The sequence below is a fragment of the Streptomyces sp. PT12 genome (assembly GCF_003311645.1).
Lineage (GTDB): Bacteria > Actinomycetota > Actinomycetes > Streptomycetales > Streptomycetaceae > Streptomyces.
The window spans coordinates 1-44,936 of sequence record NZ_QEST01000010.1; the positions used below are offsets into that span (position 1 = coordinate 1).

Sequence of the window (44,936 nt, forward strand, 5' to 3'; positions counted from 1 at the left end):
CGTACAACGGGTCGCCGTTGCCCGCCGCCTGCTCCAGAAACCGGCTCGCTTCCGGTACCGACACGGCTTGATCTTCCGCCGCCGGGGTTTGGGCCTTAGTACTGCAACGACACTCCGTGACCGGGTGATCTCGGATTCGTTGATCCCTTCGTGCTGGCACAGTTAACTGACGGTAGGTCAGATGCGTTTGATGACTTCGTGGCTCGGTTCGCGGGCCGGTTCGGTCGAGTGGAGTCCCGGCGTCGGATGGTGTCCTACCTGCGAGGACTCCTCAGCGAGACGGAACGGAAGAACGGCTGGACCTTGGCGGAGGTCGCCGGTGACATCGGTCCTCAGGGGATGCAGCGGCTGCTGAACCACTACCTGTGGGACGCCGACGGTCTGCGCGACGATGTCCGTGATGCGGTCGTAGAGCACATCGGAGATCGCGAACGGGGAATTCTCATTCTCGACGAGACGGGATTCCTGAAGAAGGGTGTCCGGTCGGCGGGCGTGGCGCTGGCGTGCCCGCAACGACGACCTCGCCGCCGGCTATCGGAAGATCGTCGACGACCCGCAATCCAGCCCGGCCGCGCGCGAACGCACAGTCGCTCATCAACGTGCTGAGGTACCAGAACCAGCGTCTTAAAGTGGGGCTGGAGCGGTTCATTGACGACCCGCAGTCTGCGGCCGCGACACTGCCCAACGGCTCGTGAGGGGGATCGGGTGCTGACTTTCGATGACGCACGCCGGGTGATCGAGGATCACCTGCGGGAGCACCCGCCGGGCATCTCCGGCACGCTGTACGTGTCGCCGGAAGGTTTCGAGGACGACACCCACTACCTGCCGGTGTGGGGCGCGAAGGAGTTCCTCGTGGACGGGCAGGATGCGTACGGCCGGTGGGACAGCCGGGTGCTCTTCGTGGACAAGCAGACCGGTGAGGTCACCGAGGACATGCAGACCCTCGCGTTCGACAAGATCGACGCGATGACTCCCGTGAAGGCGAGCGAATGAGCGATCCGAACCTGGACACCGAGTACTTCGAGGGCGGCTTCGTCCGGATGGGGCCCGTCGACCCCGCCGTGGCAGCGCGATTCGATCCCGATGACGGGCTCCTGGAGTCCGCCCTCGTGAATCTCGGCACCGGCATGACGAAGGACGGCTTCGTCCGCCTCATCGACCCGGGATCGCTCCTGCCGGTGATGGACACGATCCTGCCGTCCAAGCCCGGAGCTCTGCCCGTCTTCGCCACCGCGTGGGGCGACCTGATCGTGCTGCACGAAGGCGAGTTCTGGGTCGTGCTGTTCCGCTACGGCTTCTACGACGACTTCCTCGGGGAGCCGACGGGCTACGAGTTCGACGCGCTGGAGGAGCTCGACGTGCAGGAGACGATCCTGCAGCGGTCGTTCTACGACCAGGCGGTGTCGGTGCTGGGGGTGCCGGCGATCGACGAGTGCTTCGGGTTCGTGGCGCCGCTGTCGCTCGGTGGTGCGGCGGATGTGTCGAATGTCGCGCGCCGGAAGCTGAAGGAGCACCTTGTTTTCCTCGTCCAGACGGGCGGCGCCCCCCGTCACCTCGACGAGGTCTCCCCGAGTCAGTGACGCCGCTCACAATCGAGAACGCGGCGACCGCGGCTGGGTGATGCGCTGGGACGAGGCGAACGGCGAGTGGGTCGCGGACAACCGCGGCAACCCGGGCACCGGCGACGGCCTGCCCGCGACCGGCGAGCCCGGCAGCTACGGCTACGACGAGAACGGCAACCGTCCGGATTGCGGGCCGAGTGGGATCGGCGTCGGAGCGGGTCATCCCCAGAAGAGGGGATCCTGATGACTGCCGACGTACTCCAAGAGAGTTTGGACGTTCTTGGATGGCTTCTTCCGGGTGTACTCATGGAACTTCAGGTGGCGGTCCCGCCAATAGAGCGACCATAGTCCCGTCGATGCGGTGTACCGCAGGCGAGCGATCGGGAACCTGGTCCACTCGCCCTGCGCATCCCAAGGAGGGCGAGTCTCAATGATCGTGACGTGCCGGTCCGAGATGTCGCACTCCACCCGCACCTGGTCCCACAGATGCGACGGCACCCGCTCACGACACCATCGACCTATACGCAGCAGGTCAGTTTCCGGAATCGCCATCACACCATCGTTCCACGACCAGATAGCGGGCACCATGATCATCACTCAGACGCAGGTGCCTTCACCAGTGCGGGCCGCATTCGCACCCCACGTTCCTTCAAGTACCGGCCTACCGTGCCCTGCGCGACGCCGAAGTGCGCGCCGACCTGAGCGAGCGTCTGTCCCGCCAGGTACATCCCCACTGCCGCGCCGACCTGTCCTGGCTCGAGACCCTGCCGACGGATCTTCACCCCCGCCGCGCGGAGCCGCTTCAACACTGTCACCCGGTCAAGACCTCGAGCAGCGCCGATGTCCCGGGCGGACATCCCCGGCTCATAGTCAGACCGGAGCGCGGCGATCAGTTCGGGCGTGTACGAGGTTGGAGCTTTCTCAACCGCACAGGAAACCAGCCCCCGCGTATCCAGTATTGGGCTCACCTCACCGACCTCACGTACCATGGAGATGCCCGTTTTTGCCCGAGAAATCAACAATCTCAGAGGGCGGTGCGAGTTTGGAGCTTTGTCCAACCAGGAGCGCACCAGGTCAGAGCCCCTGTCGATCACTCGACGGGGGCTTTCGTGTGGCGGTCAGGGCCCAGTACGAGATGGGGGGCCACGACATCGGCCCCGACTCCCTGGGGATCGCGACGTACTGGGTCCACCGTCCCGATCAGGAGCTGCCAAGCGCCGTCTTCGGGGGAGCCTGGCGTACCGACTGCGGACCGTCCAGGATCGCCGTCGAGGTCGGGGGCGAGACGCACGACGCGACGATGCTCAGGCTGCCGGGCGATCCCGGGTGAGGCACGTTCTTCTTCGACCCCGAGCTGTTCGGCGTGCCCGATGTGACCTTCACGGCCTATGACGCCGAGGGCGAGATCGTCGCCCAGCACGAGTTCGACGGGCACCACGGCAGTCCCGAGGGCCAGGGGGCGTACGCCCCGGCCGGGGCCGACGCACGGACCGACGCCCGCGCCGACGCCCGCGCCGACGCCCAGGCTGACGTCTCACGCGAGCACGAGGCGGCGTTGCTGCGCCTGGCGGACGCGTCAGGCGGGGGCGCGTACTACGCCGAGGTGGAGGGCGCCGCCGCGGACGAACCGGTCACCGTCACGATCTACGCGGCCGATGGCACGGTCATCGCCGAGACGGACAGCGGTGATCCGGGGTGACCGAACGGCGGCTCACTTCCGCCGCGCGTACGGGGGAAGCGCGGGGGACGGCGGGGCGGCGACCGGCGAGGCGGTGGCGGCGGTGGGGGCGGTGGCGGCGGTGGTGGTGGCCGTGTCGGCCCTGTCGGCGGCGGTGGCGGTGCCCGCGGTGAGCTCCCACGCGCGGAGCGCCCGCCCCACCGCCGTCGAGGCCGCCCAGCCCGCCGCCACGACCACCGCGCCGCCCGCCGCGTCCAGGAGGTAGTGGTTCGCCGTGCCCATGATCACCACCGTGGTCAGCAGCGGATACGCGAACCCCGCCCAGCGCAGCCAGCGGTACGGGGCCGTGCGCCACAGGACGAGCGCGCACCACAGCGACCAGCCGACGTGCAGGGACGGCATCGCGGCATAGGGGTTGGTGATCCCGGTGAGGGCGCCGTAGCGCGGGTCGTCGAGGTCCTGCGGGCCGTTGGCCGTGTCGATGTAGCCGAGGCCCGGCATCAGGCGGGGCGGCGCCAGCGGGTAGAGCCAGAAGCCGACCAGGCCGAACAGCGTGGTCAGCGCCAGCCAGCGCCGCGCCCAGCGGTAGTCGGCCGGGTGCCTGATCAGCAGCCAGCCCAGGATCGTCAGCGGGACGGCGAAGTGGAATGTCGCGTAGGAGAAGTCCATCGCGTCCGCGAGCCAACGCGTCTCGGCCACCAGCTGGTTGAGCCCGTACTCGATGTCGATGTGGAGGAAGCGCTGGATGTCCAGGATCTGGTGGCCGTGCGCCTCGGCCGTCTCCCGGTCGCCGCGCGCGTACGAGCGGACCCACGAGTACGCCCAGTAGCCGACGCGAATCAGCAGCAGTTCGAGCAGGAGGTTGGGGCGCGAGGCCAGGCCCGCGCGCACCGGGTGCGACCACAGCGCCGAGTCGCGGGAGAGGAAACGCATCACGCACGCTGTCAGGAGGGCGGCGATCAACGGGATGTTCTCGCCGAGCGCGGCCAGCGACTCCAGCTTGGGCACGAGCGCCGTGCCCTCGAGCGCGAGCGCGAGCACCACGAACACCGGCCACATCGGCCGGTCCGCCGTGCGCCGCCCCGCCCGGCCCGCGAGCGCGAACAGGATCCACACCTGCTGGTGCTGCCACGCCTCCGGCGTCGCCGCCAGGGCCGCGCACCCGATGATCGCGGCGGCGAGCAGCGGCTGCTCGTCTGCGGCGTACCGCGCCGCGCGGCGCAGCGCCAGGGCGCACACGACGCCCGCGAGCGCCACGAACAGGGCGATCCCGCCAGGGCCTTCGAGGCCGAGGCGCAGCAGTGCGCCGTGCAACGACTGATTGCTCAACGCGTCGGGCGCGGCCTCCCACACCGTTCCGCCCCCGCGCGTTGCGGCCCAACCCAGCGCGTATGCCGCCGCGAACGCCCCCGCCATGGTCAACGCGCCCCCGCGTCGCCCGGTCAGCCACAGCAGCGCCGCGAACAGCAGCAGCGTCGGCTGCGTCGCCGCCGCGAGGCCGAGCGCGACGCCGCCCGCGACCTGCCGCCCGCGCGCCCTCTCGGTGCGGCGCGCCCCCTCGGGCCCGCGTGCCGCGAGCAGCCAGCCCGTCAGGGCGAACAGCACGGCGAGCAGGCCGGGTTGGGCCAGTGTGAAGGTGTCGCGGACCGGCAGGACGACCAGCAGCAGGGAGATCGCGGCGGGCGCGGCCCACGCGCGGTGGGCCTCGGGCAGGCCGCGGGCGGCCAGCACGCCGAGCGCGACAAGCGCGAGCAGCGTGCCGAACGCCCAGATGGCGCCCACATGATGGGCGGGAACGGCGGTGAGCGGCTCGATCAGCAGTGCGGCGAACGGGCTCCCGCCCACGGTGTGCCCGTCGGGCGGCAGGGCGAGCCGTTCGTCGAAGGGCAGCCGCAGCACCTCGGCGGCCTGCCGCGCCGCGAGCAGCCCGGCGAGCAGCCACAGGCACCAGACCGACCAGACGGACCAGACCGACCCGACGGCCCGGGCCCCCACCCCGTCCCGCCCCTTGTCCTTCGCCGCCACCCCGGCCGCCGCCGACGTTTCCGCCGTTCCCGCTCTGTTCGTCACGTCTCCGCCACCCGAACGCTCCGCGTCGGCAAAGTGAACGGCCGACGACCACGAACCTACCCGGAGCGTGGCGAAGGGTGACGCGCTGGGGCGGCGACCGAACGGATCTGACCGGTTAACGGCGCGGCGGGACAGGGAAAACGGCCACGCTCCCACGGCTCCGCCAGGGCACACGGTTGCCCCGGCGAAGCCTCTCGGGAGCGCGTCCCTCATCCCCTGTCACGGCCGCCGAGTACCCGGTTCGCGCCCGGTCATTCCGCGTCGGCGAAAGAAAGCCGGAAGAAAGCCGGAAGAAAGATGGAAGAAAGATGGAAGAAGTCGGACAAAGTCCGACGTGTCGGCATCAACGCGCGTCAATATGGCTGACGAGCTCGCCGGTTCAGCTCGGCGACGCGGGAGCTGAGCGACTCGCTCGCGCTCAGCGGCAGCACGTCCTGCGGGCGCGCGGTCCACTCCTGGCCGCCACCGGGCGGGCGCAGCCACAGGGTGCCGTGGAGGTGGGCCATGACGCGGCCGACCGTGTCGCGTGTCGTGTCGCGGACCATCGTGCCGACCTCGGGGACGGCCGTGGGGGGTGTGCCAGTCATAGCGGACTCCGGGGGAGGAGATTCCGTGCCGGTGCTATCAGCATTCTTCCCTCACTTGCCCGCTCATGGGGCCCTCGACAAGTCGCCCGGCATTACTCAGAGGTAAATTTGAGCTTCGGCCTGAGGTTCGAGCTGAGCATCGAGGCGAGGTCCGCCGCCACCCGCCCCGTGGCCCGGGGCCACCGCAGCCCCGTGACCAGCGCCAACGCCTCCCCGATCATGGCGCGTTCACCGTCGTCGAGCCCCGGATCGGCCGCCAGCAGCGTCGGCCCGTCGATCCGCTCGAGTACCAGATCGGTGAACGCGGGCGCCGCGTCCGCGTGGACGCCGGGCACCGGGTACCCCGCCGCCGCGAGCTCGGCCATGAGCGCCGCCTCGCCCCGCGCGTTGGCGCCGTCGCGGTAACGGCGCAGCACGCGCGTGTCCTCCCCGGCGACCGCGTACGCATTGGCGCTCCGGCCCCGGCCGAGCAATGCCCCCGCGCGCGCCCCGCGCTACGACGAGCGCTCCCCAGCCGCCCGCTTCGCCTCCCCAGCCGCCCGCTTCGCCTCCTTGGCCGCCCGTTTCGCCTCCTGCTTGGTCGCCCGCACCCGGGCCAGCGCCTCGGGCCCCGTGATGTCCGCGACCGAGCGGAACGCGCCCTCGTCGCCGTAAGGGCCCGCCGCCTCGCGCCAGCCATCGGGCCGCACCCCGAGCCGCTTGCCGAGCAGCGCCAGGAAGATCCGCGCCTTCTGCGGCCCGTACCCCGGCAGTGCCTCGAGCCGCTTCAGCAGCTCGTCGCCCGTGGTCACATCGCGCCACACCGCGCCCGCGTCCCCGTTGTAGCGGTCGACCACGTGCTGGCACAGCCGTTGCACGCGCCCGGCCATCGACCCGGGGTAACGGTGCACCGCGGGCTTGGCGGCCAGCAGCGCGGCGAACGCCTCAGGGTCGTACGCCGCGATCTCCCGCGCGTCCAGGTCGTCCCGGCCCATCCGTGTCGCGATGGTGTAGGGGCCGGTGAACGCCCACTCCATCGGCACCTGTTGATCGAGCAGCATCCCGGTCAGCGCCGCGAGCGGGCTGCGCGACAGGAGCGCGTCCGCCTCGGGCCGTTGCGCGATCCGCAGCTCGCGCCCCGGCTCGCGCGCCGTCACGCACCGCCCCCGAGCCCCAGCGCGGACGCGAGCGCGCGATACGCGTCCAGCGGCAGATCGGCGCCCGTGTCATCCGTGACGACCTGGATCGCGACATGGTTCGCGCCGCTCGCCAGGAACGCGTTCACCCGGCGCGCGATCGTCTCCGCGTCGCCGGTCGCGAACACCGCGTCGAGCAGCCGGTCGCTGCCGCCGTCCGCGAAGTCCTCGTCGCCGAAGCCGAACCGCCGGAAGCTGCGTACATAGTTCTCCAGCGCGAGGTAGCCGGACAGATACGCGCGGGCCCTCGCGCGGGCGCGTTCCGCGTCCGTGTCGAGCACCACCTTGAACTCGGGTGCGAGCACCGACGCCTCGCCCAGCAGCTCGCGCGCGGTCGCCGTGTGGTCGGACGTCACCAGGTACGGGTGCGCCCCGGCCGCGCGGTCGCGCGCCAGGCGCAGCATCCGCGGGCCGAGCGCGGCGAGCACGCGCCGCTCGGCGGGCACGGGCACCGGCGCGCCGTCGAGCGCGTCGAGGTAGCGGACCATCGCCTCGACGGGCCGCTGGTAGCGGTCGGTCAGGGCGCTGTGGCTGACGCCGAGGCCGAGCACGAACCTGCCGTCGTGCGCGGCGTTCACCTCGGCGAACGCCGCGGCCACGCCCTCGGGCTCGTGGTCCCAGATGCTCAGGATGCCGGTGGCGACGGTGAGGCCCGTGGTGGCGTCGAGCAGGGGGACGGCCTGCTCGACGCCCGGGCTGCCGCCGATCCAGAGCGCGCCATAGCCCAGCGTCTCCAGCTCCTTGGCGGTCTCCGTGATCGCGCCGCGGCGCGCGGGGTCATCCGTGCGCAGGGCCATGCTCCAGATCCCGATGCGGCCGAGGTCGTGCGCGAGTGAAGTGTCCATGCGGGCCACAACCCCCGTGCGCGACGGGGCTATTCCGCGACGATCCGGTCCCCCTCGATTCTCACCCCGATGGCGGGCAGCGGCTCACTCGCCGGGCCCTGGAGGACCTCGCCCGTGGCCGCGTCGAAGCGCGAGTTGTGGCAGGGGCACGCCAGCTCGGCGCCCTCGGCCCGCACGGAGCAGCCCGCGTGGGTGCAGATCGCGCTGAACGCCGCCACGGTCGCCTCGTCGGCGCGGAAGAGGAACGCCTCGTCGCCGTCGGGGGTCCTGGCGGCGTACGCCTCGCCGACGGGCACGTCGTCGAGCGCGGCCAGGGAGCCGGGGGCGCCGCCCGAGCCGCCGTCCGAGCCCGCCTCGTTGTCGGCGCCCGAGCCGCCCGAGCCGCCCGAGCCGCCCGAGCCGCCCGAGCCGCCCGAGCCGCCCGAGTCACCGGAGTCGTCGCCGCACGCGGCGAGGGCCAGCGCGCCGGCCGAGGCCGCCGTGGCGGCGAGGAGGGTGCGGCGCGTGTGTGGGGTCGCAGTCATACCCGACCACACGGAGCGGCCCCGGAACGGGTTCACCGCCGCGGGAAGGTTTTACGGTGAACCGTTCCGCCCGCCGCCTCGTGAGGGGGGTACGGAACGAGACCGGAGGGCGGTCGGACCATGATCGGCTGGGGTTTGCGGATACTGGTGGCGCTCGGCCTGCTCGGGTCGGCGTGGGTGCACTGGGTCGTCTGGGAGGACTGGGCGCGTTACGACGACGAGGTGGGCCCGATGTTCCTGGTGAACGTCGGCGTCGGCGTCGTGATCGCCGTCGCCGTGCTCGCGTGGCGCGGGCACTGGCTGCCTGAGCTCGCCGCCGTCGCGTTCGGCGCGGCGACGCTCGCGGCCTACGCGCTCTCGCTGACCGTCGGATTCTTCGGGGTCGAGGAGCAGTTCCGCACGGATGAGGAGGTCTGGGGCGTGATCACCGAGGTGGGGTGTGTGCTCTTCGGCCTCGCGCTCCTCGCGCTGCGGTTCAACATCCCGCGCCGGGGCGCGCGGGGGCGGCAGGGCGCGCGCGCATGAGCGAGGGGGCGGAGGACCAGTTGATGCGCGCCCTGCACGACGAACACGCCGCGGCGCTCTGGTCGTTTGCCCTCCAGCTCACCGGCGGGGACCGGGCCAGGGCCGAGGACGTCACGCAGGAGACCCTGCTCCGCGCGTGGCGCCACCCCGGCGTGCTCGACCAGTCCGCGCGATCCGCCCGCTCATGGCTCTTCACGGTCGCCCGGCGCATCGTGATCGACGGGTGGCGCTCGGCGGCGGCGCGTGCCGAGATCACCACCGACGAGCCCCCCGAGCAGGCGGTGTCCGACGACACCGAACGCGCCGTCCAGGGCTGGCTCGTCGCCGACGCGCTGAGCGAGCTCTCCGAGCGCCACCGTGAGGTGGTGGTGCTCTGCTATTTCCAGGGGCTCTCGGTGGCCGAGGCCGCGGCGCGGCTGGGGATCGCCGAGGGAACGGTCAAGTCAAGGACGCACTACGCCCTTCGCGCGCTGCGCCTGGCGCTTGAGGAGAGGGGCGTGACCCGATGAGCGGGGATCCCTACCGCATGTTCGACGGGGCCTATGTGCTCGGCGCGCTCTCGCCGCAGGACCGGGCCGCGTTCGAGGAGCACCTGCGGGAATGCGACGACTGCGCGCGCGCCGTGCGCGAGCTGGCCGGGCTGCCCGGGCTGCTGGCCGGGGCCGAGAAGGCGGCCGTCGTGGAGCGCCCGCCGGAGAGCCTGCTGCCCGCGATGCTGGGCGAGGTGGCCACGGCGCGGCGCAGGCGCCGGGTGATCGCGGTCGTGGCGGCATCCGCGGTGACCCTCGCGGCGTGCCTGGCCCTGGCGTTCACGGCCGTGCGGGTCGACGGCCAAGGCGGCCCCGCGTCGGCCGCGATGACGCCCGTTGGCTCCTACCCGGTCTCGGCGACGCTGCGCCTCGACGACGCGGAGTGGGGCACGCGGGTCGAGATGGAGTGCCAGTACGGCGGCGACCGCGGTGGGGACTACCTGCTGGTCGCGGTGGGGCGCGACGGGGGCACGGAGGAGCTTGCGCGCTGGTACGCGCTCCCGCGCGACTCCGCGTCCCTCACGGTCGGCACCCCGCTGCGGCGTGCGGACATCGAGTCCATCGAGGTCCGCACGCCGAGCGGGGTCACGGTGCTGCGGCTCACGCCCTGAGGTGCCTCAACGGGGCGCGTTCCACTTCTGGTTGGCCGCCCCTGTGCACGTCCAGAGCTGCAAGCGCGTGCCGTTGGCGCTCGTGTTGTCCCGCACGTCGAGGCACTTGTCGGCGCGCGGGTTGACGATGTCGTTGGCGGCGCTGACGACCCACTGCTGGTTGGGGCCGCCGTGGCAGTCCCAGATCTGGAGCGCGGAGCCGTCCGTCACGCCGTCGCCCGTGATATCGAGGCACTTGCCGAGCGCGCGCACCGTGCCATCGCTCCCGAACGTCCACTGCTGCGCGCCCGTTCCGTTGCAGTCGTAAAGCTGCACAGGGGTGCCATTGGCGCTGCTCGCCCCCGCGACATCCACGCACTTGCCGCCGAGGCCCGTGATCGGCCCGGTGCGGCCCGCCGATCCGGTGTCCGTCGAGACGCGCACATGGTCGACCGTGAGCTGCTGCGGGAACTGCGTCGAGCCGTCGGGGTCGCCCGGCCAGTAGCCGCCGATCGCCAGGTTGAGGATCAGGAAGAACGGCTTGTTGAACACCCAGGCGTCGCCGCCCAGATCGGCCGGTGTCCTGGTCTGGTAGGTGTTCCCGTCGACCGACCAGGTGATCCGGTCGGGCGACCAGTCCACCGCGAACGTGTGGAAGTCGTCCGCGAACCGCTGGCCGTTCGGCAGCGTGTACGCCGCCCCGATGCCCTCGGCGCCCGAGTAGCCGGGGCCGTGGATCGTGCCATGGACGGTGCCCGGCTCGGAGCCGATGTTCTCCATGACGTCGATCTCGCCGCTCGCGGGCCAGCCGATGTCGCCGATGTCGTTGCCCAGCATCCAGAACGCGGGCCAGACGCCCTGGCCTTGCGACATCTTGATGCGGGCCTCGACGCGCCCGTACTGGGCCGTGAAGCGGCCCGCGGTGTTCATCCGCGCCGAGGTGTACTCGCACCGGCCGTACCAGCACTGGTAGTTGCCGGGGTTCTCGCGGCGGGCCTCGATCACCAGCTGGCCTTGGCCGTTGAGCTTCGCGTTGGCGTTGCCCGGGGTGTAGTACTGCCGCTCGTGGTTGTTGACGTTGTCACCGACCTCGAGCTGCCACTTGCCGCCGTCGACGCCCGAGCCCGCGGGGCCGTCGAAGGTGTCCTCGAAGACGACGGCCATGGGCACCGCGTCATCGGGGGCGGCCTGTTCGGTGGGGTTCTGGGAGGCGGCGGGCGGCGCGGATCCACCGGCCGTTCCCGCCGAGGCGCCGTTCTGTTGCAACGTCCAGCTCACGGCGAGGACCAACGCCGCGGCGACCACGCGTCTGGCACGCTTCATGGACACCACATCCAGTCAGGGGAAGTTGTGGGGGCGCCCCATTTCACAGCGTGGCGTAGACCAATTCAAGGGGTTGGTACGACCGACTGAGTTCCGGAACGAACGGGTCCGTCGGCGGCGGCCGGGTGTTGGCCGCGGGCAACCGTTCGCTAGGGTCGGCAGGCATGGCGCACAACCCTCACACTCCCCAGCCGCACCAGGGTCCGCAGGACCACGACCCGGCGGGTAGCACCCAGATGTTCCAGGCGTTCGTGAACGACGACTCCGCCGCGCGGCGTTCGACGCCGGCGGCCACGCAGGGCGCGGGCTCGCGCACCGGCCTGATCGTGGGCGTGGTGGCGGCGGCGGTCGTGGTGATCGCCGCCGTGGCCTGGCTCGCCCTCGGCTGAACGACACCCTCGGCTGAACGACACCGTCGGCCGAACGCCGGGGCTACCCGGACCCGTTGACGGCCGCTCGGGGCCGTTGACGGCGGCTCAGGCCCGCTGGCGGGGCCCGTTGACCTCTCGGACCGGCGGAACCGCCCTCCGCCGGTCCTCCTCCTCACTCCTCGGCCGTCAGGCCCTCGCGCAGCTGGGCCAGCGTCCGCGTCAGCAGCCGGGAGACGTGCATCTGCGAGATGCCGACCTCCTCGCCGATCTGGGACTGCGTCATGTTCCCGAAGAAGCGGAGCATGATGATCCGCCGCTCGCGCGCGGGCAGCCTGGCCAGCAGCGGCTTGAGCGACTCGCGGTACTCCACGCCCTCGAGGGCGCTGTCCTCGTAGCCGAGGCGGTCCGCCAGCGAGCCCTCGCCGCCGTCCTCCTCGGGCGAAGGGGAGTCCAGCGAGCTCGCGGTGTAGGCGTTCCCCACGGCGAGGCCGTCGACGACCTCGTCCTCGGAGACGCCCAGGCACGCGGCCAGCTCGGGGACGGTCGGGGAGCGGTCGAGCCGCTGGGACAGCTCGTCGCTCGCCTTGGTCAGCGCGAGCCTCAACTCCTGGAGCCTGCGCGGGACGCGCACCGACCAGGACGTGTCGCGGAAGAACCGCTTGATCTCGCCGACCACGGTCGGCATCGCGAACGTCGGGAACTCCACGCCGCGTTCGCAGTCGAAGCGGTCGATGGCCTTGATCAGCCCGATCGTGCCGACCTGGACGATGTCCTCCATCGGCTCGTTCCGGCTGCGGAACCGGGCGGCTGCGTAGCGCACCAACGGCAGGTTGAGCTCGATCAGGGTGTCCCGCACATACCCGCGCTCCGGGCTGTCCACGTCGAGCGTGGCGAGCCTGAGGAACAGCGAGCGCGAGAGCGTGCGGGTGTCGAGGTTGTCGGTCTCCGCGGGAGCTTCGTGCGGCAACGAGGGTACGTGCGGCGCGGGAACGTGCGGCGTGCCGTTCGTGGTGAGCACCTTGGAGCTGCCCAGTTCTACGGACATGCCACCCCCTTGAGGTCGTGGACGGGTCGCGGCGGCGCGGTGGACGGATGGGGCATCCGACGAGAAGGCGCCCTCTCGTGGATACCGGTCCTGCCGCCACGGCAAACGCGGTTCCAACAGAATGTCACATGTCATCAACGCGACGTAGCTTCATGTCGATAAAACGGCAGAGCCCGCGCGGGAGTTCCCGGCTCCGGGTCGCTCGTCCGACTCAGGCGTCGATCGGATTTGCGGAGCGCAGCCGGGTGAAGCTCCGTGTCAGCAGCCGGGAGATGTGCATCTGCGAAACCCCCAACTCCGCGGAGATCTGCGACTGCGTCAGGTTCCGGTAGTAACGCATCAGCAGGATCCGCCGTTCCCGCTCGGGGAGTTGGACCAGCAGGTGGCGCACGAGGGCCCGGCGCTCGACGCCCGCGAGCTCGGGGTCCTCGTAGCCGAGCCGGTCGATCAGCCCCGGCAGCCCGTCGTCGCGCTCGCTCGCCGCGTCGAGCGACGCGACGCGGTACGCGCGGCCCGCGTCCAGGCTGGCCAGCACGTCCTCCTCGGGGACCCGGAGCCGTTCGGCGATCTCCCCGGCCGTGGGCCGCCGTCCGCGCGCGACCGTCAGCTCGTCCGCGGCCACCCGCACCTGCGCCCACAGCTCGTGCAGCCGCCGCGGCACATGCACGCTGCGCACACTGTCCCTGAAGTACCTGCGGATCTCGCCGATGATCGTGGGCATGGCGAACGTCGGGAACTGCACGCCGCGCTCGCAGTCGAAGCGGTCGATCGCGTGGATGAGCCCGATGGTGCCGACCTGGACGATGTCCTCCATCGGCTCGTTGCGGCCACGGAAGCGGACGGCGACATAGCGCACCAGCGGAAGGTTCGCCTCGATCAGCGCCCCGCGGATCCGGGCGTGCTCGGCGGTCCCGGTCGCGCAGCCGGCCAGCCGCTCGAACAGGCTCTGCGTCAGCGCGCGTGCCTCCGCACCCGGGCTCTGCGTCGCCGCCACCTGCCGACCACCCCTTCACGGCCGTCACAACCGGCAAAAGCAGTCATAGCATCACAAGACATGTCCACTGTGTGCAAGCACCGGGCAACGACGTGTTGATCAACGGGCGGTGGTCAACGGGTCAACGGGACGACGGGCGGCGGCCGACGCGCCGCGGTCAGCGGGCGACGAGGTCGCCGACCCCGTCCACGGCCCCCGAGACGGCCTCGAACGCGAGCGCCACGAACTCGGCTGAGCGCGTGGGCGAGAGGACGACGGCGGCGAACACCGCCACCAGGAGCAGATAGAGCGCGACCCTGCGCGCCAGCGCGATGGTCATGGCCACCTCCTGATCGGTGCGCCGCGATGGACGAAGGGGCTGACCCGTCGAACGGGCCAGCCCCGGAGTCTTCCTGCTGACGAGCGGTAGCGGAGGGATTTGAACCCTCGGTGGAGTTGCCCCCACACTCGCTTTCGAGGCGAGCTCCTTAGGCCGCTCGGACACGCTACCGGGACGAAGCCTATCCCACGCCGGGGGCCGGTCGAAAATCGGTATCGCGAGCGCGGAAGAACGCCGTGAGCGGGGCGGCGCACTCGGCCGCCAGGACGCCGGGGATCACCTCGGGACGGTGGTTGACGCGGCGGTCGCGGAGCACGTCCCACAGGGAGCCCGCCGCGCCCGCCTTGGGGTCGATCGCGCCGTACACCACGCGCTCCACGCGGGAGAGCACGGCGGCGCCCGCGCACATGGCGCAGGGCTCGAGCGTGACCACGAGCGTGCAGCCCGTCAGGCGCCAGGCGCCTGACGACGCCGCCGCGGCGCGGAGGGCCAGCACCTCGGCGTGGGCCGTCGGATCGCCGGTCGCCTCCCGCTCGTTGCGCGCGCGGGCGAGCACGGGGCCGCGGGATCCGCCGGGGCCGAGCAGCACCGCCCCCACGGGCACGTCGCCCGTGCCGGGGGCGGCCTCGGCCTCGGCGAGCGCCTGCCGCATCGCGGGCACCCACGGGTCGCGCAGCGGGTCGGGCGCGTTCACCGGCGCCCGGCCGCCCTCACCTCACGGCCTCGAGGACGTCCGCGCAGCCGAGCGCGTCCGCGATCTCGCTGAGCGCGTCGTCGGGGGCGAGCTTGAGCACGGTCCCGGCCTCGATGCCGAGGTCGGCGAGGATGTCGGCGTCGCCGAGCGGACCGCGCGGCACGGCATCCGGCCCCGCGGGCTCGTCGTCGCCCTCGTCCTCATCGCCGATGCCGTCCTCGGTGCCGTCGAGGTCGACGAGCTGGTCGAGCACGTCCTGGTCGTCGGGCTCCCGGCCGAGCAATTCGTCGGTGAGCAGGATCTCGCCGTACGCGCTGCGCATCGCCCGTGCGGCATCCGATACGAAGACCCTCGGGTCGTCCTCGCCGTCCACACGGACGAGGCCGAACCACGCGCCTTCCTGCTCGATGCAGACGAGAACGGTCTCGTCGTCCGGAGACGAGGCGCGGGCCAGCTCTGCCAGCTCGTCCAGGCTCTCCACGTCATCGAGCTCTGTGTCACTCGCTTCCCAACCATCATCGGTCCGCGCGAGCAGTGCGGTGAAGTACACCGTGACTCTCCCCACTCGGTTAGGCAGTGCCACCTGCATCGTGGCAGAAAAGGGGTGCGCTGTCGGGTAACTCGGCAGTTCACCAACGGAATGTCCGCGCGGGCCGCGCCCGGCTCGTCCTCACCTCCGAGACACCACTCTCCACGGCACCGTCGCTCATTGTCCACCAGGGGAGCGGGCTGTGAAACGGCCGGTCAGCGCGAGTGTCATAGGCGTTCGATACTGTCGAGCCCATGCGGACCCATGTCGTCGACCACCCGTTGGTGGCGCACAAGCTGACCACGTTGCGCGACACGCGTACCGACTCCCCGACGTTCCGGCGGCTGGCCGACGAGCTGGTCACCTTGCTGGCTTACGAAGCGACCCGCGATGTCCGCACCGAGCTGGTCGACATCACGACGCCGGTGGCGGACACCACGGGTGTCAGGCTGTCCCATCCCCGACCCCTGGTCGTGCCGATCATACGGGCCGGTCTCGGCATGCTCGACGGGATGGTCAGGCTGCTGCCGCCCGCCGAGGTGGGCTTCCTCGGGATGATCCGCGACGAGGAGACGTTGCAGGTCTCGACCTACGCGAACCGCATGCCCGAGGACCTCTCCGGGCGTCAGGTCTATGTCCTCGACCCCATGCTGGCGACGGGCGGGACGCTGGTCGCGGCGATCAGGGAGCTGATGGAGCGGGGCGCGGACGATGTGACGGTGATCTGCCTGCTCGCGGCGCCCGAGGGCGTTGAGCGCCTGGAGCGCGAGCTCACCGGCGCGCCGGTGACGGTGGTCACCGGCGCGCTCGACGAGCGGCTGAATGAGCAGGGGTTCATCGTGCCTGGCCTCGGGGACGCGGGCGACCGCATGTACGGCACGGTGGGCTGACGTCCCCCTGGCCGGGATCTCAGCAGGCGGGGGAGGCGTCCTGCGCGGGAGGCGCGGCGAGTTCGGCGAGGCGGCGCTCGGCCTCGTCCGCGGCGGTCAGCTCGGTGAAGCCCTCCCCGATCATCAGGTCCACGACCCGCGGGGGCTCCTCCTCCCCCGCGGGCCGCCTGGGCTCGGCGGTCTCCACGCCGTCCAGCTGGGTGGCGAGCACGGTCAGCGCGCCCGACTCCTCGGTCTGTGCCGTGCCGACCAGTAGGCCAGGGGCGTTCACCTGGCCGTCGTACTCCTCAGGGGCGTTGGCGATCTCGCCGATGGTGAAGCCGCGTTCGGCCAGGGCGTCCGCGGTCTCCTGGGCCAGCCCTGTGCGTGCTGTCGCGTTGAACACATTGACGGTGATGGCGGCGGGCTCGGGCACCCGCTCCGCGGTGCTCGCGGGGGTGCAGTCCTCACCGGCCTGCGCGCCAGCCTGTGCGCGGGGCGCGCGGCCACCGTCGTCGCCACCGGAGAAGACGTCGATGAGCTGGAGCGTGCCGTAGCCGAGCATGCCGAGCACGGTGACGCCGGTGAAGAGCAGGAAGACCGTGCGGCCGCGGCGCCGACGGGGGCGCATCCTGGGGTATCGATCGCCCGTGACGCGGAACTTCTTGCCGCCCATGCCCGGGGGCGTCAGCATGCTCATGGCCGCAGCGTAGTCAGATGAGACGCGCCCGCCTACTAAATGATCAGCTCACATGCCCGGGGAACCCGAACGCAGCAACGCCGCGCCCCTCACTCGAGCTCGAGCACGCGTGCGTGCAGCACCTGGCGCTGCTGGAGCGCGGCCCGCACGGCGCGGTGGAGGCCGTCCTCCAGGTAGAGATCGCCCTGCCACTTGACGACATGGGCGAACAAGTCCCCGTAGAACGTGGAGTCTTCGGCCAGCAGCGTCTCCAGGTCGAGCTGCTGCTTGGTGGTGATCAGCTGGTCGAGGCGGACCGGGCGCGGGGCGACGTCCGCCCACTGCCGGGTGTGGTCCCGGCCGTGTTCGGGATACGGTCGTCCGTTGCCGATGCGCTTGAAGATCACACGGAGAGCCTACCGGGAGGGACGCTTCCGTCGCAGCCTCACGCCATGGGCGGGAGTCGGGCGAATCCCGCCCATGGCGCGCTCCGTCCCGCCCGTCACTCGGGGAGCCGCCAGGCGTAGCCGCCGACCAGGTGCGCGATCACCTGCGCATGGGTGGCGAGCGCCGCGCGGCTGACGTTCTCGAGGGTGTCGCACGCCGCGTGGTAGCAGGGGTCGTGGGGCTCGCCCGCCTCGCCGCCCCAAACCTCCGCGTCCTCGTCGGACTTGATGCCCTCGGCGCCGGTGAACGTGCCGCCCACGGGGATGCCAGCGGCCACGAAGGGGGCGTAGTCGCTGCGCCCGTCGAGCGCCGCGGGGCGGGCCGTCTCGCCGCGGTCGCCGAGGAAGGCGGTGATGTCGGCGGCGACGCCTGGCGTGCCCTCGTGGACGAAGTTGCCGTGGTTGGGCGAGCCGATCATGTCGAAGTTGAGGTAGACGGCGATGGCGTCGCGCTCCTCCTTCGAGAGCCCGTCGACATAGTGCTCGGAGCCGAGCAGCCCGAACTCCTCGGCGGACCACAGCGCGAACCGCACGCGGTGCGGGTGGCGGCCGCGCGGGTCCGCCTCGGCGAGGCGCAGCGCGGTCTCGATGACGCCCGCCGAACCCGAGCCGTTGTCGTTGATGCCGGGGCCCGCGGGGACGGAGTCGAGGTGCGCGCCGGCCATCACCGTGTGGTCGGGGTCGCCGCCGGGGCTCTCGGCCAGGACGTTGAACGTCTCGCGCCGCTCGGAGAGCTCCTCGAGCTCGAGCCTGACCTCCACCGTCTCGCCGCGTTCGACGGCGTCGGCCAGGGTTGCGCCGTCCTCGCGGCTGAGGCCGCCGACCGGGATCGCGGAGTCGTCGGGGCCGCCGAGGCTGCCGGAGAGCACGCCGGGCGTGTTGTTGACGACGAGCGCCCCGCGTGCGCCCGCGTGCGCCGCGTTGGCCTCCTTCTGGGCGAACGTGCAGGTGCCGCGTTCGATCAGGGCGATGCGGCCGCGGTGGTCCGCGGGGTCGAAGTCCTCGGCGGCGCAGCCGGTTCCCGCGGGGGCGAGCTCGGCCTCGACGCCGCCCGGCGGGGTGCTCGCCGTGTAGGTCAGGGCGCGCACGGGGATGTCGCGCGGCTCGGGGCCGAGCGCGGTCAGCCGCTGGGTGACCGCCTCGCGGTAGGGGAAGTCGAAGCGCTGGTAGGTGACGTCGTACCCGGCCTCTTCGAGCAGGTCGCCCGCGTAGCGCGCCGAGCGCTCGTGGCCTGGGGTGCCAGCGGCGCGGGTGCCGTCGGCGCCGTCGGCGATCCGCTGGAAGGCGGCCAGGTGGCGCATCGCGCCCTCGGCCGAGACCGCGTCGACCAGCGCGTGCGCCAGCGCGTCGCCGTCGCGCGCGCCGTTCGCGCCCTCGTTCACCGCCCCTTCGTTCACCGCCCCCCGTCCCTCGGCCGGGGCCGCGAACAGCAGCGCGGGCGCGGCGGCGGCCAGGACCACGGGCACGATCAGCCGGGAGAAGAAAGTCATGAAATGGGACTGTATCCCCCGATCTCGCCATCCGAGCGCCCATTGACCTCGGGGAGAATACGTCCGATCGTTCGAATGTGAGCGAAAGGGTGGCGACGTGGGTGGGGTGATCACCGGCTTCGCCATCATCGCCACCGTCATCGCCACCGGGTACCTCATCGGCCGCCGCGGCTCCCTCGGCGAGAACGGCCGCGAGGTGCTGACCAGGCTCGGCTTCCATGTGGCCACGCCCGCGCTGCTCTTCGTGACCCTGGCCCACTCCGACCCGGCGCAGCTGTTCTCGCCGCCCCTCCTGCTCAGCGCGATCGCGACCCTCGCCACGGCGGGCGCCTTCGTCGCCGTCGGGGCGGCGCGCCGCTGGGGCGCGGGCCGGATCACCATCGGCGCGCTGTGCTCGTCCTATGTCAACGCGGGCAACCTCGGCATCCCCATCGCCGTCTATGTCCTCGGCGACGCCTCGCTTGTCGCCCCGATCCTGCTCTTCCAGCAACTGCTGCTGTCCCCCGTCGCGTTGACGGTCCTCGACCTCACGAGCGCGTCGGCGCGCCGCCGCACGGCCTGGCAGCGGATCACCACGCCGTTCCGCAACCCCGTCGTCCTCGGCTCGCTCGCCGGGGTCTCGGTCGCCCTCTCCGGCTGGACCCCGCCTGGCGTCCTGCTCGAACCCGCCACGCTGCTCGGCAACATGGCGGTCCCGGCCGTCCTGCTGGCGTTCGGCATCTCGCTGCCCGGCAGCCCCGTGCCGGGCCGCGGGCCCGAGCGCGGGCCCGTGCTGCTCTCCGTGGTCCTCAAGGCGTGGGCGCAGCCGCTGATCGCGTGGGCGCTGGCCACCTGGGTGTTCCATCTGTCGCCCGACGACCGGCTCAATGTCGTGGTGACCGCCGCCCTGCCCGCCGCACAGAACCTCTTCACCTACGCGTCGCACTACGACACGGCCCCCCAACTGGCCCGCGAGTCCATCCTTCTGTCCACGGCCCTCTCCGTCCCGACCCTGACGGTGACGGCCGCGCTGCTCGGCTGAGCGGAACGCCCGCGCGGCGGGGTCACACCTCGAGCAGGCGGTGCGTCAGCAGGCCCGAGGCGATGACGGCCAGGGTGACCGCGGGGTAGAGGCTCGCGCGGTTGAACAGCGCCATCGCCAGGGCGGGCGCCGGGTCGCGCAACAGGCGCACGCCCGGCGCGAGCAGCGCGTAGGCGCCCAGCGCGAGCACCACCGCGACGCCGGGCGCGCCCGCCGAGGGGAACGCCGTCCACACCATCCCCGCGCCCGCCACCGCCGCGAGCAGCAGCGCGCCGACCGTGAGCAGGCCGCTCACCCGGTACCCGTAGACCACGGGCACGGTGCGCACGCCCAGGTGCACGTCCTCCTCGACGTCGGCCCAGTCGTTGACGATGTTCCGGCCGCCGATCTCCCACGCCGCCAGCCACACGCAGAACAGCCACAGCTGCGGCCTGTCCACGTGCGGCGTCATCGCGAACCAGCCAAGGCACCCGCCGAGCGCCACCATCACGCCCGTCAGCAGGAACTTGAACGGCGTTACCCGCGCCAGCGCGCAGTAGATCGCCTCAAGCAGCGCCGCCACCGCGAGCAGCACCGCGCACACCCAGCTCAGCATCGCCGCGAGCACCAGCGCGATCGTGCCGAGCCCTAGCACCCAGGTCGTCGCCACGGCCGGGCTCAACCGCCCCTGCGCCAACGGGTGCCGACCCCCCGCGCCGTCGATGTCGAAGCCCGAGTACGCCCGCAGATACCGGAATCGCTGCCGGTCGAGGCGCGCGTCGATCAGGTCGTTCGACGCGAACACCGCGACATAGCCCGCCAGCGCCGCCCCCAGGCACAGCAGCAGCCGCTCGGGCGGCGGCGTGCTGTCCGCGAGCAGCGCGCCCATGAGCGGCTGCGCCACGCTGAGCGTCGCCTGCGTCCCGCGCGAGAAGCCGTACAGCGCGCGGACCTGCCCCGGCAGGTCAGTCAGGGCGGCCATGGCCACTCCCCTCCGCGCCCGAGCCGACGTACTGGTGGGCGAACGCCGCGGCGTGCGGGCCCGGCTCGGCCAGCCGCTCGATCGCGGCCAGCCGCATCCGCAGCGCGAACCGCGGGTCCTCGCCAGGCGGCAGGTGCAGCAGCCGCAACAGCCGGTCGGAGAACTCCTGCGCGCGCCAGATCTCGGGCAGCCGCCGCCCGGAATACGCCTCGAGCGCCCGGGCGTCGCCCGCCCCGAGGCGGCGCACCAGCGCCTCGGCCGCGCCCGCCGCGTCGGCGATCGCCAGGTTCATGCCCTTGGCGCCCGAGGGCGTCAGCACGTGCGCCGCGTCCCCGGCCAGCAGCAGCCGTCCATGGCGCAGGGGCTCGGTGACGCTGCTGCGCATCCGCAGCACGCGCACCTCGGGGAGGCTTTCGATGCGCGGCAACGGCGCGAGGCGCGCGTGCAGTTGCTCGCGGATCCTGCGCGCCGGCCAGTGCGCCTCCGTGTCGCCCGCGGCGCACTGGAGGTAGAAGCGGGTCAGGCGCCTGGTGCGCGGCATCATCCCCGCGAAGCCGTCGGGGCCCACCGCGTAGACCACGCCTGCGGCCGCCTCGTCCACCTCGGCGAGCACCGTCAGCCAGTCGTACGGGTAGCGGTGCGGGACGACGCGGTGCGCGCGCGGCAGCGCGGCGCGCGAGACGCCGCGGAAGCCGTCGCAGCCGACGACGTAGTCGCAGGCGATCTCCAGGGTGTCGCACTGGACCCGCGGCCTGGTGGTGTCGATGTCCGCGACGGCGCGCACGGTCTGCGAGAACAACGGCCGCACGCCCCCGCGCCCCAGCGCCTCGATCAGGTCGCGGACGAGGAACTGCTGCGGATAGACCCAGTGCGCATGGCCGCCCGAGAGCGTTCCATAGTCCACCCTGACCGACCGGTTCAGGCACAGGAAGTCGCACCAGCCGTGCCGCACGCCCTCGGAGAGCAGCCGCCCCGCCAGGCCGTGGCGCCGCAGCGTGGCGACCGTGCGGTGCTCCAGGAGCCCGGCGCGCGCCCGCCCCTCGACATGCGCCCGCGAACGCCGTTCCACCACACGGCAGTCCACCCCCGCGCGCATGAGCAGGTTCGCCAGCACAAGACCCGCGGGTCCCGCGCCGACGATGGCCACCTGGGTACGCAGCCGCCGCATGAATCTTCCACCTCACCCGGCGGGGACGGTGCCGGGGTTGAACAACTCGTCGATCAGGGCCAGCGGTTCGTCGCCGTGCCAGACCAGATACGTCTTGTAGCAGGCGGGTCTTGTCACGCCCCCCTCGCCGCGCCACATGCGCCGGCCCGCGTCGAGCAGCGTGCGCCGGTGGCCCGTGCCCGCCGCGTGCAGCGCGGGGCCCAGCGGGATCGAAGTGCTGGTCAGACACGCCTCGATGCCGGGGGCGAGGCCGAGGCGCGCCACGACATGGTTCACCGAGAGCGCAGGCCCCGCGCGGCGCGTCGCGGCGGAGTACCGCACCAGGACGTCCCCGCCCGCGTCGATCCGGAGCAGCGGAGGAACGCCGTCGCCGGTCGCGTGGGCGGGGGCCCGTAATTGCGCGAGACAGTGGAGATGCAACGATTCACCAGCCATGGCCTCGAGCAACGTCGTGGTCAGGCCGTCGCTCGTGAGCAGCATGCGGGTCATGGGGGAGGAGAAGCGGCGGATCTTGCTGCGCGGGTCGGCCGAGCCGCCGAGTGCGGCGCCGAAGATGGCGTCGAGCGGGACGTCGAGGGGGACATCCAGCGGGAACGCCAGGGGGAAGCCACGGGGCGGGGCCGAGGGGCCGCCCGCGGGATGGGCGGGTTGGGAGACGCCACACGGCGTCGGAACCGACATCTTGATCACTCCTCAGCGGCATGCATCCTCAAGGGCCAACGCGCGTCGGCCCCTCAGGTCACGGCCCAGCCCCGCCCGCACGGGGGCGCGGGTGGAGAATCCATGGCATGGCTCCCGCTGACTCCTCCCGCGCGCCGTCGCCCGCGCCGCGCACCTACGACGAGTTGCTCGCCGCCCTCCAGGAGCGGCGCGACGCGCTGACCAGGTCCCAGCGGCTCCTCGCGGACCGGGTGATGGCGGACCCCGAGGGCGTGGCGTTCATGACCGTCTCCGATCTGGCCTCGGCCGTCGGCGTCAACGAGGCGACGGTCGTGCGCTTCGCCACGGGACTCGGGCTCGAGGGCTACCCGGGCCTGACGCGGCTGTGCCGGGAGCGGCTACGCGAACAGGCGCAGCTGCTGCGCCGTTACCGCACGCTCGAACAGCTCGACACGGAGGGTGGCGAGGGCGGGGGCGACCTGCTCGACCGCGTGGTGGCGCTGGACAGCGCGAACATCGCGCGGACGTTCGCGCGGATCGAGCGCGAGACGTTCTCGGCGGCGGTGCGGGCGCTCGCCGAGGCGCCGCGGGTGCACGTGATGGGGCTGCGCAAGTGCCATGCCCCGGCCTATCTGCTGGGCTATCTGCTGCGGATGGTGCGCGACGAGGTGGCGACGCTGACGACCGGGGCGGGAACGCTCACCGACGATCTGGGGCGAGTGCGCGAGGGCGACTGCTTCGTGGCGCTCTCGATCTACCGCTACACCGCGCAGACCGTGCGGGCCCTGGAGTTCGCGAAGGAACGCGGCGCGCGCTGCGTGGTGTTGACGGACAACCCCGCCTCGCCGCTCGTGGCCCCGGCCGACCACGTCTTCTACGTCGAGGCGTCGGGCCCTTCCGTGCTGCGCTCGCTGACGGCGTTTACGGCGCTCGTGCAGGCGCTCGCTGCCGATGTCGCGCGGGCGCGCGGGCAGGACGTGCGCTCCTCGCTGCTGCGCGAGGAGGAGCTGCTGGAACGGTTCAGCGTGTACGAGGCGCGCTTTCCCCCGTCGGCGCGCTGACCGGCCCTGTCGTGAGAGCGGCCAGGGCGGCGCGCAGCCGGGCGAGGGCGTCGGCGACCCAGGGCAGCGCCAGGGGGTCGGAGGCGCGCAGCGCACGCCAACGCTCCTCGTCCGTCTCGCCGTAGAGCAGGCTCGTGGCCACCCGGACGCGCAGCGCGTCGGGCGCGTCGCCGAACGCCTCGCCCGGCAGCACGCCGACCCCGTGCCGCTCAAGCAGCGCGGTCGCGAGCGCGGCCCCATCGGCGACGCCGCGGGCGGCGAGGGCGTCGCGCAGGGGCGCGAAGTCGGGGTAGAGGTAGAAGCCCGCGGCGGGCGCGCGGCACAGCGCCCCCGCCGCGGTGAACTCGGAGTGCACGGCGCGCGCGACCGTTGCGTGCAAGCGTCCGGCCGCCGCTATGTGCGCCGTCACGCCGGGCGGATCGGTGAGGACATGGGCGGCGACGGCCTGCATGGGGGCGGCCAGGCTGGACCACACCTCGCTGGCCACGCCGGTGAGTTCGGACCGCAGCGCTTCGCCCCAGGGCCCCGCGGGCAGCCGCGCGAAGCCGATGCGCCAGCCGCCGAGCGCGAGGGACTTGCTGAGCCCGCTGGTCACCACGGTGCGCTCGGGGTGGAGCGCGGCGGCGCTCGGCGGGCGCGTTCCGTCGTGGACCAGCTCGGCGTAGATCTCGTCGGCGATCACGGCCAGGCCGTGCCGCTCGGCCAACGCGCAGACGGCGCCGAGCCGTTCGGGGTCGGCGACGGTGCCCGTGGGGTTGTCGGGGACGGTCAGCACGAGCACGCCGGGGCGGCTCTCGCGCAGCGCCGCGGCCAGCCGCTCGGGGTCGGGAACGCCGCCCGCGCCATCGGCGGGGATGTCCACGCCGATCACGCGCTTCCCGGCGAGCGCGCTCTGCGCCGCGTAGCTGACCCAGGCGGGGCGCGGCAGGACGACATCGCCGGGGAGCGCGGCGATGAGGGCGTAGAGCAGGGGCTTGCTGCCGGGCGCGAACACGATCTGGCGCGCCCCCGTGTCGAGCCCGCGCCGGGTGAACCACCCGGCCGCCGCCTCGCGCGCCTCCGCGGAGCCGACGACGGGCCCGTAGCCGTTGCGCCCCGCGGCGGCCGCGAGGCGCCCGGCGAGCTCGTCGGGGACCGGCAACCCGGCCTCGCCGAACGCCAGATGCAGCAGCCGCTCCCCGGCCGCGCGCCGGGCGCGAATGGTCTCGTCGATGGCCAGGGTTGCCGAGTGGATCACCATGACGCAGTTCTTACTGCATCTGAGTCTGTTGATGCAACGTTCCTTGCGCGGATCGGGGTCGCCGAATTGCGCCTACCCGGGGGCGGGCCAACCATGAGGGGACGAGCGCCCCGGAGTGAAAGCGCCCCCGCACGCCCCGCGTTCAGCCCCCGCCGCCGCCCCCGCCGTCCCCGCCCCCACCGCCCCCTCCGCCGTCGCCTCCGCCGCCGAAGCCCCCACCGCCGTCGCCGCCCCCGTCGCCGCCGCTTCCTCCCCAGCCGTCGCCGCCCCCGCCCGGGCCCGAGTCGTGGCTGCCCCAGCTCACCCCGGTGTACCAGGGCTCGGCCCAGACCTCGTCGTCCAGCCCGGGCAGCGGCTTGGCGACGCCGAAGCGGATGCCGCCCGTTCCGTCGCCCACCGCGCACACCACCGCGAAGAAGTGCGCCATCACCGCGTCGAGCGGGTCCGCGTGGTAGTGCGTCAGCGCCGCGAGCGGCAGCAGCGCCCCGGGGCGCCTCGTGCCCGCGCGCGGCCGCGCGATCAACGCCACCTGAAGGCCGTCTCGTTCGAGGACCGAGCTGGTCGCGTTGTACCGCCGCAGCGTCCACGACGCCCACGACGTCCGGACGGTGACGGACCGCCGCGCCTTCCGCCAGCCGCGTTCGGTGGTCAACGCCGCCCGCCCGGCGCCCACGAGCACCGTGAGCGGCGGCGACTCCACCTGGAGGTCGGAGGCCCGGATCCCCTCGGGGCCGCGCAGCCGCAGCGGTGGCGCCGACCCGCTCCCCGGCCACACGTCCGCGCGCACCAGCCGCCGGTCCACCGCCACAAGCACCAGGCCCGCGGGGCTGTCCGCCACCCTGCGGGCGATCCACAGCGGCACCTCCTCGCGCGCCGCCCGCTCCGCCGCCTCCCGCACCGCGCCCTCGCCGCCGCTCAGCCGCACCGCCAACGCGCCGTACGCGCGGGCGAATTCGGCGGCCCGCCGCACCCTGATCGGCCAGCCTGAGCCGCTCGCCCTGATCACCGGCACCTTGCCTGGCCCCGGTGGGATCGCCTCGAGCGGCCGCTCGGTCCCGCCGCTGCCCACCCATCGGCCGCGCAGATACGCCTCCGCCGTGGCCAGCGCGTTCAGCTCGGTCAGCCGCGTCGTCCGCCGCTGCGAACGCAGCTCCCTGTCGGTGAGCGACACCGTTCCCGCGAGGGGGTTGCGCGTCCGTTCCTCGTAGTGCGTCACGCCGACGTTCCGCATGTCAGGCCCCTGTTCCGCCGTCGGGCACGTCCAGGGAAGAGGGCGTGCCGACGGGGTACCGCGGTTCCGTGAAAGCCTCAGATCCAGCTCAGAGTTGACGGCGCGCACACCGCCGCACGCGCCGCCGCACGCGCCGCCGCGCGCGCCCGCTCACGACGCCAGCGCGATCCGCGCCTCGCCCACCAGCTCCGGCACCCCCGCCACCCGCTGGTGCCCCGAGAAGCCCGGCATCAGCTCGCGCAGCAGCCCGAGGCAGCGGTCGGCGCCCAGGCTGCTCGCCAGCGTGAGCGACTGGCGCGCGCTGTCCGCCGCGCGCTCCACCTCGCCCGAACGCAGATACCCGTCCGCCTCGTACGCCAGGAACACCGCCTTCGTCTTCGCCCGCGCCTCGGGCAACTGCCGCACCCCCTCAGCGATATGGCGGTGCGCGTCCCGCTTGGCCCCCAGGTCGAGAAAGCAGCGGCCGGTGTCCACGCTCAGATCCGCGGGCGAGAGCCACGCGCACCAGCTCGGCGGCGACCGGTGCGCCGCCGCACCGAGGCGCGCCTCGGCCGCCGCGATGTCCCGGTGGCACGCCCGCGGATCCTCAAGGAGCGCATACGCCCGCGCGCGGCGCAGATGCAGGAGCGAACGCGACGCCGGGTGCCTGGCGCGCGATATCGCGTGCGCCAGGATCTCCACGGCCGTCCCCGGCTGCCGCAGCCACACCGCCTGATAGGCCAGGTCGCTCAGGATCCCCGCCCCGAGGTCCCGGTCGCCCGCCGCGTGGGCGCTGTGCAGCGCGGCGTGCCAGAACCGGCTCGCGGCCCCGTGTCTGTCCTGGTCGAAACGGTGCCAGCCGATCGTCTGCGCCACCCGCGCCACCTGTATGTGCAGGCGGCGCCCCGTCTCCTGCGGATAGCGCGCCTCGCGCAGCAGATCCGTCAGCGTCGCCAGGTGCGCGTCGAGCAGCCGCACCGTGTGCTGCCGCTGCGCGGTGGCCAGCTCGGCGAGGCGCGCGGTCGAGCTCTCCAGCCAGGCCAGCAGCTCGCTGTCCACGCTCTTGCCGCCCAACGCGCCGGTGAGCCTGGCGGGTTCGAGCAGGGTCCACTGATGGGCGAGGGAGGTCAGGGCGGCCCCGGTGTAGGCGGCGAATGCTCGGCGATCCACGGTCTTGGCCTCTCGTACGGCGGCGAGTGTGCTACGCGGGCCCAGGGAGAGAGGGGAGTCGGTGGCGGGCAGCCACTCGGGCCAGGTGAACGGGTTCACTTCACGGGCGGGAACGGCGAACACCTCTGCGAACAGCAGCTGCGTCTCCTCGTTCGGCGTGCGCTTCCCGTGCTCGAAGTGGGATATGCGCTGGCGCGTGATGCCCGACCGCAGGCCGTGCGCCTCCGCGGCCAGCCTGACGCGCCGCGCCAGCTCCTCCAGGCTCCAGCCGCGCTGGAGGCGCAAGTATGTCAAGGGATGGCGGATCGGGAAATCCACAGACTCATTGGACCATCGCGCGCGCTCCCTGGGGAGGGGCCCGGCGGCGAATGGACGACACGTGGACGACAACGCGGCCCTTACGCGCCCCCGCGCGCCCCTGCTTGGCTGGTGTCCGCACCCCCACGACCGGGTACCACACGCCGATCGCACGACCGAGTACCGCGACCGAAGCACCAGCGACCGAAGCACCAACGACCGAAGCACCAACGACCGAGTCACCACGACCGAGCACCGCCTCAGCAACGGAGGGCGCATGACCGCGCGGACGACCCGGGCCACCCGGATCACCCGGGCCGAACTGGAAGCCGAGTTGGCCCGCTACCTCAGCATCACAGGACACCGCTTCGCCACCGGCCAGGAGTCGCCGCAGATGTTCTCCGGGCTCATCGACCGCGTCTGGCACGAGAAGATGCAGGACCCGGTCGCCTACGCGGAGTTCTGCGCCGCGCACGCGGGCGAGCCCGTCGCACACGCCCCCGTCACCGGCAGCGGCCCGGTGAACTGGATCGTCGACTACGAACGCCGCTTCGGCACCCTCCCCGACGCGTGGTTCATGGGCGCCGACGGCGTGGTCAACGAGCCGCTGCGCCGCGAGTACCACCGTACCGGCGCCGTGACCCGCGCCGAGTGGATCTGCTCGCCCCGCCCCACCCACCTCGTCGAACGCCGCGGGATCGCCCGCGGCACGGGCCCGGGCGCCAGCGGTGCCGCCGCCTGAGCCCGAGGGCCGCACCGCGCTGCGCCCGCTGGCCGCGACCGACGCCGTCGCGATCAGGTCGATCTACGGCCCCGGCGCCGTCAGCCAGCTGGCGCGGCCCCCCATGGACGCCCGGGGGGCCCAGGCGTGGCTCGCCCGGCACCTGCGCGAACGCCCCGGGCCCTGGCGGCTGATCACCTAGGGCATCACCGCCAGCCCCTCCGCCGTGCCCCCCGAACGGCGCGAACTCATCGGCGTCATCCGGCTCGTGCGCCGCGCGCGCCACTCCGCCGAGATCGCGTTCATCCTCCGCGAGGACGTGTGGGGCCGCGGCCACGCGACCCGCGCCCTCGCCCAGGTTCTGCCTCGCGCGTTCGACGACCTCGACCTGATCATCCTCAGGGCCAGGCACCATCCGGCCAACACGGCCGCCCGCCGCGTCCTGGCCCGCGCCGGGTTCGTGCTTCGCGACGCGACCGACGACCAGGTGACCTGCCTGCACACCCGCGGCGCGTGGCAGGCGGCGACCGACCCGTGGAGCACGCTGCTCCCGGGCTGAGACGCGCCGGCCGCCGTCTGTCTGGGGAGGGACGGCGGCCGGCGTCCCGGGACCGTCCTTCCCCCTGGACCAACGGGCCCGCGCACGGGGGGAGTCGAGGCGCGCGGGCCCGTTGCACCCTGCGGGGCGGGCACCGTTACCGCTGCGAGTGCCCCGGCGAGTACCCCAGCGAGTGCCCCAGCGAGGCGATCAGCGTCTCCGCGTGATAGGTCAACGCCGCCCGCGCCCCTTCCGAGACCCCGCGCCGGTCCAGGTCCCGTATGAACCGCTCCAGGGAATCGATGGCCCGCCGCTCGTCGCCCCGCGCGACGGCGCGCTCCGCGCGGTCGAGACTCGCCGCGAGACGCCGCGAGGCCGCGCCGTCGACCCGCTCGTCCAGCTGCCCCCGCAGCGCCCCCAACGCGCCGGGCGCCCACACGCCGGGCACCGGGACCTCGGCGAAGTCCATGTCGGAGGCCAGGTAGAAGCCGGTGTACGACGGCTGGTTGTACGTCGTCTGCTGCCGCGCGACCTCCGCCCTGTACTGCGGATCGTGCATGAGCGTGTAGAGCTTGTGACCGGTCACCTCGGTCGAGGTGAACACCCGCATCGCCGAGCTGTCCCGCAGCGGCACGAACAACTCCTCGCGCCAGTCGCCCAGCACGTCGGCCACCAGCGAGGGGTTTCCCTTGGTCCAGTTGTTCGTGGTCGTGCCCTCGGCGGTGAGCAGGGTCCCGCGCCGCCAGTCCTCGATCGTCGGCGTCTGATACGTCTCCGTCGTGGCGCCGTGGACGAGCTGCGTCGTGAGGTCGGCGGCCCACCTGATGCTCTGGTTGGTGCCGGGCGTCGTGGCGTCGATCCGCCGCCCGTCCGCCGTCCACAGCCCGGCCCCGGCCGGGTTCTCGCCGCCCTCGGGGTGGTTGGCCCATGTCTCGAGCCCCGGCTCGTCGGGCAGCACGTCGCCGATCATGCCGCGCCCGGTGTCCACGCCCGTGTACCGCCCGTACAGCACCTCGCCCGTGGCCGCGTCGCGCAGCGCGTAGCCGAGCGGCGCGCTCGTGGCGCCCTCGTGCACGGTGTAGATCTCGAGGCCAGGGCGTTCCGGGTCGATGTCGGTCACGTGCATCGCGTCGCCGTGCCCGAGCCGCGCCTGGACGCCGGGCGTCGCGCTGCCCTCGGGCATCTCGTCGAACGAGCTGTAGAGCAGCGACCCGTCGTCGTCGAGCGTCGCGGAGCCGTAGACGACCTCCTGGCGCCCGTCGGCGTCCACATCGGCCGCGCTGAGCGAGTGGAAGCCCTGCGTGGTGAGCGTTCCGTACTCGGGGTCGGTGCCGTCGACGCCGTGCGGGGAGTCGTTGAACGGGTTCGACATCCGAGCCCAGCCGCTGTCCACGTACCAGTCCTCGCGCAGCCGTTCGCCGTCCCAGCGGTAGGAGACCAGGGTGGAACGCGTGTAGTAGCCGCGCGCGAAGACGGCCGAGGGGTGCTCGCCGTCCAGATAGGCGACGTTCGCCAGGAAGCGGTCCACGCGGTTGCCCGGCTCGATCCGGCTCATCGCGTAGTCGCCCCACATGAGCCCGTCGTCGTGGCGTCCTGGCCGGTAGCGGATGGTCTCGAGCTCCGCGCCGGTCGCGCCGTCGAACACCGAGAGGTACTCGGGGCCTTCGACGACGAAGCCCTCGAACGCGCGCAGGTTGTTCCTGCTGCTGCGGCCCGGCGCGTACACGTCCATGAAGTGGTCGGCCAGCGCCTCGGCGTCCTGGCGCGAGAGCGGGTAGTCATACGCGGGCTCGATGCCGAACGCCTCTTCGAGCGTGGCGGGCCAGCTCCCCTCGACGACCTCGGGGTGCTCGTGCCAGCCCCGGAACATCTCGACGACGTGGTCGTAGTAATCGGCCGCGCTCATGCGGTAGTCGTCCGCGTGGGAGTACCCGGCGCGGCGGTCGTCGCGCGGCAGGGTGATGTAGCGCTCCGACGCGACCTCGCCGTCGGCGCCGTAGCGCGTGATCCTGGTGCCTGGCGCGGTCTTGAACATCATCTCCGAGCGGCCGTCGCCGTCGAAGTCGTAGACCAGGAACTGCGTGTAGTGCGCGCCCGCACGGATGTTGCGGCCCAGGTCGATCCGGTGCAGGAGCGTGCCGTCGAACCTGTAGGTGTCGATGTAGACGTTGCCGGTGTAGCCGACCTGCGAGACATCCTTGGCGTTGGACGGGTACCACTTGACGACGTACTCGTAGGTGCCGTCGCCGTCCACGTCGCCGACGCTCATGTCGTTGGCCGAGTAGGTATACGCCTCCCCCGCGGGGGTGACGCCGTCGGCGGGCTTGCGCAGCGGCAGGTCGTAGTAGCCCTGGTCCCACGCGGTGACCGGGTCGCTGAGGTCCACCTCCACGCCGTCGACGACGGCGGCGACGCGGTACTCGCTGGTGGCGGTGCCGTCCGGGTCGAGGTGGTTGGTGGAGTCGGTGACGGTGGCGAGGAGTTCGCCGTCGCGGTAGACGTGGAAGTCGGCGCCGGTCAGCCCCGTGTCCGAGGCGCCGGTGACCTCGGTGGCGAGCAGGCGCCAGCTGAGGAACGTTCCCTCGTCGGCGGACACGGCGACCAGGCCGCGGTCGAGCTGTTCGAGCTGCACCGCCCCGCGGCCATCTGCCCCGCGGCCATCTGCCCCGCGGCCATCTGCCCCGCCGCCGTCGGCGCGGGCCTCGGGGCCGCCAGCCACGACGAGCAGCCCGGCCGTCATCAGCCCGGCCAACGGACCGGCCAACCAGCGATGTTGTCTGTGAGGTGTCATCGTCGACGCCCTTTGAGTCGTTTCAATGAGACGTTTCAAACAATCGGCGGCGACGCTATGGGGTGACGGATGGGCCGTCAAGGGGGTGCGCCCTGCGGGTGCCCTGCGGGCGGCTACCGAGTCCGGTGGCGCGGGCCGCCTGCCGCGGTGGCTTGTCTCGCCATGGGCGCCCCGAAACGCGGTACTTGCGTGGTACGAAACGCGCCGTGTGCCGGACGGGCGTTCGCCCCCGCGTAGCCGGGAACGGCGCGCGCCCGTGCCCCGCACCGGCCCGCTCCCCGAGCCCAACGTGCGCGCGGTGAACGACGAGAGCGGCGGCCAGGAAGGACGTCAAGCCAGTAGCCGCCGCAACGGCCACCGTTCGGCGACCGCGAAGCCCCGCCGACCAGCGGGTCAGGGTGATGCCGTACTTGCGCGTAGCCGGATTCCCTTGTCGCCGCACGCGCCGCCGCACAGTCTGAGGGCGGAACAACGCCCATGCCACACGGGGAGGAAGACGAGGACGCGGGGAGCACACGGCGGAACGCGCGTGGGCCGGATGGCCTGGGGGTTGCCGTGGCCGCCGCGGCGGTCGGCGTTGCCCTGACGACCGTCCCCACGGCGGAGGCGACAGGCCGCGACTTCGGCAGGGACTTCGGGTCGCGACTTCGGCGGGGACTTCGCGCACGCCACCGCCGCCCCCACCACCGCCGTCGCGGCGATCACCTGCACGGTCAACACCAACAACGTCAACTACCGCTCGGGCTCGGGCTTCGGCTACACGTCCTACGGCCAGGTGCACCGGGGCCACCGCCTGCTCAACGCCAAGACCTACGGGGACACCAACCAGCGGATGTGGATGGGCGGCGATGTCGAGGGGCGCCGCTTCGCCTACATCAGGCGGGACTTCCTCAGCTGCTGACCCGGCGCGAAGGCTCCACCGGGCCCGTTCCCCGGTGGGGCCCTCCCCGGTGGGGCCCTCCCCGGTGGGCGGGGCCGCCCGCCGTCCGCGCCACCTCATCGAGCCGCGCCCGGTACCCCTCCCACCAGTCCGCGTCGACCTCCGGCATGTTGTCCCCGTTCGATCTGAGCCCCACCGCGCCGTCGATCAGCTCCCGCACGATGTCCGCGTGGCCCGCGTGCCGGTGCGTCTCGGCGGTGACATGCAGCAGGATCTGGTGCAGCGTGACCTCGTGCCGCGTCCAGTGCGGAACGTGCCCCGGCGCGTCGAGCGGCAGCTCCTCGATCGTCGCGTCCGCGTGCGCCCACACCCGCCGATACAGCCCGACGATGTCCTCCCTCGACTCCTCGGCCGTCGCCCACAGGTCGGCGTTGGGCTCCGCGTCGGCCGATATCCACGGCAGCTCCTCCGCCAGCTCCCGACCGAACTTCCTCCCGAACGTCCAGCCGAAATAGCCGATCTCGTTGGCCGCCATGTGCTTGACCAGCCCGAGCAGATTGGTGCCCGTGCCCGTCATCGGTCGGCGTATGTCGTACTCCGAGAGCCCGTCCAGCTTCCACAGCAGGGTGTCCCTGGCCTCCTGGAGATAGCGCCGGAGGTCGGCCTTCGGTTTTGTCTCGTCCATACTCCGGAGTCTCGCACCCGCCACTGACAAGCGCCGCGCTGATCCTCACCATCCGGTGGGCGCGTCCTCACCATCCGGTGGGCGCGGCAGAGCGCGCCACCGCCTCAGGAGAGCCAGTCGCGGTAACGCGTCGTCGCGATACGGGCGTTGGCCGGGGCCGTGAGAACGTCGCCGCGCACGGCCGCGAACATGCCCGCGCCGTCATCGGTGACGACGCGGCGCCCGTCCCCCTTGGCCCCGAGGGTGATTCGGCCGAGCTCGTCCAGGGGGAGAACGTCGGGCCCCGCGATGTCGAGAACGCCGTTCAACGGCTCGCCCACCGCGACATCCGCCACGGCCCTGGCGACGTCGGCGGCGGCGATCGGCTGGACGGGCGTGCGCGGCAGGCGTGAGGATGTCAGGCGGCGTGGAGTGGGCGCTGCACTGCCGCGTGGTGCTGACCTCGGCCGAAGGGCCCGTTCCGGCCGCGCGGTTGGCGCAGTTGCGCGATGTCTCGCCCACCTCTCTCAGGGCTTGCAGATCATTAACATGTTGCTTTCCGCTCTGGAGCTCGTTGGTGTGGTATGCGCATCCAGGACGAGGCTCGTGCCCAACGCGCAGTGAAGTGTGCGGTGTTGTTCCCGCGTCTGGACGAGCGGCAGCGGCGCTTGCTGATGGGCGCGGGGGCCCGGGGGCTGGGGCACGGCGGTATCCGGGCCGTCGCGCGGGCGGCCGGGGCGAGCGAGACGACGGTGCGCAAGGGTGTGTGCGAGATGGAGGCCGGCGAGGCTCCGTTGGGGCGGGTGCGGCGGCCGGGCGGAGGACGCAAGCGGGTCGCGGACCTCGATCCCGGGCTGCGGCCCGCACTGCTGGCCCTGGTCGAGCCGGATGAGCGGGGTGATCCGATGTCGCCGCTACGGTGGACGGTGAAGTCGACCCGCACCCTCGCGCGGGAGCTGACCCCGGGCCGGGCACAAGATCAGCACCGATACCGTCGCTACTCCGCTGCGGGAAGAGGCCTTCAGCCTGCCGGCCAACGCCAAGACGATCGAGGGCAGCCAGCACGCCGATCGCGATGCCCAGTTCCGCTATCTCAACGAGCAGGCGCCCGGGCACCGCGATGCCGGACAGCCGGTGATCAGCGTGAACACCAAGAAGAAGGAAGCTCGTCGGAGAGTTCAAGAACAGCGGCCGACAGTGGCGGCCTGCCGCTTGATCCAGCGACGGTACACATCCACGACTTCGCCGACCCCAAGCTCGGCAAGGCGATCCCGTACGGGAACTACGACCTGGCGGCAAACACCGGGTGGGTCAACGTGGCACCGATCACGACACCGCCGCGTTCGCGGTGGAATCGATCCACCGCTGGTGGCACGGCCAGGGCCAGGCCGCCTACCCGCAGGCGACTCAACCGCTGATCACCGCCGACGCGGGCCGCTCCAACGGCTACCGCACCCGGACCTGGAAACTCCAACTCGCCCGGCCGGCCGCCGAGACGGGCCTGACCGTCACAGTCTGCCATCTGCCGCCCGGCACATCGAAGTGGAACAAGATCGAACACCGGCTCTTCTCCCACATCACCATGAACGGGCGAGGACACCCGCTGACCAGCCACGAAGTCATCATCGAGTCGATCGCCACGACCACCACCCGCACCGGTCTGCGCGTCACAGCCCAGCTGGACACCAACGCCTACCCGGCTGGAGTCGCCATCGACGACGCGGAGATCGCGGCCCTGCCACTGCCCCGCCACGCCTTCCACGATGACTGGAACTACGCGCTGCACCCCCAGCCAGCCCCGGCCATCCCCGCAGCCCGATCCCCGCAGACGCCGACGCAGAAGTGGGATCAGGCCCCGCTGTCCGAGCCCGCACCGACCGGACTGTCCTCACACGAACTGGACGACCTCACCCAGGTCCTGGCCCCGGACGGGGATACCGGACACGGTCGCCCACCCCGGCTCGCGTTCCCCGACCAGGTCCTGGCCACCATGTCGCACCCGCGCGTCAACCTAGCCGCGCAACCCCTCGCCGTGCTCTACGGCAGCAGCCACACAGCCATACACCGCACCCTGCTGAAGATCAGGAGACTACTCGACGTGCACGGCATCAGCGTCTCACCCGCGACCACCCCACCCACCGTCCTGGCCACCCACCGTCCTGGCCACCCTCCAAGCCCGGGTCACCGCCCTAAGCAACGACCGCAACAACAAGACCAAGACGACAAGTTGATGATCTGCAAGCCCATAGCCAAGCAGCTCCAGGCCCTCCCGCGCGCCGAGCTGGTGCGCTCGGTGGTGGGCCCTTCGCGCGGCTATGTGCTGGGCCGTTCGCCCGAGCGGATCACGGTGCTCGACGTGGTCAAGGCGATCGACGGCCCCGGACCGGCGTTCGTGTGCACGGAGATCCGCCAGCGCGGCCCGATGGCGACCCCGCCCGAGGCGTGCACCGCGCCCTGCGCGATCGCGGCCGCCATGGCCTCGGCGGAGTCGGCCTGGCGTGAGGCCCTGTGGGCCGTGACGATCGCCGACCTGGCGCGCCAGGTCGAGGCCGGATACGGCGAGGGCGCGTTGGCGCGCATCGGCGCGTGGCCGCGCCCCGGGGGCGCGCCGGAGGAGTGATTGCGCCGGGCACAACGGAGGCGAAGGAGCGCTCATGCGAAACGCAGCCTGTTCCCCGCGTCGTTCCGTGCCACGAACAGCGTGAGGAACGCCTGCCCCGCCATCGCCCCGATGCGGTGCTCGCGGCCGTAGTAGGTGTTCTCCCCCGACGCGCCGTACGTCCGCCCGTCGGTGAAGCGGTCCATCAGCCGCGGCTGCTCCTCGTTGTGCAGCCGCTCCCACACGGCGGCGGCCGGGTCTATGCCCGTGTCCTGGGCGGTGAGGGACACCAGGAGGTCGAAGTTGCCGAAGTAGTAGGGGAAGTGGGTGCCCCAGTCGTTGCCCTCGGGGTAGTAGATCTCGCCCGAGCCCGGCTGGTAGATCGTCCGCGTCGTGCCGTCGTCGACCGGGAACGTCTCGTCGACCAGCGCAGAGTAGACGCGGGTGATGTTGTGCAGGGCGGCGCGTCACGCGACGCATTCATCGCAACGGTGGCTTCCTGGTGGGGAGTCGGCGCGTCAGATGCGGTGGAGGCGCGGCCCTTCCTCCTTGTGTGTTGCTGTGTGTTTGTGGGCGCATAGCTCATCACGGCGGGGGCATGGTGCGGACAGCTGCACTTCGCCCACAGGCCCTCGGACATCGATGCGGACACGGCCATGGGCGGTCAAATGCAGGATGATCCGGAAAGAGTTCGGGCCCTGGTCAAGCACTCTGAGCTGATCAGGGCGGAGTCCCTCAGCCCTCGGGAATCCACCGGCCTTATCGAGAAGATCGCAGCGGAGTATCCCGGTGATGGTTCGTGAGTGCCTGAGGACGGCCGTGTGGCGCAAGTCCAGCCGCTCCAGCCCGGAGGGCGGCGCATGCGTCGAGGTGGCCTCGGGCCTCCCGGGCCTGGTCCCCGTGCGGGACAGCAAGGTCGCGGGCGGGCCCGTGCTGCTCAACTCCGTTGGTGCCTGGGATGCCTTCATGCGGGAGATTCACCTGAAGGGGTGAATTGGGGCTCGGGCGGGGTGAGGTGGGGATAGCTGAGGGTAACGTTGGGGCGTAGATCAAGCACGCTACGTTACGTCTCGCCGGGAGCCTCACATGAGCAGCCAGCCTTTCGAACTCCCCGAGTTCTACGTGCCATACCCGGCGCGGCTCAATCCGCATCTTGAGGAGGCGCGCCAGCACTCCGCGCGGTGGGCCGCCGAGATGGGGATGCTGGAGGGGTCCGGGGTGTGGACCCGGGCCGATCTCGACGCGCACGACTACGCGTTGCTGTGCGCCTACACCCACCCCGACGCCAGTGGGCCCGACCTGTCGCTCGTCACGGACTGGTACGTGTGGGTCTTCTTCTTCGACGACCACTTCCTGGAGGTCTTCAAGCGGACCCAGGACCGGCCTGGCGGCAAGGCGTACCTGGACCGGCTGCCGCGGTTCATGCCCATGGACGACGCGGCGGCCGTGCCCGAGCCGACGAACCCCGTCGAGGCCGGGCTCGCCGACCTGTGGGCCCGCACGGTGCCCGCCATGTCGCCCGACTGGCGCCGCAGGTTCGCCCTTTCCACGGAGCACCTGCTGAACGAGTCGCTGTGGGAGCTGTCCAACATCAACGCCGGGCGCGTGCCCAACCCCGTCGAGTACATCGAGATGCGCCGCAAGGTCGGCGGCGCGCCCTGGTCGGCCGGGCTCGTGGAGTACGCCGCGCGCGCCGAGGTACCCGAAGTCATCGCGCACAGCCGCCCGTTGCGGGTGCTGCGGGACGCGTTCTCCGACGGGGTGCACCTGCGCAACGACCTGTTCTCCTACGAGCGCGAGGTCGGCGACGAGGGCGAGATGTCCAACGGCGTCCTCGTCCTCGAGACCTTTCTCGGCTGCTCCACCCAGGAGGCGGCCGATGCCGTCAACGACCTGTTGACCTCGCGGCTCCAGCAGTTCGAGCACACCGCGCTCACCGAGGTGCCGCCGCTCCTCGCCGAGAAGGGCGTGGACGGTGAAGGGGCCGCGGCCGTGGCGCGCTATGTGAAGGGGCTCCAGGACTGGCAGTCGGGCGGCCACGAGTGGCACATGCGGTCGAGCCGGTACATGAACAAGCGGGCCAACCGCTCCTTCGGCACGGCCCCGGGCGCGCTCGCGATTCCCGGCGTCGCCGGGGTCGCCACCACCCCGCGCGCCGAGGCCGCGCGCGTCCGCCGCTTCACCCATGTGCCCCACCAGCGTGTCGGGCCCTCGCTGCTGCCCGAGTTCGACATCCCGTTCACCCTGAGGCTCAGCCCGCACCTGGACGGGGCGCGGGTGCGGCTGGTCGCGTGGGCGCGGCGCTTCGGGATCCTCGACGCGCCACCGTGGGACGAGGACAAGCTCGCCGACTACGACCTGCCGCTGTGCGCGGCCGGGCTGCACCCGGACGCCACCGCCGATCAGCTCGACCTCGCGAGCGCCTGGCTGGCCTGGGGCACCTATGGCGACGACCTCTACCCCGTGCAGTTCGGGCGCACCCGCGACCTCGTGGGGGCCAAGCTGTGCACCGAGCGCCTCGCGGCGCTGACGCCCGTCGATGACCTCGCCGCCGCGCCCCCGCCGGTCACGCCCCTGGAGCGCTCCCTCGCCGACCTGTGGACGCGGACCGCGGCGCCCATGGACCTGGCGGCGCGGCGGCGGTTCCGCGAGGCCATCGTGGTCATGACGGAGAGCTGGCTGTGGGAGCTGGAGAACCAGAGGGAGAGCCGCATCCCCGAGCCCGTCGACTACATGGAGATGCGGCGGCTGACGTTCGGCTCCGACCTCACCATGGCGCTGTGCCGCCTCGGACACGGCAAGCGCGTGCCCGAGGCCGTCTACCGCGCCGGTCCGATGCGCTCCCTCGAGAACGCCGCGGCCGACTACGCCTGCCTGCTCAACGACGTGTTCTCGTACCAGAAGGAGATCGAGTACGAGGGCGAGATCCACAACGGCGTGCTGGTCGTCCAGGACTTCTTCGACTGCGACTACCCCGCGGGGCTGCGGATCATCGATGACCTGATGCGGTCGCGGATGAGCCAGTTCCAGCATGTCGCCGCCCACGAGTTCCCGGTGATGTACGACGACTTCGCGCTGGACGCCGAGGCCAGGGAGATCCTGGACGGCTATGTGCGCGAGTTGCAGAACTGGCTGGTCGGCATCCTCAACTGGCACCGCCACTGCCGCCGTTACCGGGAGACCGACCTGCGCCGCCACGCCTTCGGCCCATGGGCGCTGCCCACGCGTCCCACGGGCCTGGGCACGGCGGCCGCCCGGATCAGGCTCCCGGCGGCATGAGGACCCCGCCCGTCGGCGGAGGCGGACGGGCGGTGCGGATGGGGACGGGACCCCCAGGGGCAGGGCACCGTGCAGATGACGTACGCCGTGAGGCTCTGGTCGAAGGTGCCGGTGTTCTTCCCGTAGGTGATCCAGGAGTTGCCCGAGGGGCGGGTGTCGAGCAGGTGGATGTCGAAGGAGCTGGTGCCCGCGCCGCCGCCGGTGGGCACCTGGCCGGTGGACACCTGGCCGGTGGGGCAGGCCACCTGCGCTCACACCACGACGACCCTGGGGTAGCGCTGGAGCAGGTCGCCCGCCCGGTCCCGCGCGTCGGCGCCCCAGATTAGGGCCAGCCTTCCGCGCGTCTGGTGCAGGCTCCAGTCGCCTTTGTCGTCGCGGTAGAAGGCGTAGGCCGCACGGAACTCCTCGGGCGTTCCCACCACCGTGTCGGCGAGATACGCCTCCGCAAGCTGTTCGCGCGTCGGCTTGGGGACCAGCCGGGCCACGGTGCCCTGGGTCAGCCCGGCCAGCGTGTCGGCGTCGGCGCGGTAGGCGTCGGCCCTGGCCGCGTCGGCGCACATCACGTGCACGCCGCGCCCGGGGTTGGGCCGCCCGGTCGAGGAGCGCGCCGCGGTCGCGTAGAGCTGGACGACCAGCAGCGACGCCAGCCGCTTGGCGGAGCCGCGCAGCGCCCGAAGGGTGTGGACATCCCCGTGGGCGCACCGGATGGCGGCGAGCAGCGTCGGCTCGTCGGCCTCGACGCCGAGCGAGCGGCGGGCGAACTCCGCGGTGAGCGCGATCATTTCGTTCCGCGTCCGGTTATCGAAGTCCGATGTCTGAGGGAGCTGCGCCTCCTCGGTGTAGAGGATGGGCGCGGCGCCGAGCCGCACGGCGCCCGAGGCGATCAGCGGCGGCAGGGGGTTGCCGCGCCCCAACGCCTGGGGATCGATGGAGGTGGTCACGGCGATGGTCAGCCACTCGCGCACATCCAGGACCTTCCGCATCTCGGGCGTGGGCGCGGGCAGCGACCAGCTGTGCGCGACGTTCCCCTCGCGGGTGACGTTCACCGAGATCCGGTCGTCGGCGATCACGAGGGTCAGCGACGGCACGATGAACACCCCGTCGAGCAGGTCGGTGCCGAGCCCGTACGCCGCGTAGCGGTCGAGCGTCGCCACGCGCCAACGCCCGTTCTCGCGGCGGAGGATGGCCACCTCGAAGGAGGGGTTGACCACCACGACGGGGGTGTTCCCCGTGGGCAGGACGCCCAGGGTCGCGCGCCAGGTGGCATGGGGGAAGCCGGTGAGCGCGGGCCGGTCGCCTGGCCCGACCTCCGCCCACCCCGCCTCACGGCAACGCCGGTGGTGCAGCGACGCGTCCCCGGCATCGGCGTCCCCCGCGACCTGCACGAACAGCGCGGGCCGCCCCCACCGCCCGAAGCCCTCTCCACACGTCTGGCAGTCCACGGGGCGCAGCGTCCCCAGCAGCTCGGCGACCCCATCCGCGCCCAGCCTCTCCCGCGTCCCCCCGTCGACCACGATCCCGCGCGCCATGCCGCACCCCTCATCCTCGCCCGTTTGTAGCCACGCTAGCCACGCCAGCCGGGACCCGTCCCGAGCGCGAAAGGTCATTCCCTGGCGGCGCGTTGCCTCATCGCGACAAGGCTGTCCCGGCGTGCGGCGGTGTCGGGGTGGTCGGGTCCGAGGGTCGACTCGGCGACGGACACGGCGCGTTCGGCCAGGGGGATGGCCTCGGAGAATCGGCCCAGCTCGGCGAGGGTGACGGCGAGGTTGCCCAGGCGCGTGGCGGTGCGGGGGTGGTCGGGTCCGAGCGCTGCCTCGGTGATGGCGAGGGCGCGTTCCTCGAGGGGCAGGGCCTCGGCGTGCTCGCCGAGGCGGGAGAGGGCGGTACCGACGTTGCCGAGGCGCGTGGCGGTGTCGGGGTGCCGCGGTCCGAGGATCGACTCGGTGATGGTCAGGGCGCGTTGGGCCATTGCCAGGGCCTCGGTGTGTCGGCCGAGATCCGCGAGGGTCAGGGCGAGGTTGTTGAGACACGTGGCGGTGTAGGGATGGTAGAAGCCGAGCGTTGCCTCGGTGATGGCGAGGGCGCGTTCCTCGAGGGGCAGGGCCTCGGCGTGCTCACCGAGATCCGAGAGAACGGCGGCGAGGTCGCCCAGGCACGCGGCGGTGTCGGGATGGTGGGGGCCGAACGCGGATTCGGCGATCGTCACGGCACGTTCGGCGAGCAGCCGGGCCTGGGCGAACTCGCCGCGTGCCCTGAGGTAGTCGCCCGCCCTGACCAGCAGAAGCGCCAGCTCGCCCGACGCGACGGCTGGGGAGTCGACGGCGGCCATCGCGAGGACATGGGGCAGGAGCAGCTGCCAGTGCGGCCAGGTGGTGTGCTCCTCTGGTCGGTGCGCCCTCACCGAGCGCAGCACCAGGGCGAACGCCATCGCCTCGGGCCCCGGTGGCACCCGGCGACGCCACAGCCGCGACCAGCGGGAACGCCGCGGCCCAGCCGGGGCCGTGGCGCGGACGACGGCCTGGAGCAGGCGGTGGACCGTGACCGTGGCGTCGGTCAGGGTGATCAGGCCGTAGGCGTTGAGCAGGCCAAGGGCCTCGTCCACCGCGTCCCGCGTGGCAAGGGCGGTGTCAAGCACCGTGCGCGGCAAGGGCGTTGGCGCGCAGTGCGCCAGGACGCGCAGCAGGGTCGCCGCGTCGCCGCCCAGGGGGCCGAGGGTCAAAGGCCACAGGCGGGCGATCGTGCGTATCTGCGGGTCGCCCGGGGCCGGGGTGGCCAGGACGCCGAAGGGGTCGGCGCGCAGGCGTTCCAGATAGCGGGCGGGCGACGTCCGGGTCTGGCGGAGATACGCCCCCGCCTGGCGCAGCGCCAGGGGGAGATGGCCCAGCTCGTCGGCCAGCTCCCGCAACGCCTCCTCGTCCCCTGCCCCATGACCTGCCCCATGACCTGCGGCATGACCTGCGGCATGACCTGCGGCATGACCGGCCGCATGACCGGTCACATGCTCGCCCGCCAGGTCCCGCAGCACGGCCAACGAGGCGTCGGGGCGCAGCGTTTCGAGGCGCAGGACCGTTTCCACCCCCGGCCATGGGGCGTCGCGGCGGGTGGTGACGATCACCTGGCCCGTTCCCAACCGGCCGAGCCAGGGCGCCACATGCGCGGGATCCTCGACGTTGTCGAGGACCAGCAGCCAGTCACCGCGGCCCTGGAGCCAGGTGACCGCCCAGTCGGCGGCCTCATCGAGCCGCGACGCCGCGTTCATCGGGCTCACCTGGACCGCCAGGCTGGCCAGGCCGTCCACCACCTGCGCCGGGCTCTCCGCCACGATCCACCACACCGGGCCTCGCCCGGCGTCGAGCCGCGCGCGAGCCCACCGCTGCACCAGCGTCGACTTGCCCACGCCGCCCATGCCGCGCACCGCCTGCGCCACTACGCCGGTGCCCGTCGCGGGGAGCGCGGCCAGCGCCGCGAGCTCCGCCTCGCGCCCCTCGAACACCTCGCTGTCGGACGGCGGCAGGTTGTGCAGGCGGCGCACCGCCTCCGCGTCCAACGCGGGGGGCAGCGCGCCGGGCGCGACCAGGAGCGTTCGCTGGTCCACGCGCGCGCCGTCGCCGGAGACGACCACGCCGAGGTTGTGGCCCGCCGCGACCGAACGCCGCCCGCGCGCCGACGTCACCGCTGGACCGTCCCGCCGTCCCCCGTCACGATCACGCCGGAGTTGTCGCCGGTGGCCACCGACCGCTCGCCCGAGGCAATGGGCCCCGACGCGCCGGTGCCCTGGCCGAACGCCGACGCCGCCCACGCGCCCAGCAGCCCCGCGACCACCGCGCCCGCGCCGCCGCCCACCGCGATCCGCTCCGCGCGGTCCCACGGCAGCACCGCGTCCCCCAGCCACACGCACAGGCCGAACACCACGACCGCGCCCACGATCACCAGCGGCCACCGCACCCACGACGACGCCATGGGACATCCCTCCCCTAACGCTCCCTGTCCCACCATCCTCCCGCCAACCACCCCCCGGCGGGAAGCCAATGGGCCGCCATACCCCCCGTAGGCACGGCGACCGCCCCAACGGCCTGGCGTCCAGGGCCCGTTCGCCGCTGGGCCTGCCACCACCAGCCCGGGACCCCTCCCGCCCCCGACGCGGGGGAGGGCGGATATCCCCCGCACCGGCGAGGACAGCGCCCCGGCGCGTGGCGATACTGGCACGGCCTGTGCCCGGTCCGAGGAGGCGCCGCATGACCCTGTCCGCCCGGTGGGAGAGCCGGTTGCGTCGGCTGCGCGGCGCGAACCCGTATGTCGTGGACACGGCGCTGGCCGCGTTCATCCTGGTCTTGGCCTGCGCGCAGTACATCCTGCCCGACGAGGGCAAGGACGGCGGCGGCCTGACCGTGTGGGGCTTCCTGCTCGCCGCGGGGACGGCCGTTCCGCTCGTGTGGCGCCGCCGCGCGCCCGAGGCGTGCAGCTATGTGGTCAGCTTCTGCACCCCCGTGATGGCGATCTACCACGACCCGCCGCCCGAGGTGACCTATGGCGGCCTCGTCGTCCTCTACACCGTGGCCGCGCTGACGCCGCCGTGGCACCGGAGGTTCATGCTGTCGGGGTGGCTCGGCGTCTCGACCGTGACGCTGTTCGCGCTGGACGCGGACACGCTGGAGTACGCGTTCACGCTGCTCAGCTATGTGACGGCCTACGCGTTCGGCACGCTAGGGCGCGTGCAGCGCGCCTACACCGCCGCCGTCGAGGACCGGGCGCGGCGGCTGGAACGGCAGCGGGCGAACGAGGTCGCGCAGGCCGCCGCCCGCGAACGCGCCCGCATCGCAGGGGACATGCACGACATCCTGGCGCACGCGGTCAGCCTCATGGTCGTGCAGGCCGAGGCCGGGCCCGTGGTGGTGCGCTCCGACCCGGCCCGCGCGGAGGCGGCGTTCGACGCCATCGCCGACACGGGGCGCGATGCGATGGCCCAACTCCGCAGGATCCTGGGCGTGTTGAAGCAGGAGCAACGCGGCGACCTGCGCACCCCGCAGCCCACCATCGCCGCGCTCCCCGACCTCGTGGCGCAGGTGGGCGCCGCGGGCCTGCGGGTCTCGTTCACCACCGAGGGCGCGCCGAGGCCCGTGCCGCCCGACACCGAGGTGGCGGCCTACCGGGTGGTGCAGGAGGCGTTGACCAACACCCTCAAGCACGCCCGCGCCGACAGCGCCCGCGTCGTCATCGACTGGGCGGGCGCGGCGGGGGAGTTGGTGATCACCGTGACCGACGACGGGCGGGGGCCGGACGGCGTCGGATCGGACGGCGTCGGATCGGACGGCGCGGGTGCCGATGGCGCGGGCGCCGACGGTGCCGAACGCCCCGGTGGCCACGGCCTGATCGGGCTGAGGGAGCGCGCCGCGGCCTGCGGCGGGACGGCCGAGGCCGGGCCCGCGCCCGGCGGCGGGTTCCGCGTCGTCGCCCATCTGCCGACCGCGCCCGTGGAGGTGACCGCGTGACCATCCGCGTTGTCGTCGCCGACGACCAGGAGCTGGTCCGCAGCGGATTCAGCATGATCCTCGAGGCGCAGCCTGACATCGAGGTCGTCGCCGAGGCGGGCGACGGGGCCGAGGCCGTGGCCGCCGTCGCGGCGCACGCGCCCGATGTGCTGCTGCTCGACATCCGCATGCCCGGCATGGACGGGATCGAGGCGGCGCGGCGCGTGTGCGAGAGCAGCGCGTGCCGTGTTCTGATGCTTACGACATTCGATCTGGACGAGTACGTCTATGATGCCTTGTATGCGGGAGCTAGCCTCGATCTTTCGTGACGGTCCGTCGGTTCTTTCGGGGGGCCGTTTCGGT

46 protein-coding genes, 1 tRNA gene and 6 pseudogenes are annotated in these 44,936 nt (G+C 72.5%); 23 read left to right on the forward strand and 30 right to left on the reverse strand.

What is annotated here, in order from left to right; all coding sequences use genetic code 11:
• Positions 1 to 198 precede the first annotated feature (198 nt).
• From DEH69_RS00485 to DEH69_RS00495, 3 genes and pseudogenes are all read left to right on the forward strand, one after another.
• Positions 199 to 495, forward strand: a pseudogene (locus DEH69_RS00485) (transposase); the annotation flags it as partial.
• Positions 496 to 705: 210 nt separating this feature from the next.
• Positions 706 to 993, forward strand: coding sequence for a hypothetical protein (locus tag DEH69_RS00490; protein ID WP_147255323.1), 288 nt, complete (start codon positions 706 to 708; stop codon positions 991 to 993).
• The gene (locus DEH69_RS00495; RefSeq protein ID WP_113684851.1) at positions 990 to 1,580 is read left to right on the forward strand and encodes a T6SS immunity protein Tdi1 domain-containing protein; all 591 of its coding nucleotides are present in this window, start codon (positions 990 to 992) and stop codon (positions 1,578 to 1,580) included. The genes DEH69_RS00490 and DEH69_RS00495 overlap by 4 nt, the downstream gene beginning before the upstream one ends.
• A 201-nt stretch (positions 1,581 to 1,781) precedes the next feature.
• Here DEH69_RS00495 and DEH69_RS33535 read toward each other — a convergent pair whose 3' ends face one another.
• A complete protein-coding gene (locus DEH69_RS33535; protein ID WP_220131155.1) occupies positions 1,782 to 2,156 on the reverse strand; it encodes a DUF3024 domain-containing protein in 375 nt (124 codons plus the stop codon).
• Between the two features lie 517 nt (positions 2,157 to 2,673).
• Between DEH69_RS33535 and DEH69_RS00515 the strand changes: the two genes are divergently transcribed.
• Both DEH69_RS00515 and DEH69_RS00520 read left to right on the forward strand, forming a co-directional pair.
• Entirely contained in the window at positions 2,674 to 2,892 is a 219-nt protein-coding gene (locus DEH69_RS00515; RefSeq protein ID WP_113684854.1) for a hypothetical protein, read from the forward strand.
• 33 nt (positions 2,893 to 2,925) lie between these two features.
• On the forward strand, positions 2,926 to 3,261 hold the full coding sequence (locus tag DEH69_RS00520) for a hypothetical protein (RefSeq protein ID WP_113684855.1): 336 nt from the start codon (positions 2,926 to 2,928) through the stop codon (positions 3,259 to 3,261).
• A 12-nt stretch (positions 3,262 to 3,273) separates the two neighbouring features.
• On the opposite strand, the gene DEH69_RS00525 is transcribed toward DEH69_RS00520, so the two are convergent.
• From DEH69_RS00525 to DEH69_RS00550, 6 genes are all read right to left on the reverse strand, one after another.
• The gene (locus DEH69_RS00525; RefSeq protein ID WP_258534342.1) at positions 3,274 to 5,310 is read right to left on the reverse strand and encodes a bifunctional glycosyltransferase 87/phosphatase PAP2 family protein; all 2,037 of its coding nucleotides are present in this window, start codon (positions 5,308 to 5,310) and stop codon (positions 3,274 to 3,276) included.
• Positions 5,311 to 5,663: 353 nt separating this feature from the next.
• Positions 5,664 to 5,897, reverse strand: coding sequence for a hypothetical protein (locus tag DEH69_RS00530; RefSeq protein ID WP_258534343.1), 234 nt, complete (start codon positions 5,895 to 5,897; stop codon positions 5,664 to 5,666).
• Between the two features lie 92 nt (positions 5,898 to 5,989).
• Positions 5,990 to 6,313, reverse strand: a complete 324-nt coding sequence (locus DEH69_RS00535; protein WP_369008257.1) for a hypothetical protein — start codon at positions 6,311 to 6,313, stop codon at positions 5,990 to 5,992.
• A 78-nt stretch (positions 6,314 to 6,391) separates the two neighbouring features.
• Positions 6,392 to 7,033: an HhH-GPD-type base excision DNA repair protein gene (locus tag DEH69_RS00540; RefSeq protein ID WP_113684857.1), complete on the reverse strand. Its 642-nt coding sequence runs from the start codon at positions 7,031 to 7,033 to the stop codon at positions 6,392 to 6,394.
• On the reverse strand, positions 7,030 to 7,917 hold the full coding sequence (locus DEH69_RS00545; protein ID WP_113684858.1) for a TIGR03620 family F420-dependent LLM class oxidoreductase: 888 nt from the start codon (positions 7,915 to 7,917) through the stop codon (positions 7,030 to 7,032). The genes DEH69_RS00540 and DEH69_RS00545 overlap by 4 nt, the downstream gene beginning before the upstream one ends.
• A gap of 29 nt (positions 7,918 to 7,946) precedes the next feature.
• Positions 7,947 to 8,441 carry a ubiquinol-cytochrome c reductase iron-sulfur subunit gene (locus DEH69_RS00550; RefSeq protein WP_113684859.1) on the reverse strand — a complete coding sequence of 165 codons (495 nt, stop codon included), beginning with the start codon at positions 8,439 to 8,441 and terminating at the stop codon, positions 7,947 to 7,949.
• Between the two features lie 120 nt (positions 8,442 to 8,561).
• Here DEH69_RS00550 and DEH69_RS00555 point away from each other — a divergent pair, with 120 nt between their 5' ends.
• The 3 genes from DEH69_RS00555 to DEH69_RS00565 are packed head-to-tail and all read left to right on the forward strand — an operon-like array spanning position 8,562 to position 10,107.
• Positions 8,562 to 8,966, forward strand: coding sequence for a hypothetical protein (locus DEH69_RS00555; RefSeq protein WP_113684860.1), 405 nt, complete (start codon positions 8,562 to 8,564; stop codon positions 8,964 to 8,966).
• On the forward strand, positions 8,963 to 9,475 hold the full coding sequence (locus tag DEH69_RS00560; protein WP_113684861.1) for a sigma-70 family RNA polymerase sigma factor: 513 nt from the start codon (positions 8,963 to 8,965) through the stop codon (positions 9,473 to 9,475). Before DEH69_RS00555 ends, DEH69_RS00560 begins: the two co-directional genes overlap by 4 nt.
• Entirely contained in the window at positions 9,472 to 10,107 is a 636-nt protein-coding gene (locus DEH69_RS00565; RefSeq protein WP_113684862.1) for an anti-sigma factor, read from the forward strand. Before DEH69_RS00560 ends, DEH69_RS00565 begins: the two co-directional genes overlap by 4 nt.
• 6 nt (positions 10,108 to 10,113) lie before the next feature.
• On the opposite strand, the gene DEH69_RS00570 is transcribed toward DEH69_RS00565, so the two are convergent.
• Positions 10,114 to 11,409, reverse strand: a complete 1,296-nt coding sequence (locus tag DEH69_RS00570) for a glycoside hydrolase family 16 protein (RefSeq protein WP_181727190.1) — start codon at positions 11,407 to 11,409, stop codon at positions 10,114 to 10,116.
• A gap of 164 nt (positions 11,410 to 11,573) precedes the next feature.
• Between DEH69_RS00570 and DEH69_RS00575 the strand changes: the two genes are divergently transcribed.
• Positions 11,574 to 11,798: a hypothetical protein gene (locus tag DEH69_RS00575; RefSeq protein ID WP_113684863.1), complete on the forward strand. Its 225-nt coding sequence runs from the start codon at positions 11,574 to 11,576 to the stop codon at positions 11,796 to 11,798.
• Between the two features lie 154 nt (positions 11,799 to 11,952).
• On the opposite strand, the gene DEH69_RS00580 is transcribed toward DEH69_RS00575, so the two are convergent.
• From DEH69_RS00580 to DEH69_RS00600, 6 genes are all read right to left on the reverse strand, one after another.
• Entirely contained in the window at positions 11,953 to 12,825 is an 873-nt protein-coding gene (locus DEH69_RS00580) for an RNA polymerase sigma factor SigF (protein WP_113684864.1), read from the reverse strand.
• Between the two features lie 211 nt (positions 12,826 to 13,036).
• On the reverse strand, positions 13,037 to 13,819 hold the full coding sequence (locus tag DEH69_RS00585) for an RNA polymerase sigma factor SigF (protein WP_113684865.1): 783 nt from the start codon (positions 13,817 to 13,819) through the stop codon (positions 13,037 to 13,039).
• Between the two features lie 157 nt (positions 13,820 to 13,976).
• A complete protein-coding gene (locus DEH69_RS31175) occupies positions 13,977 to 14,138 on the reverse strand; it encodes a hypothetical protein (protein WP_181727191.1) in 162 nt (53 codons plus the stop codon).
• A gap of 84 nt (positions 14,139 to 14,222) precedes the next feature.
• A tRNA-Ser gene (locus DEH69_RS00590) sits at positions 14,223 to 14,309 on the reverse strand.
• Positions 14,310 to 14,319: 10 nt separating this feature from the next.
• On the reverse strand, positions 14,320 to 14,790 hold the full coding sequence (tadA, locus tag DEH69_RS00595) for a tRNA adenosine(34) deaminase TadA (RefSeq protein ID WP_113684889.1): 471 nt from the start codon (positions 14,788 to 14,790) through the stop codon (positions 14,320 to 14,322).
• Positions 14,791 to 14,848: 58 nt separating this feature from the next.
• Positions 14,849 to 15,382: a hypothetical protein gene (locus DEH69_RS00600; RefSeq protein ID WP_113684866.1), complete on the reverse strand. Its 534-nt coding sequence runs from the start codon at positions 15,380 to 15,382 to the stop codon at positions 14,849 to 14,851.
• Positions 15,383 to 15,615: 233 nt separating this feature from the next.
• Between DEH69_RS00600 and upp the strand changes: the two genes are divergently transcribed.
• Positions 15,616 to 16,251 (forward strand): uracil phosphoribosyltransferase, encoded by a 636-nt coding sequence (gene upp, locus DEH69_RS00605; protein ID WP_113684867.1) that lies wholly within the window; start codon positions 15,616 to 15,618, stop codon positions 16,249 to 16,251.
• 19 nt (positions 16,252 to 16,270) lie between these two features.
• Here upp and DEH69_RS00610 read toward each other — a convergent pair whose 3' ends face one another.
• The 3 genes from DEH69_RS00610 to DEH69_RS00620 form a co-directional block, all read right to left on the reverse strand.
• Positions 16,271 to 16,930, reverse strand: coding sequence for a LytR C-terminal domain-containing protein (locus tag DEH69_RS00610; protein ID WP_258534346.1), 660 nt, complete (start codon positions 16,928 to 16,930; stop codon positions 16,271 to 16,273).
• Between the two features lie 89 nt (positions 16,931 to 17,019).
• Complete coding sequence (locus DEH69_RS00615; RefSeq protein ID WP_049576857.1) at positions 17,020 to 17,316, reverse strand: type II toxin-antitoxin system VapB family antitoxin; 297 nt, start codon at positions 17,314 to 17,316, stop codon at positions 17,020 to 17,022.
• 95 nt (positions 17,317 to 17,411) lie between these two features.
• On the reverse strand, positions 17,412 to 18,845 hold the full coding sequence (locus DEH69_RS00620; RefSeq protein WP_113684868.1) for a M28 family peptidase: 1,434 nt from the start codon (positions 18,843 to 18,845) through the stop codon (positions 17,412 to 17,414).
• A gap of 97 nt (positions 18,846 to 18,942) precedes the next feature.
• Between DEH69_RS00620 and DEH69_RS00625 the strand changes: the two genes are divergently transcribed.
• Positions 18,943 to 19,866, forward strand: a complete 924-nt coding sequence (locus DEH69_RS00625) for an AEC family transporter (protein ID WP_113684869.1) — start codon at positions 18,943 to 18,945, stop codon at positions 19,864 to 19,866.
• A 22-nt stretch (positions 19,867 to 19,888) separates the two neighbouring features.
• On the opposite strand, the gene DEH69_RS00630 is transcribed toward DEH69_RS00625, so the two are convergent.
• Genes DEH69_RS00630 through DEH69_RS00640 form a run of 3 tightly spaced genes read right to left on the reverse strand, consistent with a single transcriptional unit; the run spans position 19,889 to position 22,676 of the window.
• On the reverse strand, positions 19,889 to 20,827 hold the full coding sequence (locus DEH69_RS00630; RefSeq protein WP_258534347.1) for a UbiA family prenyltransferase: 939 nt from the start codon (positions 20,825 to 20,827) through the stop codon (positions 19,889 to 19,891).
• On the reverse strand, positions 20,811 to 21,995 hold the full coding sequence (locus tag DEH69_RS00635; protein WP_113684870.1) for a 4-hydroxybenzoate 3-monooxygenase: 1,185 nt from the start codon (positions 21,993 to 21,995) through the stop codon (positions 20,811 to 20,813). The genes DEH69_RS00630 and DEH69_RS00635 overlap by 17 nt, the downstream gene beginning before the upstream one ends.
• 12 nt (positions 21,996 to 22,007) lie before the next feature.
• Complete coding sequence (locus DEH69_RS00640; protein WP_147255324.1) at positions 22,008 to 22,676, reverse strand: hypothetical protein; 669 nt, start codon at positions 22,674 to 22,676, stop codon at positions 22,008 to 22,010.
• 107 nt (positions 22,677 to 22,783) lie between these two features.
• Between DEH69_RS00640 and DEH69_RS00645 the strand changes: the two genes are divergently transcribed.
• Positions 22,784 to 23,716: a MurR/RpiR family transcriptional regulator gene (locus DEH69_RS00645; RefSeq protein WP_113684872.1), complete on the forward strand. Its 933-nt coding sequence runs from the start codon at positions 22,784 to 22,786 to the stop codon at positions 23,714 to 23,716.
• Here DEH69_RS00645 and DEH69_RS00650 read toward each other — a convergent pair.
• From DEH69_RS00650 to DEH69_RS00660, 3 genes are all read right to left on the reverse strand, one after another.
• Positions 23,676 to 24,956 (reverse strand): pyridoxal phosphate-dependent aminotransferase, encoded by a 1,281-nt coding sequence (locus tag DEH69_RS00650; RefSeq protein WP_113684873.1) that lies wholly within the window; start codon positions 24,954 to 24,956, stop codon positions 23,676 to 23,678. The genes DEH69_RS00645 and DEH69_RS00650 overlap by 41 nt on opposite strands.
• A 142-nt stretch (positions 24,957 to 25,098) precedes the next feature.
• Positions 25,099 to 26,187 (reverse strand): hypothetical protein, encoded by a 1,089-nt coding sequence (locus tag DEH69_RS00655; protein ID WP_113684874.1) that lies wholly within the window; start codon positions 26,185 to 26,187, stop codon positions 25,099 to 25,101.
• A gap of 150 nt (positions 26,188 to 26,337) precedes the next feature.
• A complete protein-coding gene (locus DEH69_RS00660; protein ID WP_113684875.1) occupies positions 26,338 to 27,630 on the reverse strand; it encodes a helix-turn-helix transcriptional regulator in 1,293 nt (430 codons plus the stop codon).
• 280 nt (positions 27,631 to 27,910) lie between these two features.
• Here DEH69_RS00660 and DEH69_RS30880 point away from each other — a divergent pair, with 280 nt between their 5' ends.
• The 3 genes from DEH69_RS30880 to DEH69_RS00675 are packed head-to-tail and all read left to right on the forward strand — an operon-like array spanning position 27,911 to position 28,913.
• A complete protein-coding gene (locus tag DEH69_RS30880) occupies positions 27,911 to 28,375 on the forward strand; it encodes a hypothetical protein (protein ID WP_147255326.1) in 465 nt (154 codons plus the stop codon).
• Entirely contained in the window at positions 28,362 to 28,556 is a 195-nt protein-coding gene (locus DEH69_RS00670; RefSeq protein WP_113684877.1) for a hypothetical protein, read from the forward strand. The genes DEH69_RS30880 and DEH69_RS00670 overlap by 14 nt, the downstream gene beginning before the upstream one ends.
• Positions 28,557 to 28,580: 24 nt before the next feature.
• Complete coding sequence (locus DEH69_RS00675) at positions 28,581 to 28,913, forward strand: GNAT family N-acetyltransferase (RefSeq protein ID WP_181727192.1); 333 nt, start codon at positions 28,581 to 28,583, stop codon at positions 28,911 to 28,913.
• A 136-nt stretch (positions 28,914 to 29,049) separates the two neighbouring features.
• On the opposite strand, the gene DEH69_RS33305 is transcribed toward DEH69_RS00675, so the two are convergent.
• Complete coding sequence (locus tag DEH69_RS33305) at positions 29,050 to 31,656, reverse strand: rhamnogalacturonan lyase (protein WP_309302747.1); 2,607 nt, start codon at positions 31,654 to 31,656, stop codon at positions 29,050 to 29,052.
• Positions 31,657 to 32,458: 802 nt separating this feature from the next.
• Here DEH69_RS33305 and DEH69_RS32220 point away from each other — a divergent pair.
• Positions 32,459 to 32,584 carry a hypothetical protein gene (locus DEH69_RS32220; RefSeq protein WP_258534348.1) on the forward strand — a complete coding sequence of 42 codons (126 nt, stop codon included), beginning with the start codon at positions 32,459 to 32,461 and terminating at the stop codon, positions 32,582 to 32,584.
• Here DEH69_RS32220 and DEH69_RS00690 read toward each other — a convergent pair.
• Both DEH69_RS00690 and DEH69_RS00695 read right to left on the reverse strand, forming a co-directional pair.
• On the reverse strand, positions 32,574 to 33,248 hold the full coding sequence (locus DEH69_RS00690; RefSeq protein ID WP_181727193.1) for a DinB family protein: 675 nt from the start codon (positions 33,246 to 33,248) through the stop codon (positions 32,574 to 32,576). The two genes, DEH69_RS32220 and DEH69_RS00690, sit on opposite strands and share 11 nt — an antisense overlap.
• A 104-nt stretch (positions 33,249 to 33,352) precedes the next feature.
• A pseudogene (locus DEH69_RS00695) lies at positions 33,353 to 33,643 on the reverse strand (LysR family transcriptional regulator); the annotation flags it as partial.
• Here DEH69_RS00695 and DEH69_RS32225 point away from each other — a divergent pair.
• From DEH69_RS32225 to DEH69_RS00710, 3 pseudogenes are all read left to right on the forward strand, one after another.
• A pseudogene (locus DEH69_RS32225) lies at positions 33,643 to 33,756 on the forward strand (transcriptional regulator); the annotation flags it as partial. The pseudogenes DEH69_RS00695 and DEH69_RS32225 sit on opposite strands and share 1 nt — an antisense overlap.
• A 55-nt stretch (positions 33,757 to 33,811) precedes the next feature.
• A pseudogene (locus tag DEH69_RS00705) lies at positions 33,812 to 35,458 on the forward strand (ISAzo13 family transposase).
• A gap of 14 nt (positions 35,459 to 35,472) precedes the next feature.
• Positions 35,473 to 35,847 (forward strand): annotated as a pseudogene (locus DEH69_RS00710) (Rrf2 family transcriptional regulator); the annotation flags it as partial.
• A 32-nt stretch (positions 35,848 to 35,879) separates the two neighbouring features.
• Here DEH69_RS00710 and DEH69_RS32230 read toward each other — a convergent pair.
• A complete protein-coding gene (locus DEH69_RS32230) occupies positions 35,880 to 36,116 on the reverse strand; it encodes a hypothetical protein (RefSeq protein WP_258534349.1) in 237 nt (78 codons plus the stop codon).
• Between the two features lie 502 nt (positions 36,117 to 36,618).
• Between DEH69_RS32230 and DEH69_RS00720 the strand changes: the two genes are divergently transcribed.
• Positions 36,619 to 36,819 (forward strand): DUF397 domain-containing protein, encoded by a 201-nt coding sequence (locus tag DEH69_RS00720; RefSeq protein ID WP_113684893.1) that lies wholly within the window; start codon positions 36,619 to 36,621, stop codon positions 36,817 to 36,819.
• 93 nt (positions 36,820 to 36,912) lie between these two features.
• Entirely contained in the window at positions 36,913 to 39,105 is a 2,193-nt protein-coding gene (locus DEH69_RS00725; protein WP_113684882.1) for a terpene synthase family protein, read from the forward strand.
• Between the two features lie 251 nt (positions 39,106 to 39,356).
• On the opposite strand, the gene DEH69_RS00730 is transcribed toward DEH69_RS00725, so the two are convergent.
• The 3 genes from DEH69_RS00730 to DEH69_RS32245 all read right to left on the reverse strand — a co-directional run bounded on the left by DEH69_RS00730 (position 39,357) and on the right by DEH69_RS32245 (position 43,065).
• Positions 39,357 to 40,634: a hypothetical protein gene (locus DEH69_RS00730; RefSeq protein ID WP_113684883.1), complete on the reverse strand. Its 1,278-nt coding sequence runs from the start codon at positions 40,632 to 40,634 to the stop codon at positions 39,357 to 39,359.
• Between the two features lie 74 nt (positions 40,635 to 40,708).
• Entirely contained in the window at positions 40,709 to 42,778 is a 2,070-nt protein-coding gene (locus tag DEH69_RS33310) for a tetratricopeptide repeat protein (protein ID WP_309302748.1), read from the reverse strand.
• Positions 42,775 to 43,065: a hypothetical protein gene (locus tag DEH69_RS32245; protein ID WP_258534350.1), complete on the reverse strand. Its 291-nt coding sequence runs from the start codon at positions 43,063 to 43,065 to the stop codon at positions 42,775 to 42,777. Before DEH69_RS32245 ends, DEH69_RS33310 begins: the two co-directional genes overlap by 4 nt.
• Before the next feature lie 275 nt (positions 43,066 to 43,340).
• Between DEH69_RS32245 and DEH69_RS00740 the strand changes: the two genes are divergently transcribed.
• Positions 43,341 to 44,594, forward strand: a complete 1,254-nt coding sequence (locus DEH69_RS00740) for a sensor histidine kinase (protein WP_113684885.1) — start codon at positions 43,341 to 43,343, stop codon at positions 44,592 to 44,594.
• A pseudogene (locus tag DEH69_RS00745) lies at positions 44,591 to 44,887 on the forward strand (response regulator transcription factor); the annotation flags it as partial. The gene DEH69_RS00740 and the pseudogene DEH69_RS00745, both read left to right, overlap by 4 nt.
• Positions 44,888 to 44,936: the final 49 nt, after the last annotated feature.

Coding starts and splice junctions, on each gene's coding strand:
- DEH69_RS00530 (WP_258534343.1), bottom strand. CDS start 5,897: ATGACTGGCACACCCCCCACGGCCGTCCCCGAGGTCGGCACGATGGTC.
- DEH69_RS31175 (WP_181727191.1), bottom strand. CDS start 14,138: ATGACCATCGCGCTGGCGCGCAGGGTCGCGCTCTATCTGCTCCTGGTG.
- DEH69_RS32245 (WP_258534350.1), bottom strand. CDS start 43,065: ATGGCGTCGTCGTGGGTGCGGTGGCCGCTGGTGATCGTGGGCGCGGTC.
- DEH69_RS33535 (WP_220131155.1), bottom strand. CDS start 2,156: ATGATCATGGTGCCCGCTATCTGGTCGTGGAACGATGGTGTGATGGCG.
- DEH69_RS00635 (WP_113684870.1), bottom strand. CDS start 21,995: ATGCGGCGGCTGCGTACCCAGGTGGCCATCGTCGGCGCGGGACCCGCG.
- DEH69_RS00655 (WP_113684874.1), bottom strand. CDS start 26,187: ATGCGGAACGTCGGCGTGACGCACTACGAGGAACGGACGCGCAACCCC.
- DEH69_RS00495 (WP_113684851.1), top strand. CDS start 990: ATGAGCGATCCGAACCTGGACACCGAGTACTTCGAGGGCGGCTTCGTC.
- DEH69_RS30880 (WP_147255326.1), top strand. CDS start 27,911: ATGACCGCGCGGACGACCCGGGCCACCCGGATCACCCGGGCCGAACTG.
- DEH69_RS00620 (WP_113684868.1), bottom strand. CDS start 18,845: ATGACTTTCTTCTCCCGGCTGATCGTGCCCGTGGTCCTGGCCGCCGCC.
- DEH69_RS00570 (WP_181727190.1), bottom strand. CDS start 11,409: ATGAAGCGTGCCAGACGCGTGGTCGCCGCGGCGTTGGTCCTCGCCGTG.
- DEH69_RS00740 (WP_113684885.1), top strand. CDS start 43,341: ATGACCCTGTCCGCCCGGTGGGAGAGCCGGTTGCGTCGGCTGCGCGGC.
- DEH69_RS00725 (WP_113684882.1), top strand. CDS start 36,913: ATGAGCAGCCAGCCTTTCGAACTCCCCGAGTTCTACGTGCCATACCCG.
- upp (WP_113684867.1), top strand. CDS start 15,616: ATGCGGACCCATGTCGTCGACCACCCGTTGGTGGCGCACAAGCTGACC.
- DEH69_RS00690 (WP_181727193.1), bottom strand. CDS start 33,248: ATGGACGAGACAAAACCGAAGGCCGACCTCCGGCGCTATCTCCAGGAG.
- DEH69_RS00720 (WP_113684893.1), top strand. CDS start 36,619: ATGGTTCGTGAGTGCCTGAGGACGGCCGTGTGGCGCAAGTCCAGCCGC.
- DEH69_RS00730 (WP_113684883.1), bottom strand. CDS start 40,634: ATGGCGCGCGGGATCGTGGTCGACGGGGGGACGCGGGAGAGGCTGGGC.
- DEH69_RS00560 (WP_113684861.1), top strand. CDS start 8,963: ATGAGCGAGGGGGCGGAGGACCAGTTGATGCGCGCCCTGCACGACGAA.
- DEH69_RS00645 (WP_113684872.1), top strand. CDS start 22,784: ATGGCTCCCGCTGACTCCTCCCGCGCGCCGTCGCCCGCGCCGCGCACC.
- DEH69_RS00640 (WP_147255324.1), bottom strand. CDS start 22,676: ATGTCGGTTCCGACGCCGTGTGGCGTCTCCCAACCCGCCCATCCCGCG.
- tadA (WP_113684889.1), bottom strand. CDS start 14,790: ATGCGGCAGGCGCTCGCCGAGGCCGAGGCCGCCCCCGGCACGGGCGAC.
- DEH69_RS00630 (WP_258534347.1), bottom strand. CDS start 20,827: ATGGCCGCCCTGACTGACCTGCCGGGGCAGGTCCGCGCGCTGTACGGC.
- DEH69_RS00580 (WP_113684864.1), bottom strand. CDS start 12,825: ATGTCCGTAGAACTGGGCAGCTCCAAGGTGCTCACCACGAACGGCACG.
- DEH69_RS00555 (WP_113684860.1), top strand. CDS start 8,562: ATGATCGGCTGGGGTTTGCGGATACTGGTGGCGCTCGGCCTGCTCGGG.
- DEH69_RS00575 (WP_113684863.1), top strand. CDS start 11,574: ATGGCGCACAACCCTCACACTCCCCAGCCGCACCAGGGTCCGCAGGAC.
- DEH69_RS00565 (WP_113684862.1), top strand. CDS start 9,472: ATGAGCGGGGATCCCTACCGCATGTTCGACGGGGCCTATGTGCTCGGC.
- DEH69_RS00610 (WP_258534346.1), bottom strand. CDS start 16,930: ATGAGCATGCTGACGCCCCCGGGCATGGGCGGCAAGAAGTTCCGCGTC.
- DEH69_RS00650 (WP_113684873.1), bottom strand. CDS start 24,956: ATGGTGATCCACTCGGCAACCCTGGCCATCGACGAGACCATTCGCGCC.
- DEH69_RS00545 (WP_113684858.1), bottom strand. CDS start 7,917: ATGGACACTTCACTCGCGCACGACCTCGGCCGCATCGGGATCTGGAGC.
- DEH69_RS00550 (WP_113684859.1), bottom strand. CDS start 8,441: ATGACTGCGACCCCACACACGCGCCGCACCCTCCTCGCCGCCACGGCG.